The organism is Microbacterium sp. NPDC079176 (assembly GCF_040686675.1).
Lineage (GTDB): Bacteria > Actinomycetota > Actinomycetes > Actinomycetales > Microbacteriaceae > Microbacterium.
Window position 1 is genome coordinate 55,872 of the sequence record NZ_JBFBLM010000006.1, and the last position, 56,431, is coordinate 112,302.

At 68.1% G+C, this 56,431-nt stretch carries 56 protein-coding genes and 1 tRNA gene (2 of these 57 only partly in view); 36 read left to right on the plus strand and 21 right to left on the minus strand.

Annotated features, from left to right (window positions below; genetic code table 11):
• From AB0P11_RS15130 to AB0P11_RS15140, 3 genes are all read left to right on the plus strand, one after another.
• Positions 1-312: the 3' end of an ABC transporter permease subunit gene (locus AB0P11_RS15130; protein ID WP_082297779.1), read on the plus strand. It extends 663 nt beyond the left edge of the window; only the last 312 of its 975 coding nucleotides appear in the window; its start codon lies off the left edge, out of view; its stop codon occupies positions 310-312.
• A complete protein-coding gene (locus tag AB0P11_RS15135) occupies positions 309-1,292 on the plus strand; it encodes a carbohydrate ABC transporter permease (protein ID WP_233277305.1) in 984 nt (327 codons plus the stop codon). The genes AB0P11_RS15130 and AB0P11_RS15135 overlap by 4 nt, the downstream gene beginning before the upstream one ends.
• 65 nt (positions 1,293-1,357) lie before the next feature.
• Complete coding sequence (locus AB0P11_RS15140; protein ID WP_053095713.1) at positions 1,358-2,986, plus strand: extracellular solute-binding protein; 1,629 nt, start codon at positions 1,358-1,360, stop codon at positions 2,984-2,986.
• Positions 2,987-3,117: 131 nt separating this feature from the next.
• On the opposite strand, the gene AB0P11_RS15145 is transcribed toward AB0P11_RS15140, so the two are convergent.
• The 7 genes from AB0P11_RS15145 to AB0P11_RS15175 all read right to left on the minus strand — a co-directional run bounded on the left by AB0P11_RS15145 (position 3,118) and on the right by AB0P11_RS15175 (position 10,490).
• The gene (locus AB0P11_RS15145; RefSeq protein ID WP_363522788.1) at positions 3,118-4,284 is read right to left on the minus strand and encodes an ROK family transcriptional regulator; all 1,167 of its coding nucleotides are present in this window, start codon (positions 4,282-4,284) and stop codon (positions 3,118-3,120) included.
• Positions 4,284-5,288, minus strand: a complete 1,005-nt coding sequence (locus AB0P11_RS15150) for an acetylxylan esterase (protein ID WP_363522790.1) — start codon at positions 5,286-5,288, stop codon at positions 4,284-4,286. The genes AB0P11_RS15145 and AB0P11_RS15150 overlap by 1 nt, the downstream gene beginning before the upstream one ends.
• Positions 5,278-7,701 (minus strand): glycoside hydrolase N-terminal domain-containing protein, encoded by a 2,424-nt coding sequence (locus AB0P11_RS15155; RefSeq protein ID WP_363522792.1) that lies wholly within the window; start codon positions 7,699-7,701, stop codon positions 5,278-5,280. The genes AB0P11_RS15150 and AB0P11_RS15155 overlap by 11 nt, the downstream gene beginning before the upstream one ends.
• Positions 7,702-7,799: 98 nt before the next feature.
• Positions 7,800-8,777, minus strand: coding sequence for a zinc-binding dehydrogenase (locus AB0P11_RS15160; RefSeq protein ID WP_230100624.1), 978 nt, complete (start codon positions 8,775-8,777; stop codon positions 7,800-7,802).
• A gap of 44 nt (positions 8,778-8,821) precedes the next feature.
• On the minus strand, positions 8,822-9,244 hold the full coding sequence (locus AB0P11_RS15165; protein WP_053095718.1) for an organic hydroperoxide resistance protein: 423 nt from the start codon (positions 9,242-9,244) through the stop codon (positions 8,822-8,824).
• 32 nt (positions 9,245-9,276) lie between these two features.
• Positions 9,277-9,705, minus strand: coding sequence for a MarR family transcriptional regulator (locus tag AB0P11_RS15170; RefSeq protein WP_363522795.1), 429 nt, complete (start codon positions 9,703-9,705; stop codon positions 9,277-9,279).
• A 71-nt stretch (positions 9,706-9,776) separates the two neighbouring features.
• Entirely contained in the window at positions 9,777-10,490 is a 714-nt protein-coding gene (locus AB0P11_RS15175; protein WP_363522797.1) for a GAP family protein, read from the minus strand.
• Positions 10,491-10,805: 315 nt separating this feature from the next.
• Between AB0P11_RS15175 and AB0P11_RS15180 the strand changes: the two genes are divergently transcribed.
• Both AB0P11_RS15180 and AB0P11_RS15185 read left to right on the plus strand, forming a co-directional pair.
• A complete protein-coding gene (locus tag AB0P11_RS15180; protein WP_363522799.1) occupies positions 10,806-10,997 on the plus strand; it encodes a hypothetical protein in 192 nt (63 codons plus the stop codon).
• 63 nt (positions 10,998-11,060) lie between these two features.
• The gene (locus tag AB0P11_RS15185; RefSeq protein ID WP_363522800.1) at positions 11,061-12,668 is read left to right on the plus strand and encodes a DHA2 family efflux MFS transporter permease subunit; all 1,608 of its coding nucleotides are present in this window, start codon (positions 11,061-11,063) and stop codon (positions 12,666-12,668) included.
• Between the two features lie 32 nt (positions 12,669-12,700).
• On the opposite strand, the gene AB0P11_RS15190 is transcribed toward AB0P11_RS15185, so the two are convergent.
• Complete coding sequence (locus AB0P11_RS15190) at positions 12,701-12,961, minus strand: hypothetical protein (protein ID WP_363522801.1); 261 nt, start codon at positions 12,959-12,961, stop codon at positions 12,701-12,703.
• Positions 12,962-13,042: 81 nt separating this feature from the next.
• Positions 13,043-13,357 (minus strand): hypothetical protein, encoded by a 315-nt coding sequence (locus AB0P11_RS15195; protein WP_072591100.1) that lies wholly within the window; start codon positions 13,355-13,357, stop codon positions 13,043-13,045.
• Positions 13,358-13,424: 67 nt separating this feature from the next.
• Between AB0P11_RS15195 and AB0P11_RS15200 the strand changes: the two genes are divergently transcribed.
• Both AB0P11_RS15200 and AB0P11_RS15205 read left to right on the plus strand, forming a co-directional pair.
• Positions 13,425-13,685, plus strand: coding sequence for a hypothetical protein (locus AB0P11_RS15200; RefSeq protein WP_053095739.1), 261 nt, complete (start codon positions 13,425-13,427; stop codon positions 13,683-13,685).
• Between the two features lie 57 nt (positions 13,686-13,742).
• Positions 13,743-14,300, plus strand: coding sequence for a DUF1508 domain-containing protein (locus tag AB0P11_RS15205; RefSeq protein ID WP_363522804.1), 558 nt, complete (start codon positions 13,743-13,745; stop codon positions 14,298-14,300).
• Between the two features lie 105 nt (positions 14,301-14,405).
• Here AB0P11_RS15205 and AB0P11_RS15210 read toward each other — a convergent pair.
• Together AB0P11_RS15210 and AB0P11_RS15215 are read right to left on the minus strand one after the other, a co-directional pair.
• A tRNA-Arg gene (locus AB0P11_RS15210) sits at positions 14,406-14,478 on the minus strand.
• A 16-nt stretch (positions 14,479-14,494) separates the two neighbouring features.
• Entirely contained in the window at positions 14,495-15,304 is an 810-nt protein-coding gene (locus AB0P11_RS15215; RefSeq protein ID WP_363522806.1) for an SGNH/GDSL hydrolase family protein, read from the minus strand.
• 70 nt (positions 15,305-15,374) lie between these two features.
• Here AB0P11_RS15215 and argS point away from each other — a divergent pair, with 70 nt between their 5' ends.
• Together argS and AB0P11_RS15225 are read left to right on the plus strand one after the other, a co-directional pair.
• The gene (gene argS / locus AB0P11_RS15220; protein ID WP_363522808.1) at positions 15,375-17,039 is read left to right on the plus strand and encodes an arginine--tRNA ligase; all 1,665 of its coding nucleotides are present in this window, start codon (positions 15,375-15,377) and stop codon (positions 17,037-17,039) included.
• A gap of 38 nt (positions 17,040-17,077) precedes the next feature.
• Positions 17,078-17,929, plus strand: coding sequence for a DUF2993 domain-containing protein (locus AB0P11_RS15225; protein WP_363522810.1), 852 nt, complete (start codon positions 17,078-17,080; stop codon positions 17,927-17,929).
• A 7-nt stretch (positions 17,930-17,936) separates the two neighbouring features.
• Here the strand turns inward: AB0P11_RS15225 and AB0P11_RS15230 are convergent, their stop codons facing one another.
• Positions 17,937-18,992 (minus strand): YihY/virulence factor BrkB family protein, encoded by a 1,056-nt coding sequence (locus AB0P11_RS15230; RefSeq protein WP_056279027.1) that lies wholly within the window; start codon positions 18,990-18,992, stop codon positions 17,937-17,939.
• A gap of 150 nt (positions 18,993-19,142) precedes the next feature.
• On the opposite strand from AB0P11_RS15230, the gene lysA reads away from it, so the two are divergent.
• The 5 genes from lysA to prfA all read left to right on the plus strand — a co-directional run bounded on the left by lysA (position 19,143) and on the right by prfA (position 26,115).
• The gene (gene lysA, locus AB0P11_RS15235; protein WP_056278376.1) at positions 19,143-20,552 is read left to right on the plus strand and encodes a diaminopimelate decarboxylase; all 1,410 of its coding nucleotides are present in this window, start codon (positions 19,143-19,145) and stop codon (positions 20,550-20,552) included.
• A gap of 66 nt (positions 20,553-20,618) precedes the next feature.
• The gene (locus tag AB0P11_RS15240; protein ID WP_053095745.1) at positions 20,619-21,926 is read left to right on the plus strand and encodes a homoserine dehydrogenase; all 1,308 of its coding nucleotides are present in this window, start codon (positions 20,619-20,621) and stop codon (positions 21,924-21,926) included.
• 2 nt (positions 21,927-21,928) lie between these two features.
• Complete coding sequence (gene thrB / locus AB0P11_RS15245) at positions 21,929-22,858, plus strand: homoserine kinase (protein ID WP_053095746.1); 930 nt, start codon at positions 21,929-21,931, stop codon at positions 22,856-22,858.
• Positions 22,859-23,056: 198 nt separating this feature from the next.
• Entirely contained in the window at positions 23,057-25,024 is a 1,968-nt protein-coding gene (rho, locus tag AB0P11_RS15250) for a transcription termination factor Rho (RefSeq protein WP_363522813.1), read from the plus strand.
• An 11-nt stretch (positions 25,025-25,035) separates the two neighbouring features.
• Positions 25,036-26,115 (plus strand): peptide chain release factor 1, encoded by a 1,080-nt coding sequence (gene prfA, locus AB0P11_RS15255; RefSeq protein ID WP_056278381.1) that lies wholly within the window; start codon positions 25,036-25,038, stop codon positions 26,113-26,115.
• Positions 26,116-26,142: 27 nt separating this feature from the next.
• On the opposite strand, the gene AB0P11_RS15260 is transcribed toward prfA, so the two are convergent.
• Complete coding sequence (locus tag AB0P11_RS15260) at positions 26,143-26,796, minus strand: response regulator (RefSeq protein WP_056278385.1); 654 nt, start codon at positions 26,794-26,796, stop codon at positions 26,143-26,145.
• Positions 26,793-28,442, minus strand: coding sequence for a sensor histidine kinase (locus tag AB0P11_RS15265; RefSeq protein ID WP_363522816.1), 1,650 nt, complete (start codon positions 28,440-28,442; stop codon positions 26,793-26,795). Before AB0P11_RS15265 ends, AB0P11_RS15260 begins: the two co-directional genes overlap by 4 nt.
• A gap of 157 nt (positions 28,443-28,599) precedes the next feature.
• On the opposite strand from AB0P11_RS15265, the gene AB0P11_RS15270 reads away from it, so the two are divergent.
• Entirely contained in the window at positions 28,600-30,144 is a 1,545-nt protein-coding gene (locus AB0P11_RS15270; protein ID WP_230100612.1) for a CitMHS family transporter, read from the plus strand.
• A gap of 18 nt (positions 30,145-30,162) precedes the next feature.
• The gene (locus AB0P11_RS15275; RefSeq protein WP_053095751.1) at positions 30,163-30,576 is read left to right on the plus strand and encodes a hypothetical protein; all 414 of its coding nucleotides are present in this window, start codon (positions 30,163-30,165) and stop codon (positions 30,574-30,576) included.
• Between the two features lie 13 nt (positions 30,577-30,589).
• On the opposite strand, the gene epsC is transcribed toward AB0P11_RS15275, so the two are convergent.
• A complete protein-coding gene (gene epsC, locus AB0P11_RS15280) occupies positions 30,590-31,159 on the minus strand; it encodes a serine O-acetyltransferase EpsC (RefSeq protein WP_053095752.1) in 570 nt (189 codons plus the stop codon).
• 7 nt (positions 31,160-31,166) lie between these two features.
• The gene (gene cysK, locus AB0P11_RS15285; protein WP_053095753.1) at positions 31,167-32,105 is read right to left on the minus strand and encodes a cysteine synthase A; all 939 of its coding nucleotides are present in this window, start codon (positions 32,103-32,105) and stop codon (positions 31,167-31,169) included.
• 99 nt (positions 32,106-32,204) lie between these two features.
• Here cysK and prmC point away from each other — a divergent pair, with 99 nt between their 5' ends.
• From prmC to AB0P11_RS15365, 16 genes are all read left to right on the plus strand, one after another.
• Entirely contained in the window at positions 32,205-33,065 is an 861-nt protein-coding gene (gene prmC, locus AB0P11_RS15290) for a peptide chain release factor N(5)-glutamine methyltransferase (RefSeq protein WP_056278391.1), read from the plus strand.
• A gap of 48 nt (positions 33,066-33,113) precedes the next feature.
• Positions 33,114-33,821 (plus strand): L-threonylcarbamoyladenylate synthase, encoded by a 708-nt coding sequence (locus tag AB0P11_RS15295; protein WP_363522819.1) that lies wholly within the window; start codon positions 33,114-33,116, stop codon positions 33,819-33,821.
• A complete protein-coding gene (locus AB0P11_RS15300) occupies positions 33,818-34,990 on the plus strand; it encodes an MraY family glycosyltransferase (protein WP_053095756.1) in 1,173 nt (390 codons plus the stop codon). Before AB0P11_RS15295 ends, AB0P11_RS15300 begins: the two co-directional genes overlap by 4 nt.
• Complete coding sequence (locus AB0P11_RS15305) at positions 34,987-35,562, plus strand: hypothetical protein (protein ID WP_056278396.1); 576 nt, start codon at positions 34,987-34,989, stop codon at positions 35,560-35,562. The genes AB0P11_RS15300 and AB0P11_RS15305 overlap by 4 nt, the downstream gene beginning before the upstream one ends.
• Positions 35,563-35,708: 146 nt before the next feature.
• Complete coding sequence (gene atpB, locus AB0P11_RS15310; protein WP_053095758.1) at positions 35,709-36,491, plus strand: F0F1 ATP synthase subunit A; 783 nt, start codon at positions 35,709-35,711, stop codon at positions 36,489-36,491.
• Between the two features lie 43 nt (positions 36,492-36,534).
• Positions 36,535-36,771: an ATP synthase F0 subunit C gene (atpE, locus tag AB0P11_RS15315; protein WP_042541851.1), complete on the plus strand. Its 237-nt coding sequence runs from the start codon at positions 36,535-36,537 to the stop codon at positions 36,769-36,771.
• 27 nt (positions 36,772-36,798) lie between these two features.
• A complete protein-coding gene (locus tag AB0P11_RS15320) occupies positions 36,799-37,353 on the plus strand; it encodes a F0F1 ATP synthase subunit B (protein ID WP_053095759.1) in 555 nt (184 codons plus the stop codon).
• Positions 37,353-38,141 carry a F0F1 ATP synthase subunit delta gene (locus AB0P11_RS15325; RefSeq protein WP_363522823.1) on the plus strand — a complete coding sequence of 263 codons (789 nt, stop codon included), beginning with the start codon at positions 37,353-37,355 and terminating at the stop codon, positions 38,139-38,141. The genes AB0P11_RS15320 and AB0P11_RS15325 overlap by 1 nt, the downstream gene beginning before the upstream one ends.
• Positions 38,142-38,188: 47 nt before the next feature.
• A complete protein-coding gene (gene atpA, locus AB0P11_RS15330) occupies positions 38,189-39,829 on the plus strand; it encodes a F0F1 ATP synthase subunit alpha (RefSeq protein ID WP_053095761.1) in 1,641 nt (546 codons plus the stop codon).
• 20 nt (positions 39,830-39,849) lie between these two features.
• On the plus strand, positions 39,850-40,749 hold the full coding sequence (locus tag AB0P11_RS15335; protein ID WP_053095762.1) for a F0F1 ATP synthase subunit gamma: 900 nt from the start codon (positions 39,850-39,852) through the stop codon (positions 40,747-40,749).
• A gap of 23 nt (positions 40,750-40,772) precedes the next feature.
• Entirely contained in the window at positions 40,773-42,227 is a 1,455-nt protein-coding gene (gene atpD, locus AB0P11_RS15340) for a F0F1 ATP synthase subunit beta (protein WP_053095763.1), read from the plus strand.
• Between the two features lie 2 nt (positions 42,228-42,229).
• Positions 42,230-42,490: a F0F1 ATP synthase subunit epsilon gene (locus AB0P11_RS15345; protein ID WP_053095764.1), complete on the plus strand. Its 261-nt coding sequence runs from the start codon at positions 42,230-42,232 to the stop codon at positions 42,488-42,490.
• A gap of 72 nt (positions 42,491-42,562) precedes the next feature.
• Positions 42,563-43,309: a peroxide stress protein YaaA gene (locus AB0P11_RS15350; RefSeq protein ID WP_072591113.1), complete on the plus strand. Its 747-nt coding sequence runs from the start codon at positions 42,563-42,565 to the stop codon at positions 43,307-43,309.
• 118 nt (positions 43,310-43,427) lie between these two features.
• Positions 43,428-44,207 carry a DUF5684 domain-containing protein gene (locus AB0P11_RS15355; RefSeq protein ID WP_157538147.1) on the plus strand — a complete coding sequence of 260 codons (780 nt, stop codon included), beginning with the start codon at positions 43,428-43,430 and terminating at the stop codon, positions 44,205-44,207.
• 242 nt (positions 44,208-44,449) lie between these two features.
• Positions 44,450-45,289, plus strand: a complete 840-nt coding sequence (locus AB0P11_RS15360; protein WP_363522826.1) for a protein phosphatase 2C domain-containing protein — start codon at positions 44,450-44,452, stop codon at positions 45,287-45,289.
• Between the two features lie 57 nt (positions 45,290-45,346).
• Positions 45,347-48,121 carry an FtsK/SpoIIIE domain-containing protein gene (locus AB0P11_RS15365; protein ID WP_363522828.1) on the plus strand — a complete coding sequence of 925 codons (2,775 nt, stop codon included), beginning with the start codon at positions 45,347-45,349 and terminating at the stop codon, positions 48,119-48,121.
• Positions 48,122-48,140: 19 nt separating this feature from the next.
• Here AB0P11_RS15365 and AB0P11_RS15370 read toward each other — a convergent pair whose 3' ends face one another.
• Positions 48,141-49,136 (minus strand): asparaginase, encoded by a 996-nt coding sequence (locus AB0P11_RS15370; RefSeq protein WP_056278407.1) that lies wholly within the window; start codon positions 49,134-49,136, stop codon positions 48,141-48,143.
• Positions 49,137-49,227: 91 nt separating this feature from the next.
• Between AB0P11_RS15370 and AB0P11_RS15375 the strand changes: the two genes are divergently transcribed.
• Complete coding sequence (locus tag AB0P11_RS15375) at positions 49,228-49,722, plus strand: OsmC family protein (RefSeq protein WP_053099076.1); 495 nt, start codon at positions 49,228-49,230, stop codon at positions 49,720-49,722.
• Positions 49,723-49,734: 12 nt separating this feature from the next.
• Here the strand turns inward: AB0P11_RS15375 and AB0P11_RS15380 are convergent, their stop codons facing one another.
• A complete protein-coding gene (locus AB0P11_RS15380) occupies positions 49,735-50,514 on the minus strand; it encodes a lysophospholipid acyltransferase family protein (protein WP_072591116.1) in 780 nt (259 codons plus the stop codon).
• A gap of 123 nt (positions 50,515-50,637) precedes the next feature.
• Here AB0P11_RS15380 and AB0P11_RS15385 point away from each other — a divergent pair, with 123 nt between their 5' ends.
• Entirely contained in the window at positions 50,638-51,627 is a 990-nt protein-coding gene (locus AB0P11_RS15385; protein WP_053095772.1) for an FKBP-type peptidyl-prolyl cis-trans isomerase, read from the plus strand.
• A gap of 36 nt (positions 51,628-51,663) precedes the next feature.
• Positions 51,664-52,746 (plus strand): 1-deoxy-D-xylulose-5-phosphate reductoisomerase, encoded by a 1,083-nt coding sequence (gene dxr / locus AB0P11_RS15390; RefSeq protein ID WP_056278413.1) that lies wholly within the window; start codon positions 51,664-51,666, stop codon positions 52,744-52,746.
• An 84-nt stretch (positions 52,747-52,830) separates the two neighbouring features.
• Here the strand turns inward: dxr and AB0P11_RS15395 are convergent, their stop codons facing one another.
• From AB0P11_RS15395 to AB0P11_RS15405, 3 genes are all read right to left on the minus strand, one after another.
• Positions 52,831-54,453 carry a UDP-N-acetylmuramoyl-L-alanyl-D-glutamate--2,6-diaminopimelate ligase gene (locus tag AB0P11_RS15395; protein WP_056278416.1) on the minus strand — a complete coding sequence of 541 codons (1,623 nt, stop codon included), beginning with the start codon at positions 54,451-54,453 and terminating at the stop codon, positions 52,831-52,833.
• A gap of 89 nt (positions 54,454-54,542) precedes the next feature.
• Entirely contained in the window at positions 54,543-55,238 is a 696-nt protein-coding gene (locus tag AB0P11_RS15400) for a YcnI family protein (RefSeq protein ID WP_363522832.1), read from the minus strand.
• A gap of 88 nt (positions 55,239-55,326) precedes the next feature.
• Positions 55,327-55,899, minus strand: a complete 573-nt coding sequence (locus AB0P11_RS15405) for a hypothetical protein (RefSeq protein WP_056278422.1) — start codon at positions 55,897-55,899, stop codon at positions 55,327-55,329.
• 82 nt (positions 55,900-55,981) lie between these two features.
• On the opposite strand from AB0P11_RS15405, the gene AB0P11_RS15410 reads away from it, so the two are divergent.
• Positions 55,982-56,431 carry the beginning of a site-2 protease family protein gene (locus AB0P11_RS15410; protein ID WP_150115054.1) on the plus strand. Its footprint extends 867 nt past the window's final position, so 450 of the gene's 1,317 nt are visible here — the first part of the coding sequence; its start codon is at positions 55,982-55,984; its stop codon lies beyond the right edge, outside the window.

The window sequence follows — 56,431 nt, forward strand, 5'->3', positions numbered from 1 at the left end:
GACGGCGCATCACGGCTGCAGAAGATCTGGTACGTCGACCTGCCGTCCCTGCTGCCGACAGCGACGATCATCCTGATCCTCGGGGTCGGCAACATCATGGCGATCGGGTTCGAGAAGGCGTTCCTCCTGCAGAACGCACTGAACCTCTCGACGTCGGAGATCATCCCGACGTACGTCTACAAGACGGGCATCCTGAACGCCAACTTCAGCCTCGGAGCCACCATCGGACTCTTCAACGCCGTCATCAGCCTCGTGCTCCTGCTCGTCGTCAACGGCATATCCAAGCGAGTGACAGGAAGTGGGCTGTGGTGAGCACCGTGATCAGAGAGCAGCCCCTGCTCACCGAGGAGATCGTCGTCGGATCGGGCTCAGGGCGCGGCCGCCGCCGACGGGACCCCCTGGCCTCCGGGGTGAAGGTGAAGGAGACCAGAGCGGATCGCGTCTTCGTGATCGCCGCCTACCTGCTGCTGACGGTCTTCCTGCTCGTCGTGCTCCTGCCGCTGCTGAACATCGTCGCCAGCTCGTTCTCCAGCCCTCAGGCGGTGTCATCCGGCCGGGTGCTGTTCTGGCCCGTCGACTTCACCCTCCGTGGGTACACCGAAGCTCTCAACAACCCCGCGATCCTCCGCGGATTCGGCAACTCTGTGTTCTACACCGTGGTCGGCACGATCATCAGCGTCGCCGGCACGGTCGCCATCGCGTATCCGCTGTCCCGGGCGAACCTGTTCGGGCGCAAGACCCTCACCGGCGGCGTCGTCTTCACGATGCTGTTCTCCGGCGGAGTGATCCCGATGTACATCGTCGTCCAGTCGCTCGGCCTGCTCGACACCCGATGGTCGATGCTCCTCCCGAACGCGATCGGCGTCTGGCAGGTGATCATCGCGATGGTCTACTTCCGCTCGTCGATCCCCGACGAGGTCTACGAGGCGGCACAGCTCGACGGTGCGAGCGAACTCCGCATCCTCTGGACCATCGTGCTGCCGCTCGCCAAGCCGCTGCTCGCGGTCATCGCGCTGATGTACGCGATCATGCAGTGGAACTCGTACTTCGACGCGCTGCTCTATCTGCGCGACGCCGACCTGCAGCCGCTGCAGCTCGTGCTGCGAGGCATCCTCATCCTCAACGACGGCGGAGGCGGCGGTGACCTGGCCGCCCAGCTCGAACGTCGAGAGCTCGCCGACCTGCTCAAGTACTCGACCGTCATCATCGCCACCGTGCCGATGCTGATCGTGTACCCGTTCGTCGCGAAGCACTTCAGCAAGGGGATCATGGTCGGCGCCGTCAAGGGCTGACCACTCCTCTCACAGACCCACCACACACACCCGCACACCTGAACCGGTCAAAGGAGATTCCGGCAATGACACACCGCATCACACGAGGCGCGATCGCGGCGGTCACCGTCGTCGCGACGGGACTGGCGCTCGCCGCCTGCACCCCGGCGAGCGACGACAACGGCCAGCTCGTCGCATTCGGCCCGCAGGGCGAGAACGGCTCGCTCAAGGACAATCTGTTCACCCAGGAGGTCGAGAAGAAGTTCGACATCGACTTCGACTGGCAGACCACGACCTACGACGGCAGCGTCGCGGGGGAGAAGCGACAGATCTCGCTCGCCAGCGGCGACTACCCCGACGCGTACTTCCTCGTGCCGTGGGTCGACGGATTCTCGCGCAATGAGATCCTCAAGTACGGGCAGCAGGGGGTGCTCGTGCCCCTCGAAGACCTCATCGACGAATACGCCCCCAACCTCGCCGAGCGATTCGAGGAGAAGCCCGATTGGAAGCAGTCGGTCACCGCGCCTGACGGCCACATCTACGCGATCACCCAGTGGAGCGAGTGCTTCCACTGCAGCTACCCGTCGAAGCTCTGGATGAACACGACCTGGCTCGACGCCCTGGGACTCGAGCAGCCGACCACCACCGAGGAGCTGCGCACGGTGCTGCGCGCCTTCAAGGACGGCGACCCGAACGGCAACGGCGCCGCCGACGAGGTGCCGCTGAGCGGCTCGGCGTCGGAGCCGATCATCAACTATCTGATGAACGCCTTCACCTATGCGCCGGTCGGCGGACCCTCGAGCCCGCCGCCTCTCGTGCTCGACGGCGATGAGGTCGCGCTCAACGCCACCTCGGACAGCTGGCGGGCGGGGCTGGAGTACATCACGTCGCTGGCGCAGGAAGGGCTGCTCGACACCGGGGCGTTCACGCAGAACGGCGACGCCCTCAAGGCGCTCGGAGACAGCGGGGACGCGCAGATCCTCGGCTCCGCCGTCACGCTGCACCCGTACGTGTTCGTCTCGGCGGACTCTCCTGACGGACGTGACAAGAACTACGACGCGGTCGCGCCGATCGCGGGTCCGGACGGCACTCAGCTCGCCACGTGGCGGTCGCCGGTGAATCCGGTGGGCACGTTCGCGCTGACCAACAAGTCTACCGAGGACGAGCGCATCGAGGCCATCAAGCTGCTCGACTACCTCGCGACGGACGAGGGCCAGATCCGCGCGTCGATGGGACCGGAGGGGGAGGCGTGGGTGCCCGCGGTCGACGGCGACCTCGCGCTCGACCCCGAGCTCGAGCCGACATTCCGTCCCATCACGTATGACGAGACCTCCAACGCCGCGTGGCGTTCGATGTCGCAGTACTGGGACTCGCTGGAGTTCCGCAACGCCCAGGTCGTGCCGGAGGACATCTACACGCCCGACGGATACGAGCGACGTCTGCTCTACGCGACGCAGGAGTACGAGCCCTTCCAGCCCGACGAGAGCGTGATCTTCCCGATCGAGAAGCTGTGGCCCGACCTCGAGACCTCGGCCGAGCTCGCGGAGCTGCAGACGAACATCGCCACCTACATCACGCAGGCGCAGGCGGAGTTCGTCACGGGGCAGCGCGACATCACGGACGACGGCGCGTGGGACGCGTACGTCGCCGACATCGAGGGCCTCGGGCTCGCACGCTACCTGGAGCTGCTGCAGACCGCGTACGACGCACTCTGATCGACACGGGATGCGCGGGACGGATCATCCGTCCCGCGCATCTCTGCATTGCGGACCGTGGCGGGCTGGGCGCGAGAAGGGGACGGATGCCGATGGCATCCGTCCCCTTCTCTTCCGCTCGTCCCGAACGGTCAGCGCACGAGCGACTGGATGGCGGCGGCGGATGCGCCTCGCGCCCAGTCCTCGAAGGTGTGCGGACGGGTCAGGATGCGGCAGCGCGCCGCAGCGCCGAACGCGTGCGCCTCGAACGCGTCGTGCAGGGTCTTCTCGAACAGGTCGAAGTCCGAGACGCCCTCGCCGCCGATGATGACGACCTCGGGACCGGTGAGGTTCACGAGGGTGGCGATGGCCGTGCCGATGAGGCGGGCCGCTTCGCGGAATGCGGCGTCGGCGTCGGCGTCTCCGGCGTGGGCGAGAGCCACGGCTTCATCGATCGCGACCGGCCGGCCGAGGGCACCGGAGACCGCCGCCTCGATCGCTCCGGTCGAGGCGGCGGCCTCGACGCAGCCGCGACGCCCGCACGGGCAGACGAGTGCCGGATCGGCGAGCGGCAGGTGCCCGATCTCGCCCGCGACACCGAACGCCCCGCTCACGACCTCTCCGTTGAGGTGCAGTCCGCTGCCGATCCCGCGTCCGATGGTGACGATCGCGAACGAGGCGGTGCCGAGCCCGACACCGAACCAGTGCTCTCCGATCGTCAGCGCGTGCACGTCGTTCTCGAGCGTGACGGGCCAGGGGAGGCGCTCCTGGAGCAGGTCGCCGAGCGGCACGTCCGCCCACCCCATGATGTTCGACTCGCGCACGATCCCGGTGATGCTGTCGACGTCACCCGACACCGACACTCCGACTCCCGCGATGGCCGACGCGCTCTCTCCGAGCTCGGCCGCGAGCGCGGCGACGACGTCGGAGATGGCGTCGATGACGGTGTGGGGATCATCGGAGGGAAGCGCACGACGGGTGCTGGCGAGCACGGTCGTGGCGAGATCTGTGGCGACGGCGATGATCTCGTCGACGTTGACCTTGACGCCGATCATGACCATCGACTCGAGGACGATGGAGACGGGGCTCACCGGGCGTCCGGGGGTGCCGTCGCGATGCGAGGCGGGCGGCGCGTCGACGAGGCCGGCCGCGACGAGCGGGGCCACCGCTTTCGTGACGGCGGCTTGGGAGAGCCCCGTCTGGCGGGCGATGTCGATCCGGCTGATGGGACTGCGCGTCAGGATCGTCTCGAAGACCCGCGATCCCGCGTCGGACGCCGAGCGGATCAGGGTGGTTCGCGCTGCGGTGTCGTGGTCCATCAGGTCCTTCGTGTCGTGTCGGCTATCGTAGCGAATCCGCCGTGAGGCGGTCGGCTGTGCAGGCCCAGGTGCTCGGCCGCGAACTCCAGGGCGTTCTCCTCGTCGAGGTCTCCGCCGGCCTCGTGCCCGTTGTACGGCCACAGGACCACGGTCTTGTGGCCGCCGTACGCGGCGAATGCGGGCAGCACGGTCTCAGGCGGCGCGATGCCGTCGAGGAGTCCCGTGCTAAGCAGAGCCGGGGCCGTCGCACGCTTCGCGTGGTTGATCCCGTCGAAATATCGGAGCGTCTCGAGAGCCGCGGCGGCGTCGCCGCGCCGATCCGCGAAGTACTGCGTGAGCAAGGTGTACGGGTGATCGGTGCTCAGCGTGGCGGCCCGGTCGAGTTCACAGAGGAAGGGTGCCTGCACGATCGCGACGGCGAGGTCGGGGACCAGGCCGGCGATCGCCAGCGCGATTCCACCTCCCTGGCTCGCGCCGACCGCGCCGACGCGATCCGCGTCGACGACGTCGACGGCACGGAGCGCGTCGACGGCTCGCACGGCATCCGCATACACCCTGCGGTAGTAGTACTCCTGAGGCGAGCGGATGCCGCGGGTGAGGAATCCGCCGGCGGACGGACCGCCGTCGGCATGATCGTCATCGGTGTCGCCGTGTCCCTGCCCCCGCGCGTCCACCACCAAGTGCGCGTAGCCCGCGGCAGCCCACCGCAGATCGCGCAGGGCATGACCTCGGCCGTTGCCGTAGCCGAAGAACTGCACGAGCCCGGGGAGGGGCTCCGCGGCACCGTGCGGCACGCGCAGCCAAGCATGGATCGGTGTTCCGCCGTACCCGCGGAACGACACGTCGTACACGTCTATCTGGGTGAGACGCGTGGGCATCGGGGTCACGGAGAGGTCGAGCGGAAAGCTCCGAGTGCGAGCGATCGTGTCCGCCCAGAAGGCATCGAAGTCATCAGGCTCGGTCTGCGTGGTGGGGGCGACGACATCACGCACCTCACCGCGCACGGGACTCCTCCTGGTCGGCCGACGCGGAGAAGAGAAGATCATGATCGGCGAGGTCGATCCGAGCGCCCGGCGGCACAGCGATGATCGCCTCCCGCTCGCCGTTCGAGACGGAGACCTCCCTGTCGCGCTCGCCGGGGTTGCGGAGAGCACCCGAGATCACCCGCCCGTCCGCCCAGGCGAGGTCGAGCACGAGGCCCGGTCGCACGGCGATGCCCTGGACGTCTCCGTGGGTCCAGGATGCGGGGAGCGCGGGAAGCAGACGCACTGTGCGGCCGTGGCTCTGCACGAGCATCTCGGTGATCGCGGCGGGGAATCCGAGGTTGCCGTCGATCTGGAAGGGCGGATGCGTGCTGAAGAGGTTGGGGAGCAGGCCTCCCCACTCCGAGCCGTCGACGGGCCCGTGCCGCGTAGCGTCGCCGTCGAACGGCGTCAGCGCCTCCTCGAGCAGCGAGGCGGCGATGTCGCCCTGCCGTTCCCTGGCACGCAGTGCCACCTTCCACGCCCAGGACCAGCCCATGGCTCCCGGCCCGCGTGCGTCGATGAGCGCCACAGACGCGTCGAACAGCTCCGGAGTCCGCTCGGGCGTCACCTGGTCGAGCGGGAAGAGTCCGACCACGGGGGAGAGGTGCCGGTGCAGCGGTTCATGCTCGTCGACCTCTTCGGACCATTCGAGCAGTCGGCCGTCGGAGCCGACGCGCAACGGAGCGAGGGCTGCCAGCGCCTCGCGCACCTCGGCTTCCAGTGCGTCGTCGATGCCGAGTCGGCGGATCGCGACGAGCGCGCGCTCGAAGAGCGAGCCGATGAGGCTGAGATCCGACGTCGCGGTCAGGCCGAGCGGCGTCGGCAGACCGTCGGCGGCCACATAGGAGTTCTCGGGGGCCGTCGACGGCGAGGTGTGCAGGTGCCCGTCGGGGCCCGGAGTCAGCCAGTCGAGGCAGAACTCCACCGCGCCCCGCATCAGCGGCCAGATGCGAGCGCGGAGCAGCTCATCGTCGCCACCGAACTCGTACGCGTCCCAGAGATTGTGGGTGAGCCAGACTCCGCCCATCATCCAGATCGCCCAGCTCGCCGCCCCGTGCCCGTCGCCGACCGGCAGGCTCCACCCCCAGACGTCGCTGTTGTGATGGGCGACCCATCCGCGCGTTCCGTACAGCTCCCTGGCGGTGTCGGAGCCGGTGCGGGCGAGGCGCTCGACGAGGGAGATCAACGGCTCGAGGACATCAGGATCGAGCAGCATCGGCGCCGCCCAGTAGTTCATCTCGGTGTTGATGTTGATCGTGTAGTTCGACGACCAGGCCGGTTGCAGCTGGTCGTTCCAGATGCCCTGGAGGTTGGCCGCAGGGCTGCCGGCACGAGAGCTCGACGCGAGGAGGTACATCCCGAATTCGGCGGCGATCGTCGCGCGGAGCAGGGGGTCGGAGCCTCGGAGAACGTCGCGATCGACGCTCCACTCGCCCTCACGCCGACTGCCGATCGCGAATCGCGCCCGAGTCATGCGGCGCCGGTCGGCGACGTGCTCGGCGAGGAGAGACGAGGTGTCGCGCTGAGCCGCGGCCTCCGCCCTCTCTCGTGCGCGATTCCGGATCGCCTCGCGTGAGGCGGTCCGCCAGTCCCCGTCGGCGTCGGCCCACCACGACCCGGCGCGCGACGAAGTGGACAGGGCGATCAGCAGGCGGCGGGCATGGCGGACGACGATGCGATCGTCGTGGCGACCCACTTCGCCATCCGAGTCGAGGGAGACGGCGACGGCCGCGTAGGCGTCGAACTCGGCATCGTCGTCGGCATAGCGCAGGGGGTCGACGGAGTCCTCGTGCAGCGGGGCGCCGTCGATCGGAACCTGCACATCCAGCACGAGCGCGTCGGACGCGTCGACGACGCGACCGCGGAGCGGGGTGGACAGCTCGACGGTGGTCTCGAACTCGTCGTCCGAGGTGAGCTCGATGATCAGGGCGCGAGCCGGAGCCGAGACCCAGGACCGTCGCGTCACTCGGCCGGCGGGGGTGCGCAGTGACTCGACGAGGGTCGCCCTGTCGAGATCGAGGATGCGAGCGGGGACGGTCTCATCCGATCGAGCGTCCGCCACGCGCACGAGCAGATCGGCGAGAGGGAGGAACTCCTGCGAGTAGGGACCCTCGAACGCCATCAGCAGCTCCTCTGCCCGGCGCACGTCGGCGGCTGCGAGGGCCTCGCGCACGGCCGCGAGCCGTTCGGGGCCGGCACCCCCGGCGCGCACCTTCTGCAGTGCACGCGCGGGGCCGTCGGGCGTTCCCGACCAGATCGTCGAGTCGTTCAGCTGATAGTGGCCGTCGGAGCCGCCGAACGCCATCGCGCCGATGCGGCCGTTGCCGAGGGGCGTCGCCTCCTCCCAGCGGGTGGCGGGGGCGTCCCAGGTGAGGCGCAGGGTGTCGGTCATCGCACTCCGGTGTGTTCGATCGATCTCGATGTCACCGTCAGCGTAGGCGGCATTAATTGCCGCTGTCAAGTAATCCGACCGCCCTGCGCCTGACCAGGTCAGAACTGCAGGAGGACCTTGCCCACCCGGCCCGCGGTGTTGCTTGCGCGGACGGCCTCTGCGGCATCCGCCGCATCGAAGACGCCGGCGACGGGCAGGGTCAGCGTGCCGTCGCTGACGCGCTGGATCAGTTCGCCGAACAGGGCGCCGCGCGTGCCGGCATCCATGGTCTGGATCACCTTGCTGCCCCAGAAGCCCTTGACGGTCGCCTGCTTGAAGATGACATCGCCCGAGGCGATCTCCATCGTGGGGGAGTTCATGGCACCGAACGCGACGAGAGTGCCACCCTCGCCGAGGAGCGACAGGACGTCGCCGGCCGACGAGCCGCCCACCGAGTCGATGCCGAAGGCGACGTGCGCGCCACCGGTGATCGCGGCGACCTGCTCGCGCCAGTCGTCCGCATCCGTGGAGACCACGTTCTCGATGCCCTGCTCGCGCAGTTCATCGACCCCGGCCGAGCGCCGGACGAGCCCGATGACGTTGATGCCACGAGCGGCGCCGAGCTGTGCCAGCATGCGACCGACCGCGCCGTTCGCCGCGTTCTGGACGATCCAGTCGCCCTTCTCGGCGCCCAGGAAGTGCAGCAGGCTGATGGTGCTGAACGGCATCGACACGAGCTGCGCGGCGCTCTCGTCGCTGAGCGACTCCGGCACGGGGATGAGGCCCGCGGCGTTCGCGACGACGTACTCCGCCCAGGCGCCGAAGGTGCCGCCCGTCGCGACGCGCTGACCGACGGAGAGATCGTCGACGCCCTCGCCGAGAGCATCCACGATTCCCAGAGCCTCGGTGCCCGATGCTGCCGGGAGCTCCGGCTTGAAGCCGTAGGTGCCGCGGATCGTCCACAGGTCGTGGTTGTGGATGGGCGAGAGGACGATCTTCAGTCGGACCTGGCCGGGGCCGGGCTCCGGCGTCGGACGCTCGGTGACGGTGAGGACCTCTTCGGGTTCTCCGAAGGTCTCGTGGGTGAGGGCGCGCATGATGTTCTCCTTGTGGGATCGGTCGTGGTGGAGGTCGAGCGGGATCAGTCGTCGGAGACGGTGATCGCGACGTCGATGTTGCCGCGCGTCGCGTTGGAGTACGGGCAGACCTGGTGGGCGGCGTCTGCGAGCGCCTGAGCCTGCTCGTGCGGAAGGTCGGGGATGACGACCTCGAGCTGCACGGCGAGGCCGAATCCGCCCTCGCCGTTCGACCCGATCTGCACGCGGGCCCCGACCGACGAATCGGTGATCTTCACCTTCTGCGCACGCGCGACGGTCTGCAGTGCGGAGTGGAAGCAGGCGGCGTACCCGGCCGCGAACAGCTGCTCGGGGTTGGCGCCGTCGCCGCTGCCGCCCATCTCCTTCGGGATGGCGAGGTCGAGGTCGAGTCGGCCTTCGCCCGTGGTGACGCGGCCGTTTCGTCCGGCTCCGGTGGCGAGTGCTTCGGCGGTGTAGAGAGCGTCCATCGTGTGGACTCCTTCCGGGTTGCGGGTTGGGGTCAGTCGGCGAGCTGCAGGCGTGCGGTGAGCTCCTGCAGCTCGGTGATCAGGCGGTGACGCTGGTCGTCGTCCTGCATTCCGGCGAGGGCGGCGATCTTGGTGTGAACCGGAGCGACTTCAGTGCGCAGAGCCATGCCGGTGTCGGTCAGGCGCACGGTGACGACGCGCTCATCGGCCGAGCTGCGGGCCCGCGCGACGTAGCCCGCCTGCTCGAGGCGGCGGACCAGGGGGGAGAGGGTGCCGGAGTCGAGCTGCATGGCGCCGCCCAGCGAGCCGATCGTCTGCTCGCCCTCCATCCAGAGGATCGCGAGCACGAGGTACTGCGGGTAGGTCAGACCCCACGGGGCCAGGAGGGCACGGTACGCCTGCGTCGTCGCTCGGGCGGCGGAGTACAGCGAGAAGCACACCATCTCATCGGTCACGGCCATACCTCGAGTATTGCACGCGATTAAATTGTGCACAACCTATCTGAGCTCGTCGACGAGACGACGTCGTTCGCTCAGAGGAGCCCTGAGATGCCCTTCTGCAGCTGGAGGGCGCCGATCACGAGCAGCAGAGCGGCGTTCATCACGTGGGTGTTCCCGGCGACCCACCGTCGGGCGAAGTCGAGCAGCGGCTGCGAGCGCTCGCCTCGGATCGCGACGTAGAACACCGGCACCGCGATGGGCAACGTCCCGAAGACCACGAACGCCAGGGCGACCCAGACCGCGTCGTCGCCGACCTGCGCGAGCGAGATGTCGAGCGCCGCGATGATGGCGCAGGACGCGTCGACGGGGTTCAGCACGAAGAGCGCCAGCCCGAGGAATCCGGTGCGCACGGGTCGGAACGTCTCGACGGCATGCAGCCACCCCGGCAGCTGCGGAGCGGCCGCGACCACCTGCTGCGGCGAGGATGCGGCGGCCATCTGACGGATGCGCGCAGAGCCCTTGCGGTAGACCCAGACGGCGGCGCCCGCGAGGAACAGTCCGATCACCAGACGGAGGATCGGCACCCAGAGCGGCGGTTCGCGAAGCCCGTGCACCTCGAAGACGCCGAAGAGCCAGAGAGCCAGCGCCAGAAGGCCGGCGAGCCCCACGACCCACCCGATCAGGAACGCGATGCCGTTCGCACTCGCTCGTCGGGAGAGCAGCACGGCCACCAGAGCCATGATCGCCAAGGGGCTCAGGACGACTCCGAGCGCGACGGGGATGAGTGTGACCAGCAGTTCACCCATGGTCGGCCCCATCCGTCATCGCGAACCTCCCCGCGCACGGTCCGGCGCGCTGATCTCAGAGTGCACCGAGGACGGCGCGGATGGCGTGTCCCTCACCCGATGCGGGTGAGGGCTCGCGGGACGGTGTCGTCGGTGACGTGGCGACGTGGAATCGCTCCCACCGACTGGTGATCGTCAGGGAGACATGCTCTTGTCCGATATACCGCCCGTCGCTACCTTGAGGGCATGGCCTCCCCCACGCGCCTGTCTCGTCCTGTACCCGCTGTGCGCTTCCGCCCTCCGGAACGACAACCGGGAGGCGTGCGGCGAGCGCGGGTGAACGATGCACTGATCGAGGCGGCGAGAGGGCGGCATCTCAGCGTCGTCAGCGCTCCGAGCGGGTACGGCAAGACGACGGCGGTCGCCGAATGGGCATCCGGCACCGACGAACTCGCCTGGCTCGCTCTGACTCCGTCGGATGCGGAAGCCGGATTCCTCGCGCAGGGAGTGCTCACCGCGATGCTGTAACCGGGTGCACCTCGAGATCGAAAAAACAGCACGCCGCGCTTATTGCTAGCTAAGCTAGTAGTCATGGAACGCTACATTCGCCTGCGCTGGGTGGGCCTGGTCTTCATCAGCATCGCCGTCTCGCTGATCATCGTCGACTCGACGATCGTGAATGTGGCGATTCCGGCGATCGTCGACGATCTCGGCATCACCTCCACCGAAGTGCAGTGGGTGCAGGAGGCGTACACGCTGGTGTTTGCCGCGCTGCTGCTCGTGTTCGGCAGCCTCGCGGATCGGCTCGGGCGTCGGCGCGTGATGATCATCGGAGTCGTGGTCTTCGCCGCATCCTCGGTGCTCGCGGCCTTCGCTCCGGACGGCGGGATGCTGATCCTCGCCCGTCTTGCGCAGGGAGTGGGCGGATCGATGATCCTGCCGACCACGCTGTCGATCATCAACGCCACCTTCCGAGGGCGCGAGCGGGGGATCGCCTTCGCGGTGTGGGGGTCGACGATCGGCGGAATGGCCGCTGTGGGACCGCTGCTCGGCGGATGGCTGACCACTGCCTTCTCCTGGCGGTGGGCGTTCGGGATCAACATCCCGCTGGGCATCATCATCGTCATCGGCGTGCTGCTCACGGTGGGGGAGTCGCGCAGCGACCGGACGTCGAAGATCGATGTGGTCGGGGCGATCCTGTCGGTCGTCACCATGGCCAGCCTCGTGTTCGGCCTCATCGAGGGGCGCACGTACGGCTGGTGGCTCGTCGATCAACGTCCGCAGATCGGCGACTGGGCCTGGCCGCTCGATGTCTCTCCGATCCCCTTCGCCTTCGCGCTGGCGATCGTGGCACTCGTCGCGTTCATCGCATGGGGTGTGCATCGTGAGCGGCAGGGCAGGTCCACGCTGCTTGCTCTGCGTCTGTTCTCCATCCCCTCGTTCCGCAACGGCAACATCGCGGCGACAGTCGTGTCGCTGGGAGAGTTCGGCATCATCCTCGCTCTGCCCCTGTGGCTGCAGTTCGTCCTCGGCTTCGATGCGCTGCAGACCGGACTCCTGCTGCTCGCGCTCGCCCTCGGATCCTTCGTCGCGAGCGGTGCCGCGGGGGCGGCCAGTGGAAAGATCGCGCCGGTGTGGGTCGTCCGTGCGGGCCTCATCGCCGAGATCGTCGGTGTCGCCGGAGTCGGCTTCGTCATCGCCCCCGATGCGTCGTGGGTGCCGCTGATCCCGTTCCTCTTCGTCTACGGCCTCGGTGTCGGCCTCGCCACCGCTCAGCTGACCGGCGTCGTGCTCGCCGATGTGCCGGTCGACGACAGCGGCGCGGCTTCGGGCACGCAGTCGACGTCACGACAGCTCGGTGCAGCGCTCGGGGTCGCAGTGCTCGGCACCGTGCTGTTCACGAGCACAGCCGGGATCCTCGCGTCATCACTCGACGCTCGGGGACTCCCGGCCGAGCAGCGCGATCAGATCGTGTCGGCCGTCGTCGACAGTGCGGGCGGAGCGATCAGCGGACTGGAGGCGCAGCCCGAGACGGCTGACATCGCCGACGACGCCAAGGCCGCGTTCTCCGACGGCACGCGTTTCGCGGCGTGGACGGCGGCAGGGTTCCTGTCCCTCGGCCTCCTATCGACGATCTCCCTCGGAGCGACCGCCAAGACCCGACGTGAGGACCAGCCCGACGCGACGTCGGCCGCCTGATTCCTTCATGTACCCCGTGGCTACTCGATGTCTCACATCGTGTAGCCGACGACGCCGGCCGGGATGAACTCCATCGGCTTCGTCAGCTCGTTCTCGATGCCTGTGATCCGGCCGGTGTCCTCGGAGATGAGGAGGGTGCTCTGGTAGGACGTCCCCTCATCGCTCACCCGGAGCCCGACCACGTCTCGGCCGAGCCGGTCGTGCGACTCACCCAGCACCGTGAGCCCGCGCGCATCGACGAGCATGTCGATCAGAGTGGCGTGCTGCTCGTCCGTCAGAGTCCAGTAGCTCAATAGCTGGCCGATGGCGCGCAGGAGTTCTCCCGACGAACTTCTGTTCCGGCGTCGAGAGCCTCTGCTCCGAAGTCGGTCTCGCTAGCCCTCATCGACGGTCACCGCATTGCCCCACACCCAGCACCGGAACGTCCGGTCGCCTGCCCGGAACTCGATGCCTGCGGCCAACGGTGTCGACCGCGCGAGCTTCGCATCGACCCGCACCGCTTCGGGCCCGAAGCGCACCCACGCGCGGACCGCACGGTACGGCTGCGGATAGATCGTGACGGGCTGTTCCCGGAGCGCCAGCTCGCGCTCCGTCAGGGATTGAAGAGCGCCGGCGCGCGCTGCGGTGAGGATGGTCTGATGCTGAGAGCGCATGTCGTAGTGGGCTGCCAGGCGCTTGCTCGTGCCCATGCCGGCTCCCTTCTCCGGCCCAGTGACAACGGTAGCAAGATTCGAAGATTTGTTCTATTCTCGATTCATGCGACCAGCTCCTGCTCATCTGCCTGCGACTATATGGATGGTCGACGACATCCCGTCGCGAATGGTCTTCGCCGGGCGTCGGTGGAAGGTCTCCGACACGCCCACGCGACTCAGGGACTCGATCTGGTCAGCGGCGCCGGAGTCGGAGCGAGGGTTGTACGGATGGCGGTTCCAGGGCACGGATGACGAGGGCCACTCCCTGGTGTTCGACGTCTTCCGGGGTGAGGACGGGTGGCATGTGCACCACAGCTACGACTAGGGGTCAAGCGGACGGAATCCTTGTCCCGGCTCGGTCGGTGCGCGCTATCGTGTGGGCATGACGGACTCCGGCGCGACACTCCTCGCCGCGATCATCGCGGCCGGCGTGGCACGAGTCGGACTGATCTGGTCTGTCGTCAGCTTCATGCTGACGAGGCGGACCCAGCGAGCCACGGATGCTCGTCAGGAGTGGTCGCGCCGATTCGAGCACGCGCATGAGCTCGCGTTCAGCTCCGATCTCAAGGAGGCAGCGAGCGGCCTCAGGCTCATCGAGGCGCTCGCGCGTGAGCGGTGGGTCACGGACGAAGATCGGGCGACCGCGGTGAGCATCCTCTCGTCTCTCACGGGGGTGGCTGAGGCGCCGGCGGCGCAGCTGCGCGCGACGATCCTCGCGGAGGTCAGGAACCCGGCGGTCGCCGCTGCGCTCGGCAGAGTGGAGCCAGGGCCGAAGGGCCGGTTCGAGGTCTACCGCGACGCGTCCGGAGACTACCGATGGCGCCTCAAGAGCGCGGGAGGCCACTACCTGGCCGTCAGTGAGGGGCATTCCAGCGAGGCTGCCGCGATGAGCTCGCTCGAACTGGCCCGTCGTGAACTCGGCAGCGAGCCACCGGAGTAAGTGGGCCGCGAGCGCAACGAGAAAGGCCGCCTGGAACCAGGCGGCCTTTCTCGATATCTCGGCTCCGCGTGCGAATTCTCATTCATGCAGCGCGTGACCCGTGTGTGCCCCCGACAGGAGTCGAACCTGCGACCTACGGTACCGGAAACCGGCGCTCTATCCACTGAGCTACGGAGGCGTACCGATCGACAATATCACTGCTCGGGAGTGGTCTCCGACCCACCGGCCTCGGTCACCGGCGCGTCGCCCAGTTCGCCGAGCGCTGCGGCCAGCTTCTCGGCGAGGTAGCGGTGGCCGTCGGTCGACGGATGCTTGCGGCCGATCTCGACGTCGATGACCGACAGGTAGTTCTGGTCGGTGATCCAGTTCTGTGCGACGGGGGAGATGAACCACCATCCGCGAGCGGCGGCGAGCTCACCGAGATCGGCGTCGATGCGCGCGGTCTCAGTGCCCACGGGAAGTTCGTGCGGCGCCGGCCCCAGAATGACGATCGACGCCTCCGGATACTTCGCCGCCATGGCATCCCACGCGGCGGTGACGGCCTCGCGGTATCCGGCCTCGCCCTGCGCCCGGTCGTTGATCGACCCCTGGAGGATGATCAGGTCGGGGGTGAGTGTCGGGTCCAGAGCGGCGATGCGCACACCGAAGGCCGGGCCATCGAGTCCGGGCTTGAGGTAACCGCTGCCGCGGACTCCGTCGACGATCGTCCGTCCGCCGATCAGGTCGGCGAGCTGATAGGCGTATCCGAGGGTCGGCTCGGTCGCGGCCGAGCCGTAGGTCCAGGAGTCGCCGAACACGAGAACGGTCGGATGCTCCGGAAGAAGAAGGGGAACCGGCGCGATCGCGACCGATTCGTCCGCTGCCGCCGCAGCACCGACGGGTGCCGAAGACGGCATCGGAACCCAGGGCCGCCACACGCCGAGGACGACTGCCGCGACCGCCAGGATCACTGCGACGGCGAGGCCCGCGACGGGCAGACGATAGCGGGCGGATGCGGCCTTCATGGCATGACTGTAGATCACGAATCCGCCCTCGCAAATTCGGGCGCGTGACGCGCCGTAAACTGGGAGGCCTATGAACCCTGAATCGCTCGCCACAGCCCTCCTCGCCGTCCTCGCACCGATCGCCGAGGAACGACGTCCTGGCGAGCCGTTCTCGCTGTCCGCGTCGGACATCGTGTTCGAACGTCCGCGCAACCGCGACCACGGCGACTGGGCCTCGAACATCGCGATGCGCCTGGCGAAGCCGTTCGGCACGAACCCGCGCGAGCTGGCGCAGCAGATCGCCGACGGCCTCGCGCAGGTGGATGGCGTGCAGACCGCCGAGGTCGCAGGGCCGGGCTTCATCAACATCCGCCTCGACGCGGCTGCCGCCGGCGCGCTGGCGAAGCTCATCGTCGAAGCCGGCGCCGAGTACGGGCGCAACGACACGCAGGCCGGTCACAGCATCAACATCGAGTTCGTGAGCGCGAACCCGACCGGGCCGCTGCACATCGGCCACACTCGCTGGGCGGCGCTCGGCGATGCGATCGCCCGGGTGCTCGCGGCCTCCGGCGCGAAGGTCGCGAGGGAGTACTACATCAACGATGCCGGAGTGCAGATGGAGCGCTTCGCGAATTCGGTGCTGGCCGCCGTCAAGGGCGAACCAACTCCCGAGGGCGGGTACGCCGGCAGCTACATCGGCGATCTGGCCGCTCGTGTTCTCGAGGCGCGTCCGGACCTGCTCGAGCTCTCCGGTGACGAGCAGGTGGTCGTCGCGCGGGAGCTCGCCTACGGGTTCCAGCTGGAGGAGCAGAAGCAGTCGCTCTCGAAGTTCAACGTCGACTTCGACGTGTGGTTCTCGGAGCGCACGCTGCACGCCAAGGACGCGGACGGCGTCAGCTTCGTCGATCGCGCCGTCGACCGCCTGCGCGAGCAGGGACACGTGTTCGACGACGAGGGTGCAGTGTGGGTGCGCACCACCGACTTCGGTGACGACAAGGATCGCGTGATCCGTCGCTCCAACGGCGAGTACACGTACTTCGCCGCCGACGCCGCGTACTACCTGAACAAGGGTGACCGAGGCTTCGAGTACAAGCTGTACCTTCTCGGAGCCGACCACCACGGCTACGTCCACCGCCTCAAGGCGATCGCCGGCGCCGCCGGGGAAGACCCCGAGAAGAACGTCGAGGTGCTGATCGGTCAGCTGGTCTCGGTCGGGGGAGCGCGGCTGAGCAAGCGTGCGGGCAACATCATCGAGATGGACGATCTGCGCGAATGGCTCGGCACCGATGCGCTGCGCTACTCGCTCGAGCGCTCGCCTGCTGACTCGCCGCTCGCTCTCGATCCTGAGCTGCTGCAGAAGCGCACGAACGACAACCCGGTGTTCTACGTGCAGTACGCGCATGCCCGCACGCACAACGTGGCCCGCAATGCCGCCGATTCGGGTGTGGATCGCTCGGAGTTCGCGCCCGAGACGCTCACGCATGAGACCGAGGGCGCTCTGCTCGGCGCTCTGCAGGAGTTCCCTCGCATCGTGGCGTTCGCGGCCGAGGTGCGCGAGCCGCACCGCGTCGCGCGCTACCTCGAGGAGCTCGCCGGCCTGTACCACCGCTGGTACGACAACTGCCGCGTGATCCCGCAGGGCGACGACCCCATCGAGACCGTGCACCGCACGCGTCTGTGGCTCAATGACGCCGCAGGGCAGGTCTTCCGCAACGGCCTCGACCTGCTCGGCGTGTCCGCTCCCGAGCGCATGTGACCTCTGCCGTCGTCCGTGCCGTAGGGCAGGATGGCAGCATGAGCGACGACAATCACACCCTTCCTTACCCGTCCGCGGATTCCGAGCATCCGACGCTCGTGATCCCGGGTGGGAAGGATGGCGGGGATGCCGGTGCCACACCGCCGAAGCGCGCGCGCAAGCGCTGGCCCTGGGTGCTGCTGATCGTCGTGGTCGTTCTCGCTGTTCTCGCCGTCGCTGCGGAGCTCATCGCGCGCGCTGTCCTGCCCGGCATCGTGCGGGGCATGGTGATCGAGCAGCTCGACCTGCCGGCCGACCAGAAGCTCGCCGTCGAAGCCGACGGCATCCTGATCCCGCAGCTGATCGGCGGAACGCTGGACACCCTGCATCTCTCGACCGACTCGGTCACGCTGGAGGGGGTCACGGGCGCCGTCGACGTCACCGCCACGGGCGTGCCGCTACGCGGCGGTGACCTCGCATCCGCATCCGGCTCGATCCGCATCGACGAGTCCCAGTTCACGTCCCTGCTCTCGAACACCGAGCTGCCGATCGACACGGTCACGCTCGAATCGCCGAACGCGACGGTCGCGGGTTCGGTGAGCGTTCTCGGCCTCGCCATCCCGGTATCGCTCACGGTGACCCCGGGGGTGGCCGAGGGAGATCTCGAGCTCACTCCTGTCGGCCTCACCGTCGGCGGACTCGAGGTCGACGCGGATCAGGTCGGCTCGAGTCTCGGTGCTCTGGGGGAGCAGCTCACCCAGACGCAGCGCATCTGCATCGCCGACCAGCTTCCCGCCGGCATCACCCTCACGGGCCTCACGATCGACGGATCGGAGGCTGTGATCGACGTCGACGTCGACGGTGCGATCGCGACCGATCAGACCCTGCTCGAGAAGGGCACCTGCCCCTGAGACGGGCTCAGTCCTCGTCGGTTCCGAGACGGGCCTCGCGCTCGGCCTTCTGCGCCTCCCGAAGCTCGGACGTCGCCAGCGCGACCTCCGCTTCGGCGCGCTGCACACGTCGCTGGGGGAAGGTCGTCGCGCCGAACCGCGCGTGCACCCGGTCCTTGCGTTCCTCCTCCGACGTGACGATGTAGGCGCACGCGATCAGGATGACCTGGGTCGACAGGTTGAGCCAGATGAGCAGCGCCAGCAGAGTGGCGAAGGAGGCGAGGAGGGGGTTGCTCGTCGCGCCGCCGATGAACAGGCCGGACAGCTCCTGCAGCACGAGCAGCCCGACTCCGCCGATGAGGGACCCGATCCAGAGTGAACGGCCTGCGGGGCGCAGCCCGGAGAGCAGGCGGAACACCCCGGCGATGAGCACCGTGTCGAGTGCCAGCACGACGACCAGGGAGACGATCCGGATGCTCCAGGATGCCGCGGGCGAATCCTCGGGAATGCCGAGCAGACCGCTGATCCAGGTGATCCCGAGCCGACCGGCGAATGTGACGGCCGCTGCGGCGACGAACAGCACGGCGACGCCGGCCGCGAGCAGCAGGTTGCGGAGCATGACCCAGATGAACAGCACGTCGGCATGCGCGGTTCCGGCGAGGACGCGCACCGCGGTGCGCAGCGATCCGACGGCGCCGAGCGCCGAGCCGATCAGCGCGACCGTCGAGATGGCGCCCGCGACGGAGAGCGATATCGGCTCCTTGAGATCGTCGGGATTGACGACGCCGTCTTCGCCGATGAGACCGGGCACCACGGACTGCACGGCGGAGATGATCGCGTTCCAGGCGTCGGGATTGCCGGCGAGCCAGAGAGCGGCGATCGAGAACCCCAGGAGCACGGCGGCGAAGACGCTGAACAGAGCGCGGTATGTCACGCTGTCGGCGAGCATCGGGCCCCGCCGCTCGGAGTAGAGCAGGAACGCGCGGACCGGGCGCCGTGTCAGAGCCCAGCGGATCGCCGACGCGCTGACGCGCGCGATCAGGCCGGGGCGTCGGGCATCGGGTGCTGCGGATTCGGTGCTCATCTCCACCACCTTAGGAGTCGGTGGTATGTGTCCGCAGGGGGTTGACGCCGGGCGTCACCATGACTGATGCGGCATGCACGGTGCCCTAGAATCGGGGGCAACCTCGCAGTGCGCGCATCCGCCCGAGACCCGTCCCACGATTGGTGTTCCTTGCTTTCCCCTGCCGACTCGCTCGCCCCGGAATGGCTCGTCGTGCCCGACGACGCGAATGATCTTCCCACCGCCGTGTGGCCGGCGTCCGCCGTCCGCGGTGACGACGGAGCGCTGCGGCTCGCGGGGATCTCCGCCACCGATCTCGCGGAGTCGTACGGCACGCCGCTGCTCGTGATCGACGAGGACGAGGTGCGATCTCGGGCCCGCGCCTTCCGCTCGTCCTTCGACGCGGCCGCCGCCGCCCACGGCACGACCGCGCGGGTGTATTACGCCGGCAAGGCGCTGCTGACCACGACGATCGCGCGCTGGGTGACCGAAGAGGGACTCAACGTCGACGTGTGCACCGGTGGTGAACTCGAGGTCGCACTCGCGGCCGGCGTCTCTCCGTCGTCGCTGGGGTTCCACGGGAACAACAAGTCGGTCGCCGAGCTCGAGCGCGCGGTCGAGGTGGGCATCGGCACGATCATCGTCGACAGCGCGATCGAGATCGAGCGTCTCGCGGCCATCACCGCCAGGACCGGCGCTGTGCAGCGGGTGCTGGTGCGGGTCATCAGCGGCGTGCACGCCGAGACGCACGACTTCCTCGCGACGGCCCACGAAGACCAGAAGTTCGGCTTCCCGCTGCCCGAGGCCGAGCAGGCCGTCGCCCGCATCAGGGAGATCCCGGGAATCGAGTTCGCCGGCCTTCACTGCCACATCGGATCGCAGATCTTCGGCGTCGCGGGCTTCCGCGAGTCGGCGTCGCGCGTGCTCGAGCTCCATGCGACTCTCCTCGAGGGCGGACCGGTTCCGCAGCTCAACCTCGGCGGGGGGTTCGGAATCGCCTACACGAGCGTCGACGATCCGACGCCGATCGAGACCCTCGCGGGCGAGATCGTCGCCGCCGTCGCCGAAGGCTGCGCCGCGCGAGGCATCGCCGTGCCCGCGTTGTCGTTCGAGCCAGGCAGGGCCATCGTCGGCACTGCCGGAGTGACGCTCTACGAGGTCGGGACGACCAAGGACGTCGCGCTTGATTCGGGCGCGACCCGGCGCTACATCAGCGTCGACGGCGGAATGAGCGACAACGCCAGGACGGCGCTGTACGACGCGCAGTTCTCGGCTCGACTCGCCTCCCGGGTCGGCATCGGCTCGCCGCAGCTCAGCAGGGTCGTGGGCAAGCACTGCGAGTCCGGCGACATCGTCGTCGACCATGAGTACCTTCCGGCCGACGTCTCTCCCGGCGATCTGCTCGCGGTCCCCTCGACGGGTGCGTACTGTGCGCCGCTCGCGAGCAACTACAACCATGTCCCTCGCCCTCCGATCGTCGCTGTGAGCGACGGCCGATCGGCGGTCATCGTCCGCGGTGAGACGATCGCCGACGTGCTGTCTCGCGACGTCGGTGTCGCGGCCCCCGAGAGCCACGGGTGATCCGCGCGACGAACGACGCGGTCCCCGACGAAGCACGACTGAACCACCCTCCTAAGGAGAGATGCAATGACGACTGAGTATCGACGACTTCGGGTGGCGCTGCTCGGCGCCGGAGCGGTCGGCTCCCAGGTGGCCGCCCTGCTGCTGCGCCACGGCGATGAGCTCGCCGACCGGGCGGGTGCCACGCTGGAGCTGGCCGGCATCGCGGTGCGCAACCTCGATGCGCCGCGCGAGACCGATCTGCCGAAAGAGCTGTTCACGACCGATGCCGAATCGCTGATCCTCGGCTCCGACATCGTGATCGAGCTGATCGGCGGCATCGAGCCCGCCCGCACGAGCATCCTGCAGGCGATCGGCTCCGGTGCCGACGTCGTGACCGCCAACAAGGCGCTGCTGGCCACTCACGGCCCCGAGCTCTTCGAAGCGGCCGACCGCGTGGGCGCATCCGTCTACTATGAGGCCGCCGCCGCCGGTGCCATCCCGATCATCCGCCCGCTGCGCGACTCTCTCGCCGGTGACCGCGTGGTGCGCATCATGGGAATCGTGAACGGCACGACCAACTACATCCTCGACCGCATGGACACCGAGGGCGCCGACTTCGCCGATGTGCTCGCCGACGCGCAGCGTCTCGGATACGCCGAGGCCGACCCGACCGCCGACGTCGAGGGATACGACGCCGCGCAGAAGGCCGCGATCCTCGCGAGCCTCGCCTTCCACACGGCTGTTCCGCTCGACGCCGTGTACCGCGAGGGCATCACGACCATCACCGCGTCGATGATCGATGAGGCGCGCGCAGCCGGCTTCGTCATCAAGCTGCTCGCCGTGTGCGAGCGCATCGAGGCCAACGGCACCGAGTCGATCTCGGTGCGTGTGTACCCGGCCCTCGTGCCGACGTCGCACCCTCTCGCGTCGGTGCACGGCGCCAACAACGCCGTGTTCGTCGAGGCCGAGGCTGCGGGCTCGCTCATGTTCTACGGCGCAGGCGCCGGTGGCGTGCAGACCGCATCCGCCGTGCTCGGAGACGTCGTGTCGGCGGCTCGACGCCATATCGCCGGCGGCGTCGGCGTGGGGGAGTCCACCAGGGCCAACCTCCCGGTGGTGCCGATCGGTCATGTCACCACCCGCTACCAGATCACCCTCGAGGTCTCGGACGCCCCCGGTGTGCTCGCGACCGTCGCCGGCATCCTCAGCGACGGATCGGTCTCCGTCGCGACCGTGGTGCAGACGGTCGAAGGAGAGGACGAGCCCACCGCTCGTCTCGTCATCGGCACGCACCGGGCCACGGACGCCGCGCTCAGCGCCACGGTCGACGCACTCGCCGCCAGCTCTGTCGTCGAGCGGGTCGTCTCGGTGCTCCGCGTGGAAGGCGAGTGACGATGGCGGCAGGGCGCACGGTCGAGGTGACCGTGCCGGCGACCAGCGCCAACCTCGGTCCCGGATTCGACACGCTCGGACTCGCGCTCAGCGTCTACGACACGCTTCTCGTGACCGAGCTCGCCGCCGGCGAGCTCGAGATCGAGGTCTCGGGTTCCGGCGCGAGCGAGATCCCTCGTGACGACTCGAACCTGATCGTCCGCACGATCGCTCACGTGTACGCCGACGTCGATCGCGCCGTCCCGGGCCTGCGCATCGTCGCGGAGAACGGGGTGCCCCACGGGCGCGGACTCGGGTCCTCCGGCGCGGCGGTCGCGGCGGGGATCCTCGCGGCGAAGGGCCTGCTCGAGGGCGACGTCGACATCGACGACGCCGACATGCTGCGCCTCGCCACCGAGATCGAAGGGCACCCCGACAACGTGGCTCCCGCGCTGTTCGGCGGTCTGACGATCGCCTGGGTCGGCGAACGAGGTCCCCAGCACAAGAAGCTCCTCGTGCACCGCGGCGTCTCGCCGCTCGTGCTCGTTCCGTCGTACACGATGTCGACGTCGAAGGCGCGATCGCTGCAGCCGCCGCAGGTGTCGACGGCCGATGCGGTCTTCAACGTCTCGCGCTCGGCGCTGCTCATCGCGGCGCTGATGCAGAGCCCGGAGCTGCTGCTCGACGCGACCGCCGACCGACTGCATCAGGACTACCGCGCCGAGGCGATGCCCGAGACGCAGCGGCTCGTCCAGACGCTCCGTGCGGCAGGTTTCGCCGCCGTGGTGTCCGGCGCCGGACCCAGCGTGCTGGTTCTCGCAGACGGCCCCGGAAGTCGTCAGGACGCCGTGGAACTGGCGGAATCGACGACCGACACCCCGTGGGATGCGCTGCTGCTCGCGGTCGACGTGCGTGGTGGTACAGTGGGGAATCGAGCGGAGGGCTCCACGTAACTGCGTGAATCTGGCCCCATTGCAACTCTGCAAGACCCGCACGCAAAACCCCTGTCGCACTGCTCTCACCGAGAACCTCGTTCTTTCCGAGAACCCAGTGCAGAGGCTGGCTGACGCCGAGCGTCAGCCCGTGCGATCGCGCGCAGCACCCGTTGTGCGCGTGCCGCTCATGTCCCCGAGACCAAAGAGGGAGTACTCGTGGAGAATTTCTCCGAGACCCAGAACGACCAGGCGGCACCCGCCGCCGAGGCTGCGGCGAAGGCCGCGAGCTCCGACGCCGCGACGACCGCCGCGACCGAGGTCGCACCGGCCCGCAAGCGCGCTCCGCGCCGTGCGAGCACCGCGACCGCCGCCGCGAAGGCCGAGAAGGCCGCAGCATCCACCGACAGCGCACCGGCCACCGAGGCACCCGCCGCCGAGGCACCCGCCGCCGACGCGGCACCCAAGGCGAAGGCCCCTCGCCGCAGCCGTGCGAAGAAGGCTGACGCAGAGAACGCTGAGTCTCCTGCGGCGACCGCCGAGGCTCCTGCAGCCTCCGCGCCGGCACCCGCCGAATCCACCGAGGCTCCCGCAGCGAAGACCGCAGAGTCCAACGGCTCCGCGGACGCCGGTTCCGCAGAGGCGGGTTCTGCCGACGAGCCGAAGAAGACCACCGGTCGCGGACGCCGCACGGCGAAGAAGCCTGCTGCCGAGGCCGAGACTCCCGCAGCCGAGAAGCCCGCTGACGCCGCACCGGCCGAGGCAGCACCCGCGGCGGACTCCTCCTCGGATTCCGGCGACGGCGAGGAGCAGGGCGGTCGCAACCGCAACCGCAACCGCAGCCGTAACCGCGGACGCGGCCAGAACGGCAACGGCCAGGGCGGCGAGCAGCAGCCCCAGCAGCAGCCGCAGACGGCACCCGCCGAAGACGAGGGCGGCAACGGCCGCAACCGTCAGCGCAACAAGCGCCGCGGCGGCGCGCCGACGGACGAGTTCGACACCGAGATCGGCGAGGACGACGTCCTCGTCCCGATCGCCGGAATCCTCGACGTGCTCGACAACTACGCCTTCGTCCGCACGACCGGATACCTCGCCGGCCCCAGCGACGTCTACGTGTCGCTCGGACAGGTCAAGAAGTACAACCTCCGCAAGGGTGACGCGATCGTCGGCTCGATCAAGCAGCCCCGCGAGGGTGAGCAGCAGGGCCGCCAGAAGTACAACGCGCTGGTGAAGGTCGACTCGATCAACGGCCTGTCGATCGACGACGCCGCGACCCGTGTGGAGTTCGGCAAGCTCACGCCGCTCTACCCGCAGGAGCGTCTGCGCCTCGAGACGGCGCCCGAGAAGCTCACGCAGCGCATCATCGATCTCGTGGCCCCGATCGGCAAGGGACAGCGCGGCCTCATCGTCGCGCCGCCCAAGGCCGGCAAGACGATCGTCCTGCAGCAGATCGCCAACGCGATCGCGCAGAACAACCCCGAGGTCCACCTCATGGTCGTGCTCGTCGACGAGCGTCCCGAAGAGGTCACCGACATGGAGCGCACGGTGAAGGGCGAGGTCATCGCCTCGACCTTCGACCGTCCGGCAGAAGACCACACCACGGTCGCCGAGCTCGCCATCGAGCGCGCCAAGCGTCTCGTCGAGCTGGGCCGCGACGTCGTCGTGCTGCTCGACTCGATCACCCGCCTCGGCCGTGCGTACAACCTCGCTGCTCCGGCATCCGGACGGGTGCTCTCGGGTGGCGTCGACGCCTCGGCGCTGTACCCGCCCAAGCGCTTCTTCGGTGCTGCGCGCAACATCGAGAACGGCGGATCCCTGACGATCCTCGCCACGGCGCTGGTCGAGACCGGCTCCAAGATGGACGAGGTGATCTTCGAGGAGTTCAAGGGCACCGGCAACAGCGAACTGCGCCTGTCGCGCCAGCTCGCCGACAAGCGCATCTTCCCGGCCGTCGACGTCAACGCGTCGAGCACCCGCCGCGAAGAGATGCTGCTGTCGACCGACGAGGTCAAGATCACCTGGAAGCTGCGTCGCGCCCTTGCAGGCCTCGACCAGCAGCAGGCGCTCGAGGTCGTCCTGGGCAAGCTCAGGGAGACCCACTCGAACGTCGAGTTCCTCGTGCAGATGCAGAAGTCGATTCCGACGCTCCCCTCGGGTGCGCACGGACACGACAACAACATCCGCTGAGCGGAGCCGGGGTGTTCGAGTCCGTCCAGACTCTGATCGACGAGCATCGCCGGGTGCAGGAGGAGCTCTCCGACCCGGCGGTGCACGCCGATGCTGCTCGGGCGAAGCGCGTCAACCGTCGCTACGCCGAGCTGTCGCGGATCGTCGCCGCCTATGAGGCGTGGGCGGCGGCATCCGATGACCTCGACGCCGCGAGGGAGCTCGCCCGCGAGGACGAGGCGTTCGCCGCTGAGATCCCGACCCTCGAAGAGGGGGTGCAGTCATCGCAGGAGAAGCTGCGCCGACTGCTCATCCCACGCGATCCCGATGACGCGCGCGACGTCATCATGGAGATCAAGGCGGGGGAGGGCGGCGCCGAGTCGGCGCTGTTCGCCGCGGATCTGCTGCGCATGTACATCCAGTACGCAGCCTCCAAGGGCTGGAAGACCGAGCTCCTCGAGCGCAACGAATCCGATCTCGGCGGCTACAAGGACGTCCAGGTCGCGATCAAGGGATCGTCCTCGGACCCCGCCCAGGGCGTCTGGGCGCACCTGAAGTACGAAGGCGGCGTGCACCGCGTGCAGCGCGTGCCCGCGACCGAGTCGCAGGGGCGGATCCACACCTCGACCACCGGAGTGCTGGTGTTCCCCGAGGTCGACGAGCCCGACGAGATCGCGATCAATCAGAACGACCTGAAGATCGATGTCTTCCGGTCCTCGGGCCCGGGCGGTCAGTCCGTCAACACGACCGACTCGGCCGTGCGCATCACCCACGTGCCCAGTGGAATCGTCGTGTCGATGCAGAACGAGAAGTCGCAGCTGCAGAACCGTGAGGCCGCGATGCGCGTGCTCCGGGCGCGACTACTGGCGAAGCAGCAGGAGGAGCTGGATGCCGCGGCATCCGATGCACGCAAGTCACAGATCCGCGGCATGGATCGGTCCGAGCGCATCCGCACCTACAACTTCCCCGAGAATCGCATCGCCGACCATCGCACGGGATTCAAGGCCTACAACCTCGATCAGGTGATGGACGGCGCTCTCGAGCCGATCATCGAGAGTGCGATCCAGGCCGACGAAGAGGCTCGACTCGCCGCGGTGGGCTCCGACTCCTGAGGTGACGCCGCTGAGCTGCGGCGCGGGTCAGGAGCGGGCCGCGTACCGGTGCTCCGGCCGTCCGGTCGCCCCGTAACGCAGGCGGACCTCCACGACCGTCCGAGCAGCGAGAGCCGCGAGGTGGCGCTGCGCGGTGGCGCGCGAGATCCCGACGCGCTCTCCGACTTCTGCGGCCGACGCCTCGCCGTCGCCGAGAGCGGCGAGCACCAGCTGCTCGGTCGCGGATCGCGAGACAGACACCGGTTCTCCGGATCCGTGGAGGATCGCCAGGGCGCGATCGGTGTCCTCCTGGCGAAGGGGACGATCTCCGGCGAGCAGGTTGCGATACCGCGCGTAGCGCTCGAGCAGGCCGACCAGCGCCCGACGATCGAACGGCTTCAGCAGGTACCCGACGGCGCCTGATCTGAGCGCGCGTCGAATCGTCGGCGCGTCGTCGGCGGCCGAGATGAGGATCGCGTCCACGCCGCTCTCGCGCACGAGGGCGATGCCGTCTCCGTCCGGGAGGAAGACGTCCGCCAGGAGGAGGTCAGGGCGTGATGAGCGGATGCCGTCCCGTGCCTCGGCGAGGGTGCGGACGGGCTCCAGTGCCGAGAATCCGGGCTGGTCGTCGATGATGCTCCGGTGCAGTCGTCCGACGCGGAAGTCGTCGTCGAGGATCAGCACCCGCAGGGGATCGTTCATCGGTTCTCCTCAGTCGTCGATGTGTCGGTGACGGCGCCACCGAGTCGAGCGGCGAACACGGCACCGTGCTCCTCGCCTCCTGCGTCGATGATCCAGAGATCGCCGCCGCGGCGGCGCGCGATGTCTCGAGCCAACGGGATGCCGAGCCCGCGGCCGTGCACGCGGTCTGTGTCGTCGTCGCGCGGCTGACTCGGAGCCATCGGGTCGATCCCCGCGAGGCCCGGTCCCGAGTCTGCGACCGTGACGACGAGCGCGTCGCCGTCTCCGAGCACCGCGACCTCGACCCAGCGGGGAGTCCGCGCTCCGGCGACGGCGGCGGTCACCGCGTTGTCGACGAGGTTGCCCACGACGGCGGCGACGTCCTCCGGTTCTGCCACGCTGCCGATCAGCTGGCTCTCGTCCGCGACGCGCAGGGAGACGCCGCGTTCACCGGCCTCGATCCCCTTGGCGCCCAGGAAAGAGTGCAGGAACGGGTCGCTGAGCAGGTCGAGCCCGGCGACGGGGAATGCGACCGAGCCGCGCTCGACGAGCTCATCGAGGAATCCCCGAGCATCGTCGATCCTGGCTGCGTCGATGAGCCCCGCGACCACGTGCATCCGGTTCGCGAACTCGTGACGCTGCACGCGCAGGGCGGCGGTCACGGCTTGCACGGTCTCCAGTCGCTCCGTCAGAGCGATGAGGTCGGTGCGGTCACGGATGATCAGCACATGTCCGAGCGGCCTGCCGTCGCGGATCACCGGACGGGAATCGAGGTAGAGCACGCGGTGGTCCACGACGGTGCTCGATGTCGTGGGCGCTCCCGTCGCGGTCTCGACGACAGCGGTCGGCAGCGAGAGCTCCGCCAGCGGTCGTCCCACAGCGGCGTCGAGACCGAGCATCCGATCGGCCGCATCATTGCTCACCCGCACGATCCCTGCCGTGTCGACGGCCAGGACGCCGTCATCCACGCCATTCAGCACTGCTGTCTGGTTCTGCACGAGCGCCACAAGCTCCTCGGGCTGCACGCCGAGCGTCAGGCGCTCCCAGCGACGGCGCAGCAGCAGGAACGCGAGGAGAGCCAGCGCCAGGGCACCGGCGGCGGTGATGCCGATCACCGCGAGCAGCGGAGGCAGGTCATCGAAGACGCCTGTGCGCTCGAATCCGACGCTGACCTCGCCGACGGGGATCCCCGCGTCGTCGAGCACGGGCACCTTGGCCCGAGCCGACTCGCCGAGGGTTCCGGTCTGCCAGTCGACCACCTCGTTCCCGGCGAGCACCTCCTCGAAGGGTGTGCTCACCATCTGGCCGATGCGTGAACTGGTGGGATGGGCGAGGCGGATGCCGTCCTCATCGGCGATGACGACGAACAGTGCACCGGTGCGGTCAGAGACGTCCGCTGCAAGGTGCGCGAGCTCGCCCTTCCTGAGCTCGTCCGGGTCCGGCGCCTCTTCGGCGGCCGAGATTCGTGCGACCTCGTCGCGGACCTGCGGGTCCTCGGCGAGGGTCCGGGCGATGCCGAGGGCAGTGGACTCGGCTTCGGTGCGAAGCTGCTGCACGGCGAGAAGGAGGTACACGCCGGTGCACATCACGACGACAAGGGCGACCGTGGCGAGATGCAGCAGCAGCGTGCGGGTCGCGAACCGAGGTCGCGTCGTCGTCGTCGACACCGTGGTCCTTCCTTCTCTGCTCCCGCGCAATATGCGCAGAACCCACGCTACGCGCACAACATCCGAGAATGCGGCATACCGCGCTCTGCGGGGAGGGATTGCCTAGTCTCGTCAGGATCCGTCGCAGTCGACGGAGCTTCGACGAAGGAGTCACAGCATGCTCGATGCACTCACCGGCCTGTCCACGGCCGCAGAAGAGGCGCCGACCTACGACCTCGCGTTCGTGCCGCCCGAATGGGTTCTGGTCCTCCTGGGATTCACCATGGTGCTGGCCTTCATGACGCTGATCATGACGAAGCGACTGACGCCCATGGTGGCGCTGATCCTCGTGCCGACCGTGTTCGGGCTGTTCGCCGGTGCGGGGCTCGGCATGGGCGACATGATCCTCGATTCGATCGCCACGATGGCCCCGACCGCAGCGCTGCTGATGTTCGCGATCATGTTCTTCGGCATCATGATCGACGTCGGCCTGTTCGATCCGCTGATCCGGGTGATCACGCGTGTTCTCGGCGATGACCCGGCGAAGGTCGTGCTGGGAACCGCGATCCTCGCGGGAGCCGTCTCGCTCGACGGCGACGGCTCGACGACGTTCATCATCACGACGTCGGCGATGCTGCCGATCTACCTCCGTCTCGGCATGAGTCCGGTCGTCCTCACGTGCGTCGCCGGCTTGATGAACGGCACTCTGAACATCGTTCCCTGGGGCGGGCCGACGGTGCGCGCGGCGACCGCTCTGGGACTGCAGCCGACGGACATCTTCGTCCCCATGCTGCCGGCTCTCGGCGTCGGCATCGTCGTGACGCTGGGCTTCGCCTGGATGCTCGGGCTGGGGGAGCGCCGCCGACTCGGGCGCCTCGACTCCGAAGGGCTGCTCACGGGTTCCGACGGCGGTGCTCTTTCTACAGTGCCGAAGATCTTCCGCGGTGCCGGACCGAAGCCCGGCGCCCGTGCAGCGCTCCGCACCGGCAACATCGTCGTCGTCGCCGGTGGGCGAGGCCCCGTCGCCGCGGCCAGCGTCGACCCGGCCGACACCGCCATGGCGGACACCATGCTCGACCCCGCGCGCCCGACGCTGAGGCCGCGACTGATCTGGTTCAACCTCGCGCTCACCGTCGCCGTCATGGTGCTGCTCGTTCTCGACATCATGCCGCTCCCGTACGTGTTCATGGTCGGTGCCGCCGTCGCGCTGCTGGTCAACTTCCGAGGGATCAAGGAACAGGCGTCCGAGATCGTGGCCCATGCGCCCAGCATCGTCGGTGTCGTCTCGATGGTGATCGCGGCCGGAGTCCTGGTCGGCGTCCTGACCGGCACCGGGATGGTCGATGCGATGGCGACCTGGATCACCGACGTGCTTCCGCCTGCGCTCGGCCCCTTCCTCGCACCCATCACCGGTGTTCTGTCGATCCCGTTCACGTTCTTCATGTCGAACGACGCCTTCTACTTCGGCATCCTGCCGGTGCTGTCGCAGAGCGCGGCGACGTTCGGCATCGACCCCGTCGAGATGGCGAGGGCATCGATCATCGGTCAGCCGGTCCACCTGCAGAGCCCGCTCGTGCCGGCGATCCTGCTGCTCGTCTCGCTCGCCAGCGTCAACCTGGGCGATCACCACAGGAAGGTGCTGTGGCGCGCGGTGATCGTGTCGCTCGTGATGCTCGCCGTCGGCATCCTGTCGGGCGCGATCCCCTTCTTCGTCGCCCAGTGAGAGCGATATGCTCAGCGCGTGATCACCTTCCTCTTCCGCGCGCTGATGTACGTCATCTCGGCCGGCCTCGGTCTCATCGTGGCCGACCTCGCGCTCGAGGGGTTCCAGATCCAGTGGGACCAGTGGTGGGGGTTCGTGCTCTGCATCCTGATCTTCGCCGTGTTGCAGAGCGTGCTCTCACCATGGGTCAGCAAGATCGCGGATCGCTATGCACCGGTCCTGATGGGCGGCATCGGCATCTTCTCGACGCTCATCGCCCTCGTGGTCGTCGTCCTGCTGCCGATCGGTGGGCTGCGCATCGTCGATCTCGTGGGCTGGCTGCTCGGATCGGTGATCGTCTGGCTGATCACGGCGCTCGGCAGTGTGCTGCTGCCACTGATCTTCCTTCGCAAGAAGGTCGACAAGGTGAGGTCTCGCCGCGGGGCGGCCTGAGAGCGCGGGCGCGTCAGATCGAGTAGTCGGGTGCGGTGAGCACCGCTCGGGTGTCCTCGCCCATGACCCGTGCACGGGGCTTGGCGGGCACACCGACGAGGATGCTGTCCGCCGGGGCGTCGCGCGTGACCACGGCATTCGCTCCGACCACGGAGCCCTCGCCGATCGTGATCGGTCCGAGGATCTTCGCGCCTGCTCCCACGGCCACGCCGTCGCCGAGCGTCGGATGTCGCTTGCCTGAGTCACGCGTGCGGCCGCCGAGAGTGACCCCGTGATACAGCATCACATCGTCGCCGACCTCTGCCGTCTCGCCGATGACCACGCCCATGCCATGGTCGATGAAGAAGCGTCGACCGATCCGCGCGCCGGGGTGGATCTCGATCCCGGTGAGCCATCGCGACACCTGTGATGTCGCACGGGCGAGCAGCCGCAGCCGGCGGCGCCACAGCGCGTGCGAGACCCGATGTGCCCAGATCGCGTGCATCCCCGGATACAGCAGTGCCACCTCGGCGCCGCTGCGCGCGGCGGGGTCGCGAAGTCGGGCTGCCGCGATGTCCTCGCGCATTCGGCCGATCATGTCCATCGGGAGTTCAGGCCTCGCGCAGATCCTCGTAGAGCGCGGTCGAGAGGTAACGCTCGCCGAACGAGGGGATGATGACGACGATCGTCTTCCCCGCAGCCTCCGGGCGCTGGGCGACCTGCAGAGCGGCCCAGATCGCGGCTCCGCTCGACATGCCCACGAGGATGCCCTCGCGGCTCGCGGTCTCGCGCGCGACACGGATGGCATCGTCGAACGTGACGTCGATGACCTCGTCGAGGACATCACGATCGAGGATGGGAGGCACGAAGTTCGGTCCGATGCCCTGTATCTTGTGCGGCCCGGGGTGTCCCTCGGTGAGGATGGGCGAATCCTTGGGTTCGACGGCGACGATCTTCACGCCGGGGACGCGCTCCTTCAGGACCTGACCGACGCCCGTGATGGTTCCGCCCGTGCCGATGCCGGCGACGAGGTAGTCGACGGAGCCCTCCGTGTCGCGGAGGATCTCCTCGGCCGTCGTGCGGCGGTGGATCGCGGGGTTCGCCTCGTTGGCGAACTGCTTCGCGAGAATGGCACCCGGAGTGCGGGCGGCGATCGCCTCCGCCTCGGCGATCGCGTTCGTCATGCCCTTCGTGGGGTCCGTGAGGATGAGTTCGGCACCGAACGCCTTGAGAAGGAGGCGCCGCTCCTTGGACATCGACGCGGGCATCGTGAGGATCACCTTGTACCCGCGTGCGGCGCCGACCATCGCCAGCGCGATACCGGTGTTGCCGCTGGTCGCCTCCACGATCGTGCCTCCGGGCTTCAGCTCGCCCGAGGCCTCCGCAGCGTCGACGATGGCGATGCCGAGCCGGTCTTTGACGCTCGAGGCCGGGTTGTAGAACTCGAGCTTGGCGAGAACTGTCGCGCCGAGGCCCTCGGTGACCCGGTTCAGACGAACCAGGGGAGTGTTGCCGAAAGCGGAGGTGATGTCGGAGTGGATACCGGGCATGGGGAGAGCCTTCCTGTGCGGGGGACTGCGCGCTCCAGCCTAGGCGAGAGCCCTAGGGGGGTGGGCAATATGACACCTGCCGCGCTCTACGCTTGATCCATGTCCGATCTCTCCCTCGCCTCCGCCGTGCATGCGGCGGCCCGACAGCTCGCAGACGCCGGCGTCACGGATCCTCTCGTCGACGCGGAGCTGCTCGCCGGTCACGTCCTCGGCGCGCGGCGTGGTGAGGTGCAGGCATCGATCATCCGCGGTGATGCGGTGGAGGAGGCGGACGCCGAGGCGTTGCGGGCTCTGGTCGCCCGTCGTGCGAGCAGGGAGCCGTTGCAGCACATCACCGGAACGGCGCCGTTCCGCCACCTCGAGCTCGCGGTCGGGCCCGGAGTCTTCGTCCCGCGACCTGAGACCGAGACGGTCGTGCAGTACGCGATCGACGCGCTCCTCGGGTCCGCGCTTCCCGACCCGATCGGCATCGATCTCGGCACCGGCAGCGGGGCGATAGCACTCGCCATGGCCACCGAGGTGCCCCATGCGCGCATCTTCGCCGCCGAGCTCTCGCCCGACGCGTATCCGTGGGCGGCTCGGAACACGGCGGGGGTGGCCAACCTCACCCTCGTGAACGACGACCTGGCGCACGCGTTCGCGGAGCTCGACGGCACTGCCTCCGTCGTGATCTCGAACCCGCCGTACGTTCCGGACGCCGCGGTGCCTCGTGACCCTGAGGTTCGGCTCTTCGATCCGTCGATGGCGCTGTACGGGGGAGAAGACGGGCTCGACATCGTGCGTGTGCTCAGCGTGCGCGCGCTCGAGCTGCTGCATCCGGGCGGGCTGCTGGTGATCGAGCACGGGGAGCTCCAGGGCGAGGAGATCCGCAGCATCCTCACGCGCGACGGCTGGCGTGCCGCCGCGACGCACCGCGACCTCACCTTGCGAGACCGCGCGACGACCGCTCTGCGTCCCTGACGCGCAGACACGAACCGCACAGACATCGCCAACTAGAATCGGATCGTCATGTCCTCCATCTTCGATTGCGGCGACGAGGCCCAGCTCCTCGCCGGCATGCGCCACGCCCGCCAGGCCATCGCCCGCGGCGAACTCATCGTCATGCCCACCGACACGGTCTACGGCGTCGCCGCCGACGCGTTCTCTCCCGCTTCCGTACGGCGCCTCCTCGACGCCAAAGGGCGAGGGCGCAATCAGCCGCCTCCCGTGCTCATCGGCACGAAGGAGACGCTGCACGCGCTGGCGGAGTCCGTTCCCGAGCCCGTCCAGCGACTCGTCGACGCCTTCTGGCCCGGCGGCCTGACCATCGTTCTCCCCGCTCAGCCCTCTCTTGTCTGGGACCTGGGCGACACGGAGGGGACCGTCGCCGTCAGAATGCCCGAGGGGCGCGTCGCGCTGGAGCTCCTGGCGGAGACCGGACCGCTGGCCGTCTCCAGCGCGAACCTCACCGGCCGTGAGTCGGCGATCTCCGCGTTCGATGCCGAGCGGATGCTCGGAGACAGCGTGTCGGTGTATCTCGCAGACGGCGTCAGTCGCGACGGGGTCGCGTCGACGATCGTCGACGCGACCTCCCTGGTTCCCCGCGGCGCGGAGCCCGCCGCCGGTGGTGTTCGCATCCTCAGAGCCGGCGCCGTCAGCCGCGAACGGCTGGAGGAGGTGCTCGGCGACCTGCTCGAACCCGAGGCGCCGTCGCCGGAATCGGACGGGGATTCGTGAAGCAGTACCTCCTCACGATCATCCTGACCGCCGCGATCACCTTCGCGTTGACCTGGGCGGTCTGGAAGCTGAGCCTGCGTTTCAAGCTGTACCCCGGCATCCGAGAGCGGGATGTGCACACGACTCCCACTCCCCGTCTCGGTGGCGTCGCGATCTTCCTCGGCATCGCAGCGGCGATCGGTGTCTCGGCTCTGAATCCGTTCTTCACCACCATGTGGATGCCGCCGCAGACGATGTGGTCGATCCTCGCCGCATCCCTCTTGATCGCCGTCATCGGCGTCGTCGACGATCTGTGGGATCTCGACTGGATGATCAAGCTCGGCGCACAGTTCCTCGCCGCCGGGATCATCACCGTCGGTGGCGGGCTGCAGATCCTCTCCCTGCCGTTCGGCGATCTGATCGTCTTCTCGAGCTGGCTGAGCATCACCATCACGATGTTCGCGATCGTCATCGTGATGAACGCCGTCAACTTCATCGACGGCCTCGACGGCCTCGTCGCCGGCGTCTGCCTGATCGCGAACGGCGTGTTCTTCGCCTACTCCTACATCCTGACGCGTGACACCGGAGCATCGAGCTACTTCAACCTCGCATCCTTCCTCGCCGCAGTGCTGATCGGCGCGTGCCTCGGCTTCCTCCCGTTCAACTGGAGTCCTGCGAAGCTCTTCATGGGCGATTCGGGAGCGCTCGTGATCGGTCTGCTGATGGCGACGTCCGCGATCGCCGTGACCGGGCAGCTCGAGCCGTCGGCCCTCGATCCCGAGCGTCTCGGACGATCGCAGCTCCTCGGCGCGTTCATCCCGATCCTCCTCCCTCTTCTGGTCGTGCTGCTGCCGCTCCTCGATTTCGGGCTCGCAGTGCTGCGACGGATGAACGCGGGGAAGTCGCCGTTCTCACCCGACCGCAAGCACCTGCATCACCGCATGCTCGACCTCGGCCACCGCGACCGCGACGCCGTGCTCATCTTCTACGCCTGGACCGCGGTCATCTCCCTGGCCGTCCTCCTCATGTACGTGGGCGCGCGTGAGGACTGGCCCGGCCAGTACCTCCCCGGAGTCGTGTTCGGCCTGGTGGGAATCGCCGCGTGCCTCGTCATCACCCTGAATCCTCTGCGCCGACGGAAGCCCGCGGCGTCTGCTGAGTCCGACCCGACACCCGTGGAGTCCCCGTGAGCCCGAGCCCTGTTTCCAGCAATCCGATCCTGCGGAGGACGCTGATCTGGTCCGCGGTCTCGATGGCGGTCCTCGCGATCGTCGCCGGAGCGATCGGCCTCCTCGTCGGCGGGACGGAAGGTCTCGTCAGCGGGCTGCTGGGCGTCGTGCTCGCCATGCTGTTCCTCGGCATCACCGCCCTCAGCATCCTCATCGCCAACCGCTGGTTCGGCGATCCGCTCTACGTGCAGCTGTTCTTTGCGATCGTGCTCGGCGGATGGCTTCTGAAGCTCGGTCTCTTCGTCGTGATCATGATCGTCCTGAGCGGGCAGCCGTGGATCGAGCCGATGGTGTTCTTCCTGTCGATCGTCACGGGAGTGGTGGCGACCCTCGTCATCGACGTGATCGTCATCACGCGGATGCGCCTTCCGCACGTGAGCGACGCGTCCCTTCCCTCCGAGGCTCCGATCGACCGCGCGCCGGGGGTGGAGCTGCCGACCGTCGTGCCGGAGGATCGTGCGCCCGGGCGCCACCACATCGTGCCCGAACCCCCTGCGCAGGACGGCTCCGGCGAACAGCCCCCGCGGTCTTAGGACACCCTCTTATTCTGATAGTGTTGAGACGTGCCCGCCGCTCGCCCGCGAGCGCTTGCGCTTGAAGCACACCGACCATCGTCGCCCCGGTTCTGACCGGTGCCCCGAAGCTGGAGCCCGCGCTGTTCAATCTTGCTGCGACCCTGATGCCCAAACTCGCCTCTGACGGCGAGTTCCACGGACCTTCGATCGACGAGTTCTTCCCGGAGATCCTCTTCGAAGTCGCGGGTATCCCCGTGCACCGAATCCACCTCGTGCAGTTCCTCGCCGTGGTCGCCGTCGTGCTGATCCTCGTCCTCGGAACCCGCCGTATGAAGATCGTCCCCGGACGCTTCCAGAGCGTCGTCGAGATGGGGCTGGACTTCGTCCGCACCAATATCGCGCACGATCTGCTCGGACGCAAGGACGGCAACCGATTCCTGCCGATCCTCACCACCATCTTCTTCATGGTGCTGTTCATGAACATCACGGGAATCATCCCGTTCCTGAACATCGCAGGCACGAGCATCGCGGCCGTGCCGCTGACGCTCGCGCTGGTGAGCTACATCACCTTCATCTACGCGGGTATCAAGAAGAGCCCGCTGGGCTTCTTCAAGAACGCGCTGTTCCCGGCCGGCGTTCCGTGGCCGGTCTACATCATCGTGACGCCGATCGAGTTCCTCTCGACGTTCATCATCCGGCCCGTCACGCTGATGCTCCGACTCCTGATGAACATGGTGGTCGGCCACATGCTCCTGGTGCTGTGCTTCGCAGCCACCCAGTTCTTCTTCTTCACCGCAGGTGGCGGCTGGGCCGCTCTCGGTGTCGGAACCCTCGCCTTCGGCGGCGCCTTCACTCTCTTCGAGATCCTGGTCGCCGTTCTCCAGGCATACGTCTTCACCGTCCTCACCGCGGTCTACATCCAGCTCGCGGTCGCAGAAGAGCACTGAGCGGGTCGGCAACTGCCGTCCCACCCAACGAAAGGAAAAACCCGTGGACGCTACTACGGTTCTCGCAGACATCAACGGTCACCTCGCATCGGTCGGCTACGGCCTCGCAGCGATCGGTCCGGCCATCGGCGTGGGTATCGTCGTCGGCAAGACCATCGAGGGTGTCGCTCGTCAGCCCGAGCTGGCCGGCCGCCTGCAGGTCCTCATGTGGATCGGTATCGCCTTCACCGAGGCGCTTGCATTCGTCGGCATCGCCGTCGGATTCATCCCCTTCCCGTAATCCGAACCGACTTCTGAAGGAGACAGGATGCTGAACGCTCTTGTCACGAACCTCGCAGCAGAGGGTGAAACACCCAACCCTCTGATCCCTGCGTGGTACGACATCATCTGGTCGGGTCTGTGGTTCCTCGTCATCCTCATCGTCGTGTGGAAGGTCGCCCTTCCGAAGTTCACGGCAATGCTCGACAAGCGGTCCGCCGCCATCGAGGGCAACATCGCCAAGGCGGACGAAGCACAGAAGCAGGCTGAGGCCGCGCTCGAGGAGTACACCCGTCAGCTCGCCGAGGCACGCACCGAGGCCGGTGAGATCCGCGAAGCCGCCCGTGAGGACGGCAAGAAGATCGTCGCCGAGGCCAAGGAGGCCGCGTCGAGCGAAGCAGCTCGCATCACCGCGACCGCGCACACGCAGATCGAGGCCGAGCGGCAGACCGCTCTCGTCTCGCTGCGCAGCGAGGTCGGCTCGCTCGCGATCGACCTCGCCGGTGGCGTGGTCGGCGAGACGCTCTCCGACGATGCACGTGCGACCGCGGTCGTCGACCGCTTCCTCGCCGACCTCGAAGCATCCGAGAAGGCGGCTCAGTAATGGGCAGCGCGACCACTCAGGCACTCGCGGCATCCACTCAGACGCTTGCCGCAGCGACGGACGTCACTCTCGACACGGCGCGGGAGCTGTTTGCAGCCGCACGCGCCGTGGCGGAGTCGTCTCATTTGAGCGGCGCGCTCGCTGACCCGTCGGCTCCGGTCGTGGCGCGACAGAACGTCGTCGCCGCGGTGTTCGGCGGGTTCTCGCAGAACGCGCAGACCGTCCTGAAGACGGTCGTCGCCGAGCGCTGGTCATCGGCTTCCCAGCTCGTGGACGGCGTCGAGGAACTCGCGATCAGGGCTGCCGCGATCGCCGAACCGCAGGCTGACATCGGGGGAGAGCTCTTCGGCTTCACCCGGGTGATCGCCGCGAACGCGGAGCTCGAGCTCGCGCTCGGAAGCCGCCTCGGGGGCGAGGACGCCAAGGGCGCGCTCGTCGACAGGCTTCTCGCCGGGGGCGTCAGCGACGCGACCGCCGTGATCGTCTCGTCGCTGGTGCGCCAGCCTCGTGACCGTCGCGTTCGGCAGATGCTCACCCGTGCGACGCGGGTCGTCGCCGACCAGGGCGACCGTGTGGTCGCGACGGTGCACAGCGCCACACCGCTCACCGACGCACAGCGCACCCGTCTCAGCGACGTTCTCTCGCGTCGTTACGACGGCAAGATCTCGCTCAACGAGGTCAACGACCCCTCTGTCGTCGGAGGCCTGCGCGTGCAGATCGCCGATGACGTCATCGACGGCAGTATCTCCGCCCGTCTCGCCGATCTTCGCCAGAAGCTCGCCGGCTAACACGACTTCGCGCGGGGAACCGCGCACCCAGATACAAAGGGAAGACAATGGCAGAACTATCGATCAGCCCCGACGTCATCCGTGACGCGCTGAAGGACTTCGCCGCAGCATACGAGCCCACTGGGGCCGCGGCGACCGAGGTCGGCACCGTCATCGACGCAGCCGACGGCATCGCGCATGTCGAGGGACTGCCCGGGGTGATGGCGAACGAACTCGTCACCTTCGCGGACGGCACCAAGGGTCTCGCGCTCAACCTCGACGAGCACCAGATCGGTGTCGTCGTGCTCGGCGACTTCACCGGCGTCGAGGCCGGCCAGGAAGTCACCCGCACGGGTGAGGTCCTCTCGGTTCCCGTCGGCGACGGCTACCTCGGTCGCGTCGTCGACCCGCTGGGTAACCCGATCGACGGCCTCGGCTCCATCGCCACCGAAGGCGTTCGCGAGCTCGAGCTGCAGGCACCGGGTGTCATGCAGCGCAAGTCGGTGCACGAGCCGATGCAGACCGGCATCAAGGCCATCGACGCCATGATCCCCGTCGGCCGCGGTCAGCGTCAGCTGATCATCGGTGACCGCCAGACCGGCAAGACGGCCATCGCGATCGACACGATCATCAACCAGAAGGCCAACTGGGAGTCGGGCGACGTCAACAAGCAGGTGCGCTGCATCTACGTCGCCATCGGTCAGAAGGGCTCGACCATCGCTTCGGTGAAGGGCGCGCTCGAAGAGGCCGGCGCTCTGGAGTACACCACCATCGTGGCGGCTCCGGCATCCGACCCCGCCGGTTTCAAGTACCTCGCTCCCTACACCGGTTCGGCCATCGGCCAGCACTGGATGTACGGCGGCAAGCACGTCCTCATCATCTTCGACGACCTGTCGAAGCAGGCTGAGGCCTACCGTGCGGTGTCGCTCCTCCTGCGTCGTCCGCCGGGCCGCGAGGCTTACCCGGGTGACGTCTTCTACCTGCACTCGCGTCTGCTCGAGCGTTGCGCGAAGCTGTCCGACGAGCTCGGCGCAGGTTCGATGACCGGTCTCCCGATCATCGAGACCAAGGCGAACGACGTCTCGGCATACATTCCGACCAACGTGATCTCGATCACCGACGGCCAGATCTTCCTCCAGTCCGACCTCTTCAACGCCAACCAGCGTCCGGCGGTCGACGTGGGTATCTCGGTGTCGCGAGTCGGTGGTGACGCTCAGGTCAAGTCGATCAAGAAGGTCTCCGGAACGTTGAAGCTGGAGCTCGCGCAGTACCGCTCCCTCGAGGCGTTCGCGATGTTCGCATCCGACCTCGACGCGGCTTCGCGTCGTCAGCTCTCCCGTGGAGCGCGCCTGACGGAGCTGCTCAAGCAGCCTCAGTACTCGCCGTACCCCGTCGAGGAGCAGGTCGTCTCGATCTGGGCCGGAACGAAGGGCAAGCTCGACACCCTCGAGGTCTCGGACGTTCTTCGCTTCGAGCGCGAACTGCTCGACTACCTGCGTCGCAACACGAAGGTGCTCGAGACCCTGCGCGAGACCAACGTCCTCGATGACGACACCGTCGCCGAGCTCGACAAGCACACCGACGCTTTCCTTCTGGAGTTCCAGGGTGGTAAGGGGCAGGCCATCGGCGCCCCGGGTCACGAGGAGCACGCTGCAGCCGAGGCTGAGGACGTCAACCAGGAGAAGATCGTCAAGGGTCGTCGCGCGTAATCGCGTGAGGAACTGATTTCATGGGCGCTCAACTCAGGGTCTACAAGCAGAAGATCTCTTCTGCTCAGACGACCAAGAAGATCACGAAGGCGATGGAACTCATCGCGGCTTCGCGCATCCAGAAGGCGATGGCACGCGTCAAAGCGTCCAGCCCCTTCGCGCGGGCCGTGACGAGGGCCGTGTCCGCCGTCGCGACGCACTCGAACGTCGACCACCCGCTCACCCGCGAGCCCGAGACGATCCGCCGTTCTGCGGTCGTGATCTTCTCGTCGGACCGCGGTCTCGCCGGAGCCTTCAACTCGCAGATCCTCCGTGAGGGTCTCGAGGTGGCGGAGCTCCTGCGGGGGCAGGGCAAGGAGCCGGTGTTCTACCTCGTCGGACGCAAGGCCGTCGGCTACTTCCAGTTCCGCCGCATCGCGGCTGCTGCGGAGTGGACGGGCGACACCGACACCCCGTCGTTCCACACGGCGGAGGAGATCTCGGCCACGCTGCTCGAGGACTTCTCGCGCGGTGCGGACGAGGGTGGCGTCGACGAGATCCACCTCGTGTACAACCGCTTCGTCAGCATGATGACGCAGTCGCCGGAATCCGTGCGACTGCTCCCGCTGGAGATCGCGGAAGCCGATGACTCGGAAGCGGGCAGCGCCGTCTACCCGCTGTACGAGTTCGAGCCGGATGCCGAGACAGTCCTCGACGCGATCCTGCCGGTGTACATCCAGAGCCGCGTCTTCAACGCTCTCCTGCAGTCGTCTGCCGCCAAGCAGGCCGCCACGCAGAAGGCGATGAAGTCGGCCAGCGACAACGCCGACAAGCTCATCACCGACTACACCCGTCTGCGCAACAACGCGCGTCAGGCGGAGATCACGCAGCAGATCGCGGAGATCGTCGGCGGCGCCGACGCACTCTCGTCGAGCAAATAGACCATCAGGAAAGAGACGAAGAAATGACCCCCACCGCTACGGCTGACCAGCCGGCGACCGCGGTCGTCGGGCGCGTCGCGCGCGTCAACGGTCCGGTTGTCGACATCGAGTTCCCGCACGACTCGATCCCCGACATCTACAACGCTCTGAAGACCACCATCGTCATCGGCGAGGAGTCCACGGAGATCACCCTCGAGGTCGCTCAGCACCTCGGCGACGACCTCGTTCGCGCCATCGCGCTGAAGCCCACCGACGGCATCGTCCGCGGCCAGGAAGTCCGCGACACGGGCGAGGCCATCTCGGTCCCGGTCGGCGACGTCACCAAGGGCAAGGTCTTCAACGTGATCGGCGAGGTCCTGAACCTCGAGCCCGGCGAGACCATCGAGGTCACCGAGCGCTGGCCGATCCACCGCAAGGCTCCCAACTTCGACCAGCTCGAGTCGAAGACCACGATGTTCGAGACCGGCATCAAGTCGATCGACCTCCTCACGCCGTACGTGCTGGGTGGAAAGATCGGTCTGTTCGGTGGAGCCGGTGTCGGCAAGACCGTCCTCATCCAGGAGATGATCCAGCGCGTCGCGCAGGACCACGGTGGAGTCTCGGTGTTCGCCGGTGTCGGTGAGCGCACCCGTGAGGGCAACGACCTCATCCACGAGATGGAAGAGGCGGGTGTCTTCGACAAGACGGCCCTCGTCTTCGGCCAGATGGACGAGCCGCCGGGAACGCGTCTGCGCGTCGCCCTCTCGGCTCTGACGATGGCGGAGTACTTCCGTGACGTGCAGAAGCAGGACGTGCTGCTCTTCATCGACAACATCTTCCGCTTCACGCAGGCCGGTTCCGAGGTCTCCACGCTGCTGGGCCGCATGCCCTCCGCCGTGGGTTACCAGCCGAACCTCGCCGACGAGATGGGCCTCCTGCAGGAGCGCATCACGTCGACCCGTGGCCACTCGATCACCTCGCTGCAGGCGATCTACGTGCCCGCCGATGACTACACCGACCCGGCACCGGCGACCACGTTCGCCCACCTCGACGCCACCACGGAGCTCTCGCGTGAGATCGCGTCGAAGGGTCTGTACCCGGCGATCGACCCGCTGACCTCGACATCGCGCATCATGGACCCCCGCTACTTGGGCGAGGACCACTACCGCGTCGCCACCACGGTCAAGCAGATCCTCCAGAAGAACAAGGAACTGCAGGAGATCATCGCCATCCTCGGTGTCGACGAGCTCTCCGAAGAGGACAAGATCGTCGTGTCTCGTGCACGTCGTATCCAGCAGTTCCTCTCGCAGAACACCTACATGGCCAAGAAGTTCACGGGTGTCGAGGGTTCGACCGTCCCGCTCAAGGAGACCATCGAGTCGTTCGATGCGATCGCCCGCGGTGACTTCGACCACGTCGCCGAGCAGGCCTTCTTCAACGTCGGTGGCATCTCCGATGTCGAAGAGCAGTGGGCGAAGATCCAGAAGGAGAACGGCTGATCATGGCATTGCATGTCAGCCTCGTCTCCGCGGATGCGGAGGTCTGGACGGGAGAGGCGAGCCTCGTGGTCGCCAAGACCGTCGAGGGTGAGATCGGATTCATGGCCGGCCACGAGCCGGTCCTGGCGATCCTCGCCCAGGGCGAGGTCCGGATCACGCAGACGGATGGCACCAAGGTGCTCGCCAACGCGCAGGACGGATTCCTCTCGATGGAGAGCGACGTCCTGACGATCGTGGCAGGCAACGCGGCTCTCATCGCCTGATCAGTCCCAGTTCCTCGCGTCCGCCTCGGCCCTCAGTGGGTCGGGGCGGACGCGTCTGTCTCCCGAGGTCTCATGAAGATTCTGCTGCCCCCGTCGGAGACCAAGCGACCAGGAGGACGCGATGCGCCTCTCGACGAGAGCTCGCTGGCGCTCCCCGGTCTGGTCGCCGAGCGCCGAGCGGTGATCGATGCGCTCATCGATCTGGCGCACGACGAGCAGGCAGCGCGCAGAGTGCTGAAGCTGAGCCCCAAGCAGGCAGGCGATGTCGAGCACAATCGGATGCTGCGCTCGGCCGCGACGATGCCGGCGGTCGACCGTTACACGGGCGTTCTGTATGACGCTCTCGACGCGGGCAGTCTCGACCCCGCGTCTCGCCGCTGGCTCGGTTCGCACGTCTGGATCCACTCGGCGCCGCTGGGGCCGATCGGAGCGCTCGATCTCATTCCGCCGTACCGGCTCGCTGCAGGGACCTCAGTGCCGGGCCTGGCTGCGCTGCGCAGACACTGGGCAGACGCGACCACGGCGGCCATAGCGGGGGAGGACCCCGACTTCATTCTCGATCTGCGCAGTGAGGCCTACGTCGCGCTCGGTCCCGTGCCGGACTCCGTGCCCTCCGCTTATGTGCGGGTCGTCACCGAGCACGGACGGGCTCTCAATCACTTCAACAAGAAGTCCAAGGGTCTTCTCGTGCGCGCCCTGGCGGAGGACCGCCCGAGAGTTCGGTCGCTTCGCACGCTTCGGACATGGGCGGCGGGGAGGGGGCTCGTCCTTCGACCGACCGACGACCGCGGTGTCGAGGAGCTCGTGGTCGCGGAATGACGGTGCATGACGGGCAGTGCGCTGTCTCCGCGTGTGTCGTTGCCCCGAATATCAGCACACCGATATGGTGGGTCTCGCGGCGCGCACAGCGTCCGCTCCATCGGATCCGGAGGGGATCATGTACAACGACTATTACGACAACGGGGCGGCTATCGCCGGTCTGTTCGTCGTCTTCTTGATCAGTCTGCTCTTCGCGCTGGCGTTCTATGTGATCTCGTCGATCTTCCTCATGAAGATCTTCGAAAAGGCTGGCGTCCAGGGCAAGTGGCGCGCGTGGGTGCCGGTGTACAACACGATGATCTTCGCGAAGCTGGGTGACATCTCGCCGTGGGTCGTCCTCATCGGCATCGGTCTCTCGTTCATTCCGTACCTCAACTTCCTGACCGGCATCGCTCTCGCTGTGGTGCTCGCTCTGGCCGCATGGCGGGTCGGACTGAAGCTGCAGAAGGATGCCGTCTGGGTGGTCCTGTTCGTTCTGCTCTCGATCGTCTGGTACGGCATCAACGCGTTCGACAAGTCGCGCTGGAACCCGAACATCGTTCCCGCACCGTGGGCAGGAAACAGCTTCCTCGCCGATTCCACCGTCTGGGATGGCGTTCCTGTGCAGCCGCGTCCGGCGGCCGGTCCCGGCTACGGCGCTCCGCAGGGCTACGGCGCTCCTCAGCAGGGCTATGCGCCGCCCGCGCCGCAGGGATACGCACCGCCCGCGCAGCCCGGCTACGCTCCGCCCGCCCAGCCCGGTTACGCTCCGCCCGCGGCCCCGTCGACCACCGGTGCTCCGCCGGCTGCTCCGTCGACGCCGCCCACGGCACCGCCCACGGCACCGCCGGCTCCGCCCGCAGCGCCTCCGGCCGCTCCGCAGGTTCCGCCCACGGATCCCACGCAGCCTCCGGCCTGATCGCAGACCGCACAGAGCCCTCGACTTCGGTCGGGGGCTCTGTGCTGTATGGGGCGCTCGCGGCGTGGTGAAGAGCAACGGTGGAAGACGATAACGTGGAGACATGCTCATGTCGCAGCCCAGAGTTGGCGCCGCAGGACTCCGCGTGATGGCCGGGGGTGCGCGTGCGGCCGTCGCGGCGTCCACTACGATATGTGAGTGTCCTGGGGTAGCCCGAACCGCAGGAAATCCGGAGGCGACGAGTGGCTGAGACGACGACGAAGACGCGCCGCGTCACGGTTGCGCAGCGTCAGCTGCTCCTTTCCTGGGCAGGCGTCACCGACGTGGGCCGGCGACGTGAGACGAACCAGGACGCGTTCTTCGCGGACTATCCGCTCTTCATCGTCGCGGATGGCATGGGTGGCCATGCGGGCGGTGAGATCGCGAGCCGCAGCACGGTGAAGCGGCTCGACGCCGTGGTCGCTGCCGGCGCGGTCGATCGCGGCGCCATCGAGGGTGCGTTGGAGATGGCGGTGGGTGACATCGCCGACCATCCGGAGACCACGGACGAGGGTACAGGGACGACGCTCACCGGAGTCTTCCTCGAGTTCGAGGGCGACGAGCCGCATTGGACGTCGCTCAACATCGGCGACTCGCGCGTGTACCTCCTCAGGGACGACCGCCTGGTGCAGATCACCACCGACCACTCGGTCGTGCAGGAGCTCATCGCGGCAGGCAAGATCAGCCCCGAAGAGGCCGAAGGTCATCCGTACAGCAACGTGATCACACGAGCGGTCGGGGCGAGCGAGCTCACCGCTCCCGACTACGTCACGCTCGATGTGCGCCCGGGAGATCGTTTCGTGATCTGCTCTGATGGACTCACGAAGGAGCTGACCGACTACGGCATCCAGCATTTCCTCCGCGAGAACGCCGATCCGGCGGCCGCCGTCGATGCGATGCTCGCTGCGGCACTCGAGAACGGCGGTCGCGACAACGTGACGCTCGTCATCGTGCAGATCGCGGACGAGTCGTCCTCGGCGCCGGACGAGTCCTCCTCCACAACGGACGAGTCCTCCTCCACAACGGACGAGTCCTCCGCCTGACGTCCTTTTCCTGTGGAGGGCTGATTCTGAGGCCCGCGTGTGCGGTCCACTGGCTGCATGGACTCTCTGCCGATCGCGATCCCTGCCGCCCCCGCACCGGCTCGTAGGCCTCCGACACCGTTCGTCGCGGCACTCGTCCCCGTGGCCGCTGGAGTGGTGCTCTGGCTCGTCACCGGGTCGCTGTTCTCTCTGTGCTTCGCGGTTCTGGGTCCCCTGATGATCATCGCTTCGCTGATCGACGGGTCGCGATCCCGACGCAAGGCGTCGCGGGTGGCTGCGACCGACAGCGAGGCTGCGTGGTCGCTCGTCGAAGCACAGTTGACGCAGCTTCACGATGATGAGCGTCAGTTGCGGTGGCATCGATATCCCGACGCTGCGGCAGGCCTGGCGCAGCCGCCTCTGCGCGGCCTCGATCCACCCGACGCCGCCACTCAGGTCGTCGTCGGCAGCGGTACCGGCGACAGCGGCGTGCGCGCTTCGGGCGGGGATGGGGAGCGCGAACGGGACTTCCGGATGCGATGCGCGAGGGTCGAGCGGGTGCCGGTGACGGTGCCCCTCAGCGGTGGCATCGGACTGCGCGGCTCGTATCCTCTCGTCGCCGCCGCGACGCGGGCGCTCGCGGTGCAGCTGTGTCTCAGATTCGGCACCGCCCAGATGTCCATCGTCGGCTCCCGTCTTGAAGAGCTGGGGCTCGCGGGGTTCCCGCAGGCCCACGCCGCGCGGCGCGGCTCGTTCCGGGTGGCCGTGGTGCAGGGCGCTGATCCTCGGCCGACGGCCGACGCCGTGATCTGGCTGCTGGATCGGGATGACGATGTTCCGGAAGGGATCACGACCGTCATCGACATCACCGAGCCGCACCGGGCGCGCGTCCGCACGGCGCAGGGGATCGTCGAGGTCGACGCCGAGTGCATGTCCCGGGATCAGACGATCGCGATCGGGGTCAGTCGCACAGGAGAGGGAGAGGAACTCGATTCTGTCCCCGCGTCGGTGGCGCTCAGCGACCTGCTGCAGCCGGAATCGCTCGTCGGTCTCCCGGCCGCAGTCGGCCGTGGTGAGCGGGAGGACATACTCCTCGACATCGTCGATGACGGGCCGCATGCCATCGTGACCGGCACGACCGGAACGGGCAAGAGCGAGCTGCTGGTCTCGTGGGTGACGGCCATGGCGAGCCGCCATGGACCTGATCGAGTCACATTCGTCCTCGCCGATTTCAAGGGCGGCACAGCCTTCGAGCCGCTTCGGATGCTCCCGCAGGTGGCTGCAGTGATCACGGACCTCGATGAGGAGGGGGCGCGGAGGGGCGTCTCCAGCCTGACCGCCGAGCTGCGGCGCCGCGAGTCGGTCCTCGCCGAGGCCGGCGCACGAGACGTCCGTGAGGTCGGCATGGCGAGGCTGGTCATCGTGGTCGACGAGTTCGCCGCGCTGCTCCAGGATCATCCGGACCTCGGGGCTGTGTTCACGGACATCGCCGCTCGGGGAAGGGCGCTGGGCATGCACCTCGTCCTCGGGACGCAGCGCGCGTCAGGCGTGATCCGCGATGCGTTGGCGGCGAACTGTCCGCTGAGAGTGAGCCTGCGTGTTGCGGACGCCGCCGACAGTCGGGCCGTCATCGGTGCCGACGACGCGGCTGAGCTCCCGGGCGGCGTCGAGTCGAGGGGCTTGGCTCTGGTTCGGCGCCCGCAGGACGCTGCGCCGATCGCGATGCGAGTAGCGCTGACCGGCGTCGCCGATCTCAGGGCGATCGCGCTGAGATGGGCTGACGCCGACATTCCGGGCAGCCCGTGGCTGCCGGTGCTGCCGCGGATGCTTCCTCTCGCGGAGCTTCAGGCTGAGACACGCAAGGAGGGCGAAGTCATCCTGGGCCGCGCGGACGATCCGCAACGTCAGGAGCAGCCACTCGAGCGGCTGTCGATCGGATCCGATCGAGGAATCGCCTTCCTCGGAGGACCCGAGTCGGGGCGCAGCTCGGCCTTGCGTGCACTGGCCAAGCAGCATGGGCATCCACTGTGGATACCGAGCGATCCAGAACATTCGTGGGACGCCGTCGTGGCTCTGGCGGAAGGGGGAGTTCCGCGCGGAGGGCTCGTGCTGTGCGACGACATCGACGTCCGGATCGGCGAGCTGCCCGTCGAGTACGGCCAGCATCTGGCGCAGCTCTGGGAGCAGATCCTCCGCAACGGGGCCGGAGGCACGATCGCGATCACGGCGACGAGAGCATCGGGGCCTGTCGGGCGGCTTCTCGACGCGCTGCCGCGTCGGGGGCTGCTCAGGATGCCGAGTCGGGTCGATCATCTTGCTGCGGGTGGGGACTCCGCAGGTTTCGATCCGCAGCGCGGTCCGGGACGGATGCGGATGGGGGATCGTGAGATCCAACTGGTCTGGGTCCCCGAGGAGCGACTGCGGTCGTCGGGTTCATCCAGTGGCACCTCTCGATATAGGGAACGGGAAAGTGACGGCTGGGCTCCGCGGCGTGCCCTCACGGCGCTCATCACGCCGGGGGTGGCTGCGGTGGCGGAGTCAGTGGCGGCTGCGTATCCCGACTGCGACGTCGTCACTCTGAGCGGCGAACCGTGGGATGCTCAGGCACCCACGCGTCCCACCGTCGTGCTCGGCGATGCAGACGCGTGGCAGCGCAGTTGGACGCTGTGGCAGCGGGTGCGTCGAGAGGGCGAAGTGCTCATCCGAGCCGAGAATGCCGCGGAGCTGCGGCAGCTCGCCGGTGTGCGAGAGCTCCCGCCGTATTCGCGACCGCATGCGGGCCGGGCGTGGTCGCTGGTCGGCGACTCCGGGCCCCGACGAATCGTGATCCCGGCACTCGCACCCCGGCGATGAGAAGCGTGTCGTCTCCTGGTCAGATGGCACTGCCGGGGCGAACGGCTCCGACCGTCGCCCCACCGCCGAGCACCTCGAGAGGCAGCGCGGCGGCGAGTGTCGCCACGTCCGAATCGGTGAGCCCGCCTGCGCGCGCCAGCAGAGTCGCCGCCACGATGGTCGACGCGCGCGCCCCGCCGTCGAGCATCTTCAGCGCGACGGTCGTGCCGTTCGGGGCGACCATGACCATGATCCCTTCGGCACCGCCCTTCGCGAACACGCCGAGTGTCTCGATCGCGATGGTGTCCGGGCGCCCCGGGCCGTCGATCGTCCACGGGTGCTCACGCACCGCGCGCACCAGCGAGCCGGCCACCCGGTGCAGGGCGAAGGGCGAGCGGTCCGAGGCGGTGCCGATCCGGTGGATCGATCGGGCGAGGCCCGTCAGCGTGATCGCGTATACCGGGGCGCCGCAGCCGTCGATGGCCGTGTGAGCGACCTTCTCGCCGGTGAGACGCTCGATCACGTCGCGGATGTGCAGCTGAAGGGGATGCGCCGGGTCCAGGTAGCTGTCGGTCGGCCAGCCCGTCGCGACGCAGGCACGGAGCATGGCCGCGTGCTTGCCCGAGCAGTTCATGCGGATACGTGTCTGTGCGCCGTGTTCGCGCACGAGCTCGTCGCGAGCGGCGGTGTCGCCCGGCCACGCCGGCGGGCAGCCCAGGTGGTCCTCGGTGAGACCGCCCTCGGTGAGCACGTTGCGAACCACGGAGGCATGACGATCCGTGCCGCTGTGGCTCGCGGTCGACATGGCGAGCTGCTCGTCCTCGAGAGCGGCACCCGCGGTGATGCACGCCACGGCCTGCAGCGGCTTGAGGCTCGAGCGCGGAAGTATCAGGGCGTCGGCGTTGCCGTATCGAGCGACGACGTCGCCGTCGGGTGAGAGGACCACCGCCGCCCCCGCGTGGCGGGACTCAATGAACCCGCTGCGTTCGACGACGGCGAGTTCCACGGCATCTTGAACGGTGAGAGTCTCCAGCACCTCCCCAGGATATCGTCGGATGGGTGTCGACCGTGCCACCGGCACATCGTCCGGCACATCGTCCGGCAGAGTCGAGTGGCAGACTGTCGATATGGCAGATCGACTCGCGCCGCTCGGCGAGCACCGTTACTCACTCACCTCGACCTGGACCGGAAACTCTGGCACCGGCACCAGCGGCTACCGCGAGTATCGACGCGATGTCACGCTCGAGGTCGACGGCAAGCCCGACATCCTGGCCTCAGCCGATAAGCCGTTCCGTGGCGATCCGTCCCGGTGGAACCCTGAGGATCTGCTCCTCGCCTCCCTGTCGCAGTGCCATCTGCTCTCGTATCTGCACGCGTGCGTGACGGCTGGCGTCGTCGTCGTCTCCTACCGCGATACGGCCTCCGGCATGATGCGAGAGGACGGGCGCGGCGGCGGCGCGTTCGTCGAGGTGATGCTGCGGCCCGAGGTCGTCGTCGCGGACGCCTCGATGAGAGAGGCGGCCGAACGTGCCCATGCCCAGGCGAACGCATGGTGCTTCATCGCGAATTCGATGAACTTCCCCGTGCGGCACGAAGCCTCGGTCCGCGCCGAGCAGAGCTGAGCGGCGGCGGCGTCAGCGGCGCTCGTGGGGCAGCGCCTGCTTGATCTTCTCGATGGTGCCCTGCGCGGGAGCCTCGTTGTAGGCGTCCGCCAGTTCCTGCCCGGACAGGGCATGGATCGCGGCCATGATCTCGTCCGTCGCGAGTCTGCGGGCGCGCCCGCTCGTGGCGGGTCCGTGGGGCGAGAGGTCGAGAGGTTCGCCGAAGCGCACGGTGATGCGCTCCTTCAGGGTCGGCATCTTGGCGCCGACGGGCATCACCTTGTCCGTGCCGACGAGGCCGACCGGCACGACCGGCGCACCGGTCTGCAGGGCGAGGAACGCCACGCCGGTGCGTCCCTTGTAGAGGCGTCCGTCCGTCGAGCGCGTGCCCTCCGGGTAGAGGGCGACAGCGAGGCCCTCATCGAGAAGCTGACGCTGCACGTCGAGTGCGTCGAGGGCGGCCTTCCCCGCTCCACGGCGGACCGAGATCGCCCCGATGGACTCGAAGAACGTCTTGCTGAGCCAGCCCTTGAATCCAGGGCCCTCGAAATACGTGGACTTCGCGAGGAAGTGCACGGGCCTCGGTGCGGCGACCGGGATCGCGATCGAGTCGATGAACGACAGGTGGTTGCTCGCGAAGATGACCGGGCCGTCCTTCGGGACGTTCTCCCTGCCTTCGATGCGGGGCCGGTAGATCGTGCGCGCGAGGGGCGTGATGAGGCTGCGACCGAGCGCATAGGCGAAGCCGGCGTGTCGAGGCTTCTCAGTCTCTGCGGGCGAAGTTTCGGGCTCCACGGACTGCTCTGACGTCATCAGAGCAGATTACCCCGGCGATCATGCCCCAGTGGGAATGAAGCGCCGGAGCGAGTCTCCCAGCATCGGCAAAGGGGTATGGGGGATGATGGGGTGTCCCGCCCGCGATCCTGAGGTTCCACTGTGCGCAAGCGTCCGCTTATCGTCCTGTCCACCGTCGCCGCGGCGACCCTTCTGCTGGCCGGGTGCGCCGGAGGCTCGGACCCCGAGTCCACGAGCACTCCTGACCCTGCCGCCGAGACCTCCTGCCTGGCGGACATCGCGTCGGGCGCCGGCTCCGATGCCGTGACCGTCGAGGGATCCGGGGCAGACGCCAAGGTCACGGTGCCGGCGGGCACCGACCTCGCGGAGGCCGAGCGCTCGGTCGTCGTCGAGGGTGACGGCGATGACGTCATGCCCGGCGATCTCGTGTCTCTGCGCTACCAGCTCATCGACGCCACCACCAACGAGGTGCTCAGCACCTCGGAGCGGGGCCCCGACGGGGTACTGTCAGCCCTGCTCGCGGTGCAGCAGCCTCAGCAGATCGTCGACCCGACGCAGTCCACGGTGTTCACGGTGGCGGCCGAGTGCCTCCCGATCGGTTCGAGTGTCGTGCTGACGCTCCCCGCCGCGCAGGAGGGCATGAACCCGAGCGTCCTCTACGTCGAGACGATCGAACAGCTTCCTACGACCGCATCCGGCTCTGACGTCGACGCGACCGAAGGCATGCCGACCGTGAAGCTCGACGACGAGGGCTCGCCGACGATCACGCTCCCGGACTCCGATGCTCCCGCCGAGACGGAGGTGGCCGTCCTCAAGCAGGGCGACGGCGCCGTCGTCGGCGCAGGCGACCTGGTCACTGTGCAGTACCGCGGTGTGAAGTGGTCGGACGGCTCGGAGTTCGACTCCAGCTGGAGCCGGGATGCAGCTCCCTCGCAGTTCCAGACCAGCGGCGTCGTGACGGGCTTCAAGATGGCACTCGAGGGCCAGAAGGTCGGTTCGCAGGTCATCGTCGCCATGCCTCCGAAGGATGGCTATGGCGAGGGCGAGATCAACGACACCGATCTGACCGGCGAGACCCTGGTCTTCGTCGTCGACATCCTCGCGACCACACCGATCGAACAGGCCCAGTAAGAGGGAGGGGTCGAGGGCTTGCCATAGGCTGGCGGCATGCGTCGCATCATCGTCCTCGGCTCCACCGGCTCCATCGGCACACAGGCGCTCGACGTCATCCGGGCGAATCCACGTCGCTTCGAACTCGTCGGGCTCGCGGCCGGAACGAATGCCGAGATGCTCGCAGAGCAGGCTGCCGCTTTCGGGGTCGAGAACATCGCGCTCGGCGCGACCGAGGCCGAGCAGCTCGTGCGTGACGTCGAGGCTGACGTCGTTCTCAACGCGATCACCGGATCGATCGGACTCGGCGCCACTCTCGCGGCGCTGAAGGCGGGAAGAACGCTCGCTCTCGCGAATAAGGAGTCCCTCGTCGTCGGAGGCGAGTTGGTGCGCGCAGCAGCTGCCCCTGACCAGATCGTCCCGGTCGACTCCGAGCACTCGGCGCTCGCCCAGGCGCTGCGAAGCGGCACGCACGCCGAGGTGCGCCGCCTGGTCGTGACGGCATCCGGTGGTCCGTTCCGGGGCCGTTCGCGTGATCAGATGCTCGATGTCGCGCCGCAGGAAGCGCTCGCGCACCCCACCTGGGACATGGGCCGGATGGTTACGACGAACTCCGCGACGCTCGTGAACAAGGGACTCGAGGTGATCGAGGCGCACCTGCTGTTCGATGTCGCCTACGACGACATCGAGGTCGTGGTGCACCCGCAGTCCATCGTGCATTCGATGGTCGAATTCATCGACGGCTCGACGATCGCTCAGGCGTCCCCGCCCGACATGCGTCTGCCGATCTCGCTGGGTCTCGACTGGCCGAGCCGTGTGGGCGGCGTCGGTCGCCCGCTCGACTGGACTCAGGCGACCTCCTGGACCTTCGAGCCGCTCGACAACGACGCGTTTCCGGCGGTCGATCTCGCGAAGTCCGTCGGTCGTGCGGCTGCCACTTTCCCTGCGGTCTACAACGCGGCCAACGAGCAGGCCGTCGATGCCTTCCACGAGGGTCGCCTGCCGTTCCTCGGGATCGTCGACACGATCTCTCGGGTCGTCGACTCCCACGAGCCCCCGCAGACGCTGACGGTCGAGTCGCTGGCGGATGCCGAGGAGTGGGCGCGCCGCAAAGCCGACCAGCTCATTGCTCGAGCCTGACCGAACGGTTCTGGGCGGTATTCCGCCCAGGCCGCGCGGTCGACCAGGGCGCGGATGCGGTCGTCGACGGCATCCGCGCCCGGTTCAGTCCTCGTCCGGGTAGGGGACCGGCCAGTGCGAATCGGGCACGGGCCATCCGGCTGCTCGGAGGGCACGACGCGCCAGCTCGCGGGCCGAGTACGGCGTGCGAACGCCCCGGATGTCGCGATAGTCCTGGTGGCCGGGTCCCGCCCACAGGATCGAGTCGCCTTCGCCGACCAGGCCCACGGCCGCCACGATGGCCGTCTCGGGAGGCGAGTACTCATGGATCTGCGCGTCCGGGCGCGCGGCGCGTGCGCCGGCCACGAGAGTGGCTCTGATCGAGTCGGGGTCTTCGAAACGGGGGTGGTGGTCCGTGACGACGAGGATGTCGCTGCCCTCGACGGCCGTGCGCGCCATGTCGTAGCGCTTGCTGGCATCGCGGTCGCCATCGGCGCCGAAGAGCATCAGCACCTTGCCCGGTGTGACACGGCGGACCGCGGCGAGCGTCTTCTCGAACGCGTCGGGGGAGTGCCCGAAGTCGACGAAGACGACCGGGCCGGAGTCGCCGGAGACGAGCTGGGTGCGACCGGGAAGGTGCGCCAGAATGCCACCGTCGCGATCGAGTGCCGTGGCGATTCGATCCCAGGCGTAGCCGCCCTCGAGCAGCATCACGATGGCGAGTGCTGCGTTCGCGGCCATGTGCGGACCGATCACGGGAACCGTCGTCGTGAGCCTGCCTGCCGGGCCGGTGAGAGTGAACGTGGTGCCGGACGCGCGTTCGTCGTCGATCACGACGACCCAGTCGGCACGGGCCGCGGCATCGGGGTCGGCGGCGATGGAGGGCGTGCCGACGGTGACCACGGGGATCTCCGAGCGCTGAACGACCGTGGCGCCCGACGGGGAATCGAGGCATACCACTGCGCGGGTCGCTCGATCCGGACGGAAGAGCGGCAGCTTCGCCTCGAAGTACTCCTCCATGTCGACGTAGTCGTCGAGGTGGTCATGGCTGAGGTTGGTGAAGCCGGCGACGTCGAAGCGGATGCCGTCGACGCGATGACGTGAGAGCGCCTGCGCGCTGACCTCGACGGCCACGGCTTCGACATCGCGCTCGCGCATCAAGGCGAGGAGCGCGTGCATCTCGGATGCCTCAGGAGTGGTGAGTCTCGACACGATCACCTCGCCGGCGATGTGTCGTTCGGCGGTCGATGAGAGTCCGGTGACGACGCCGAGCTGGTCGAGGATGCCCTCAAGGAGGTGCGAGACACTCGTCTTGCCGTTCGTCCCGGTCGTCGCGAACAGCAGCGGGAGCGGCTCGCCTGCGCCGGTGCCGTAGACCCAGGCGCTGAGGGCGCCGAGGACTGCGCGCGGGTCGTCCACCACGAGCACGGGCAGGCCCGCGGGTTCGGCGATCTCGGCGCCGTCCTCATCCGTGATGATCGCGACAGCGCCCTTCTCCGCGGCGGTGACCGCGAAATCGGCGCCGTGGCGGTTCACGCCTCGGATCGCGACGAACGCCTCGCCGGGGCGGAGATCGGCGGTGGCCAGGGTGATGCCGGACAGGGTGACACCGGTCACCTCGCCACGGACGTCTCGTGCGAATCGAGAGGCGAGTTCGGACAGCTCACGCCGGGGCGGGTTCGCGGGGCGGAGCACGGGAGGCAGGCTCGGTTGTTGTTCAATCGACATGTCCCTTTCATGATCTCACGCCCGCGGCGCGATGACCGGGTGCGGCACGTCTCCCCGGCCGCATGCGATCGGGGAGACGTGCCGGCGCGTCACGCCGCGCGGCGGTACGCCAGTACCGAGACCACGAGCGCGGCGATGCCGGCGACGAGGCCGCCTGCGCCCAGCGCCGTGCCGACCGCACTCGCGGATCCCGCATCGTCGGCCGCGTCCGCAACGGCAGAGTCTGCATCTCCCGCATCTTCGGCAGAGTCATGCTCGCCGTGCCCGCCGGCAGCGGCCGCGGTCACCTCGACCACGGGAGCGGGCGCGTCGAGGCTGTGCGGGTCCTCGCCGTCCTCCGCGAGCTGTGTCCATTCGGTGCTGCCTTCGACGCAGGTCTGGATCACGGGGAAAGCGAGGGAAGCGGGTGTGTTCTCGTCGAGGCCGACCGCCATGCTGACCGCTCCGCGCAGCTCGTTGGGCACCGGTGCGACGGCGGTGTACGTCACGGCGCTGACGAGTCCGTCGTCGCCCTTCTCGATGTCGATCGTCCAGTCGCTGTCCATGGTGGGCGCGACCGACGCGAGCCCCTCCGGCATCGTGACCTTCAGCGAGGTGGTCGGAGAGTTCTCGCAGCCGTGCGCGAACGAGAAGGTCAGAACGCCGTGGTCTCCTGCGCTCAGCTCGTCGGGGCTGACGCTGACGTGTGCGCTGGCCATGGCCGGGATGGCGAGTGCGAGGATCGCACCCCCGATGAGGCCTGCGGTGACGTTGCGACGGGTGGTGCGGGTGTTGGTGGAACGCATGGTGGTACTCCTGTGTGCTGATCTGCGGGCGCGTCGGTGTGCGCGTCGTCCGCGGGAAGGGGAAACGCCTCGGGGAGGCGATGCGAGATCAGACGAGTGCGGGAGGCCCGCGGCGGGAGACCGACGCAGCGAGAAGGTCCTGATCCGGCAGCCGGATCGAGAGTACGGGGAGCGCGGGGGGCTCGGACAGAGGGCGGAACACGGCGACCGCGTGACGAAGGCGAGCCCGCACCCATCCGGCGATGGCCCGCACCGACGATTCGCCGTGGCACAGCAGCGCAGTGGTGAGGATCGCCGCGACGACGTGGCCGATGAGCATGAGAGAGTCGGGGGCGGTCGTCGCGACCACCGGGCCCAGAGCTGCGAGATCGAGGTGGTGCTGATGTCCCGCCGGTGCCGCCGTTCCGGTCGGCGTGCCGAGCAGCTGGAACACCAGGTGGAAGAGCCCCTGGCTGATCAGCACCGTCAGAGCGATCCGCGCGCGAGACATCCCTACGCCGATGAGCAGCGCGGCGAGCGGGACCAGGAGGATCGCCACGGCGACCACGAGGAGCGGATGCGGCGCGGCCCCGCCAGCGGTGGTGTGCGATGCGGCGGCGACGAGAGTCGCAGCACCGGATGCCGTCGCTGCGCGCAGAAGTCGCAGCTGGCGGGAGGTCACGGGACAAGCCTAACCGTGCGAGGCGGTCGCCCCGTGCAGCTCTGGGGGCGTATTCCTAGGCGTCGAGCACTAGCTTGGGGGAGTGGAAGCACTGCTCTATCTGGCCGGCATCGTGTTCATGCTGATCGGCCTCGGTCTGTCGATCGGTCTGCATGAGGTCGGACATCTCCTGCCGGCCAAGCTGTTCGGCGTGCGCGTCGGCCAGTACATGATCGGCTTCGGTCCGAGGATCTGGTCCAAGCGAATCGGCGAGACCGAGTACGGGTTCAAGCTGCTGCCGCTCGGTGGGTTCATCTCGATGTCGGGGATGTACCCGGCTTCCGCCGCATCGGGGCCTGCGAAGGGCGTGTTCAGCGCTCTCGTCCAGGACGCACGGACGGCGAATGACGAGACGATCGCCGAGGGCGCTGAGGACCGCGTCTTCTACCGGCTTCCCGTGTGGAAGCGCGTCATCGTGATGCTCGGCGGTCCGCTGATGAATCTGATCCTCGCGGTCGTGATCTTCACCGTCCTCGTCTCCGGGATCGGCGTC

Bases quoted from the DNA above. Each gene is read 5' to 3' on its own strand.
- AB0P11_RS15145 (WP_363522788.1), bottom strand. From the start codon at position 4,284: ATGGACCACGACACCGCAGCGCGAACCACCCTGATCCGCTCGGCGTCC.
- AB0P11_RS15320 (WP_053095759.1), top strand. From the start codon at position 36,799: ATGCTGAACGCTCTTGTCACGAACCTCGCAGCAGAGGGTGAAACACCC.
- AB0P11_RS15185 (WP_363522800.1), top strand. From the start codon at position 11,061: ATGGAACGCTACATTCGCCTGCGCTGGGTGGGCCTGGTCTTCATCAGC.
- AB0P11_RS15270 (WP_230100612.1), top strand. From the start codon at position 28,600: ATGCTCGATGCACTCACCGGCCTGTCCACGGCCGCAGAAGAGGCGCCG.
- argS (WP_363522808.1), top strand. From the start codon at position 15,375: ATGAACCCTGAATCGCTCGCCACAGCCCTCCTCGCCGTCCTCGCACCG.
- AB0P11_RS15295 (WP_363522819.1), top strand. From the start codon at position 33,114: ATGTCCTCCATCTTCGATTGCGGCGACGAGGCCCAGCTCCTCGCCGGC.
- AB0P11_RS15170 (WP_363522795.1), bottom strand. From the start codon at position 9,705: ATGGCCGTGACCGATGAGATGGTGTGCTTCTCGCTGTACTCCGCCGCC.
- AB0P11_RS15400 (WP_363522832.1), bottom strand. From the start codon at position 55,238: ATGCGTTCCACCAACACCCGCACCACCCGTCGCAACGTCACCGCAGGC.
- atpD (WP_053095763.1), top strand. From the start codon at position 40,773: ATGACCCCCACCGCTACGGCTGACCAGCCGGCGACCGCGGTCGTCGGG.
- AB0P11_RS15160 (WP_230100624.1), bottom strand. From the start codon at position 8,777: ATGCGCGCCCTCACCCACGAGACCTTCGGAGAACCCGAAGAGGTCCTC.
- AB0P11_RS15260 (WP_056278385.1), bottom strand. From the start codon at position 26,796: ATGAACGATCCCCTGCGGGTGCTGATCCTCGACGACGACTTCCGCGTC.
- AB0P11_RS15165 (WP_053095718.1), bottom strand. From the start codon at position 9,244: ATGGACGCTCTCTACACCGCCGAAGCACTCGCCACCGGAGCCGGACGA.
- AB0P11_RS15335 (WP_053095762.1), top strand. From the start codon at position 39,850: ATGGGCGCTCAACTCAGGGTCTACAAGCAGAAGATCTCTTCTGCTCAG.
- AB0P11_RS15380 (WP_072591116.1), bottom strand. From the start codon at position 50,514: ATGACGTCAGAGCAGTCCGTGGAGCCCGAAACTTCGCCCGCAGAGACT.
- AB0P11_RS15215 (WP_363522806.1), bottom strand. From the start codon at position 15,304: ATGAAGGCCGCATCCGCCCGCTATCGTCTGCCCGTCGCGGGCCTCGCC.
- prmC (WP_056278391.1), top strand. From the start codon at position 32,205: ATGTCCGATCTCTCCCTCGCCTCCGCCGTGCATGCGGCGGCCCGACAG.
- AB0P11_RS15365 (WP_363522828.1), top strand. From the start codon at position 45,347: ATGGACTCTCTGCCGATCGCGATCCCTGCCGCCCCCGCACCGGCTCGT.
- AB0P11_RS15140 (WP_053095713.1), top strand. From the start codon at position 1,358: ATGACACACCGCATCACACGAGGCGCGATCGCGGCGGTCACCGTCGTC.
- AB0P11_RS15225 (WP_363522810.1), top strand. From the start codon at position 17,078: ATGAGCGACGACAATCACACCCTTCCTTACCCGTCCGCGGATTCCGAG.
- AB0P11_RS15350 (WP_072591113.1), top strand. From the start codon at position 42,563: ATGAAGATTCTGCTGCCCCCGTCGGAGACCAAGCGACCAGGAGGACGC.
- AB0P11_RS15345 (WP_053095764.1), top strand. From the start codon at position 42,230: ATGGCATTGCATGTCAGCCTCGTCTCCGCGGATGCGGAGGTCTGGACG.
- AB0P11_RS15355 (WP_157538147.1), top strand. From the start codon at position 43,428: ATGTACAACGACTATTACGACAACGGGGCGGCTATCGCCGGTCTGTTC.
- AB0P11_RS15205 (WP_363522804.1), top strand. From the start codon at position 13,743: ATGACGGACTCCGGCGCGACACTCCTCGCCGCGATCATCGCGGCCGGC.
- AB0P11_RS15175 (WP_363522797.1), bottom strand. From the start codon at position 10,490: ATGGGTGAACTGCTGGTCACACTCATCCCCGTCGCGCTCGGAGTCGTC.
- thrB (WP_053095746.1), top strand. From the start codon at position 21,929: ATGGCGGCAGGGCGCACGGTCGAGGTGACCGTGCCGGCGACCAGCGCC.
- AB0P11_RS15395 (WP_056278416.1), bottom strand. From the start codon at position 54,453: ATGTCGATTGAACAACAACCGAGCCTGCCTCCCGTGCTCCGCCCCGCG.
- cysK (WP_053095753.1), bottom strand. From the start codon at position 32,105: ATGCCCGGTATCCACTCCGACATCACCTCCGCTTTCGGCAACACTCCC.
- AB0P11_RS15200 (WP_053095739.1), top strand. From the start codon at position 13,425: ATGCGACCAGCTCCTGCTCATCTGCCTGCGACTATATGGATGGTCGAC.
- AB0P11_RS15155 (WP_363522792.1), bottom strand. From the start codon at position 7,701: ATGACCGACACCCTGCGCCTCACCTGGGACGCCCCCGCCACCCGCTGG.
- epsC (WP_053095752.1), bottom strand. From the start codon at position 31,159: ATGGACATGATCGGCCGAATGCGCGAGGACATCGCGGCAGCCCGACTT.
- AB0P11_RS15325 (WP_363522823.1), top strand. From the start codon at position 37,353: ATGGGCAGCGCGACCACTCAGGCACTCGCGGCATCCACTCAGACGCTT.
- atpA (WP_053095761.1), top strand. From the start codon at position 38,189: ATGGCAGAACTATCGATCAGCCCCGACGTCATCCGTGACGCGCTGAAG.
- AB0P11_RS15375 (WP_053099076.1), top strand. From the start codon at position 49,228: ATGGCAGATCGACTCGCGCCGCTCGGCGAGCACCGTTACTCACTCACC.
- AB0P11_RS15195 (WP_072591100.1), bottom strand. From the start codon at position 13,357: ATGGGCACGAGCAAGCGCCTGGCAGCCCACTACGACATGCGCTCTCAG.
- AB0P11_RS15240 (WP_053095745.1), top strand. From the start codon at position 20,619: ATGACGACTGAGTATCGACGACTTCGGGTGGCGCTGCTCGGCGCCGGA.
- AB0P11_RS15230 (WP_056279027.1), bottom strand. From the start codon at position 18,992: ATGAGCACCGAATCCGCAGCACCCGATGCCCGACGCCCCGGCCTGATC.
- atpB (WP_053095758.1), top strand. From the start codon at position 35,709: ATGCCCAAACTCGCCTCTGACGGCGAGTTCCACGGACCTTCGATCGAC.
- dxr (WP_056278413.1), top strand. From the start codon at position 51,664: ATGCGTCGCATCATCGTCCTCGGCTCCACCGGCTCCATCGGCACACAG.